Source organism: Rhizobium sp. NFACC06-2 (assembly GCF_900101425.1).
In the GTDB taxonomy this organism is placed as follows: domain Bacteria; phylum Pseudomonadota; class Alphaproteobacteria; order Rhizobiales; family Rhizobiaceae; genus Agrobacterium; species Agrobacterium leguminum.
Genome location: NZ_FMVA01000021.1, coordinates 1 through 56,789, shown reverse-complemented (window position 1 = coordinate 56,789; position 56,789 = coordinate 1). Strand labels below are relative to the sequence as shown.

At 59.6% G+C, this 56,789-nt stretch carries 48 protein-coding genes, 7 pseudogenes and 1 riboswitch (1 of these 56 running past the window's edge); of the genes and pseudogenes, 30 read left to right on the top strand and 25 right to left on the bottom strand.

All coding sequences use genetic code 11. The annotated features are described in order from the left end of the window. Positions 1 to 3,163, bottom strand: a pseudogene (gene traA / locus F3H58_RS24555) (Ti-type conjugative transfer relaxase TraA); it reaches 161 nt to the left of the window's first position. A 253-nt stretch (positions 3,164 to 3,416) separates the two neighbouring features. Here traA and traC point away from each other — a divergent pair. From traC to F3H58_RS24535, 4 genes are all read left to right on the top strand, one after another. Next, entirely contained in the window at positions 3,417 to 3,710 is a 294-nt protein-coding gene (gene traC, locus F3H58_RS24550) for a conjugal transfer protein TraC (protein WP_149744092.1), read from the top strand. Positions 3,711 to 3,714: 4 nt separating this feature from the next. Further along, positions 3,715 to 3,930, top strand: coding sequence for a type IV conjugative transfer system coupling protein TraD (traD, locus tag F3H58_RS24545; protein ID WP_149744107.1), 216 nt, complete (start codon positions 3,715 to 3,717; stop codon positions 3,928 to 3,930). Continuing rightward, entirely contained in the window at positions 3,917 to 5,839 is a 1,923-nt protein-coding gene (traG, locus tag F3H58_RS24540; protein ID WP_149744091.1) for a Ti-type conjugative transfer system protein TraG, read from the top strand. The genes traD and traG overlap by 14 nt, the downstream gene beginning before the upstream one ends. A 196-nt stretch (positions 5,840 to 6,035) precedes the next feature. Further along, a complete protein-coding gene (locus tag F3H58_RS24535; RefSeq protein ID WP_149744106.1) occupies positions 6,036 to 6,374 on the top strand; it encodes a WGR domain-containing protein in 339 nt (112 codons plus the stop codon). A gap of 373 nt (positions 6,375 to 6,747) precedes the next feature. Here the strand turns inward: F3H58_RS24535 and F3H58_RS24530 are convergent, their stop codons facing one another. Next, positions 6,748 to 7,059, bottom strand: a complete 312-nt coding sequence (locus F3H58_RS24530) for a DUF736 domain-containing protein (RefSeq protein ID WP_060724607.1) — start codon at positions 7,057 to 7,059, stop codon at positions 6,748 to 6,750. A gap of 597 nt (positions 7,060 to 7,656) precedes the next feature. Here F3H58_RS24530 and F3H58_RS24520 point away from each other — a divergent pair. The 9 genes and pseudogenes from F3H58_RS24520 (at position 7,657) to F3H58_RS24480 (ending at position 16,564) form a co-directional block, all read left to right on the top strand. Continuing rightward, positions 7,657 to 8,298: a hypothetical protein gene (locus tag F3H58_RS24520; RefSeq protein WP_149744090.1), complete on the top strand. Its 642-nt coding sequence runs from the start codon at positions 7,657 to 7,659 to the stop codon at positions 8,296 to 8,298. 255 nt (positions 8,299 to 8,553) lie between these two features. After that, positions 8,554 to 8,982 (top strand): annotated as a pseudogene (locus F3H58_RS27835) (LysR substrate-binding domain-containing protein); the annotation flags it as partial. A gap of 342 nt (positions 8,983 to 9,324) precedes the next feature. After that, positions 9,325 to 10,923, top strand: coding sequence for an ABC transporter substrate-binding protein (locus F3H58_RS24510; RefSeq protein WP_502706425.1), 1,599 nt, complete (start codon positions 9,325 to 9,327; stop codon positions 10,921 to 10,923). A 77-nt stretch (positions 10,924 to 11,000) separates the two neighbouring features. Next, positions 11,001 to 11,954 (top strand): ABC transporter permease, encoded by a 954-nt coding sequence (locus tag F3H58_RS24505; protein ID WP_149744087.1) that lies wholly within the window; start codon positions 11,001 to 11,003, stop codon positions 11,952 to 11,954. 2 nt (positions 11,955 to 11,956) lie between these two features. Beyond that, positions 11,957 to 12,847: an ABC transporter permease gene (locus F3H58_RS24500; protein WP_060724602.1), complete on the top strand. Its 891-nt coding sequence runs from the start codon at positions 11,957 to 11,959 to the stop codon at positions 12,845 to 12,847. Further along, positions 12,844 to 13,905: an ABC transporter ATP-binding protein gene (locus F3H58_RS24495; protein ID WP_149744086.1), complete on the top strand. Its 1,062-nt coding sequence runs from the start codon at positions 12,844 to 12,846 to the stop codon at positions 13,903 to 13,905. Before F3H58_RS24500 ends, F3H58_RS24495 begins: the two co-directional genes overlap by 4 nt. Before the next feature lie 3 nt (positions 13,906 to 13,908). Further along, entirely contained in the window at positions 13,909 to 14,874 is a 966-nt protein-coding gene (locus tag F3H58_RS24490) for an ABC transporter ATP-binding protein (protein WP_149744085.1), read from the top strand. Between the two features lie 69 nt (positions 14,875 to 14,943). Continuing rightward, positions 14,944 to 15,621 (top strand): aspartate/glutamate racemase family protein, encoded by a 678-nt coding sequence (locus F3H58_RS24485; RefSeq protein WP_149744105.1) that lies wholly within the window; start codon positions 14,944 to 14,946, stop codon positions 15,619 to 15,621. 103 nt (positions 15,622 to 15,724) lie between these two features. Further along, positions 15,725 to 16,564: a MurR/RpiR family transcriptional regulator gene (locus F3H58_RS24480; protein ID WP_060724599.1), complete on the top strand. Its 840-nt coding sequence runs from the start codon at positions 15,725 to 15,727 to the stop codon at positions 16,562 to 16,564. A gap of 59 nt (positions 16,565 to 16,623) precedes the next feature. Here the strand turns inward: F3H58_RS24480 and F3H58_RS24475 are convergent, their stop codons facing one another. The 6 genes and pseudogenes from F3H58_RS24475 to F3H58_RS24450 all read right to left on the bottom strand — a co-directional run bounded on the left by F3H58_RS24475 (position 16,624) and on the right by F3H58_RS24450 (position 22,706). After that, entirely contained in the window at positions 16,624 to 17,559 is a 936-nt protein-coding gene (locus F3H58_RS24475) for a dihydrodipicolinate synthase family protein (protein ID WP_149744084.1), read from the bottom strand. A 184-nt stretch (positions 17,560 to 17,743) separates the two neighbouring features. Then, positions 17,744 to 19,027 (bottom strand): annotated as a pseudogene (locus tag F3H58_RS24470) (TRAP transporter large permease); the annotation flags it as partial. A gap of 21 nt (positions 19,028 to 19,048) precedes the next feature. Next, positions 19,049 to 19,582, bottom strand: a complete 534-nt coding sequence (locus tag F3H58_RS24465) for a TRAP transporter small permease subunit (RefSeq protein ID WP_149744082.1) — start codon at positions 19,580 to 19,582, stop codon at positions 19,049 to 19,051. Positions 19,583 to 19,663: 81 nt separating this feature from the next. Then, positions 19,664 to 20,644, bottom strand: coding sequence for a TRAP transporter substrate-binding protein (locus F3H58_RS24460; protein ID WP_111797987.1), 981 nt, complete (start codon positions 20,642 to 20,644; stop codon positions 19,664 to 19,666). Positions 20,645 to 21,062: 418 nt separating this feature from the next. Next, positions 21,063 to 21,917, bottom strand: a complete 855-nt coding sequence (locus tag F3H58_RS24455; RefSeq protein WP_149744081.1) for a D-amino-acid transaminase — start codon at positions 21,915 to 21,917, stop codon at positions 21,063 to 21,065. A 15-nt stretch (positions 21,918 to 21,932) separates the two neighbouring features. Then, complete coding sequence (locus F3H58_RS24450) at positions 21,933 to 22,706, bottom strand: LamB/YcsF family protein (protein WP_111797985.1); 774 nt, start codon at positions 22,704 to 22,706, stop codon at positions 21,933 to 21,935. Between the two features lie 174 nt (positions 22,707 to 22,880). Here F3H58_RS24450 and pxpB point away from each other — a divergent pair, with 174 nt between their 5' ends. The 8 genes from pxpB to F3H58_RS24410 all read left to right on the top strand — a co-directional run bounded on the left by pxpB (position 22,881) and on the right by F3H58_RS24410 (position 29,775). Beyond that, positions 22,881 to 23,606 (top strand): 5-oxoprolinase subunit PxpB, encoded by a 726-nt coding sequence (gene pxpB / locus F3H58_RS24445; RefSeq protein WP_149744080.1) that lies wholly within the window; start codon positions 22,881 to 22,883, stop codon positions 23,604 to 23,606. After that, a complete protein-coding gene (locus F3H58_RS24440) occupies positions 23,603 to 24,574 on the top strand; it encodes a 5-oxoprolinase subunit C family protein (RefSeq protein WP_149744079.1) in 972 nt (323 codons plus the stop codon). Before pxpB ends, F3H58_RS24440 begins: the two co-directional genes overlap by 4 nt. Then, positions 24,571 to 25,215: a GntR family transcriptional regulator gene (locus tag F3H58_RS24435; RefSeq protein ID WP_060724590.1), complete on the top strand. Its 645-nt coding sequence runs from the start codon at positions 24,571 to 24,573 to the stop codon at positions 25,213 to 25,215. The genes F3H58_RS24440 and F3H58_RS24435 overlap by 4 nt, the downstream gene beginning before the upstream one ends. Then, the gene (locus F3H58_RS24430) at positions 25,212 to 26,159 is read left to right on the top strand and encodes an NAD(P)-dependent oxidoreductase (RefSeq protein ID WP_149744078.1); all 948 of its coding nucleotides are present in this window, start codon (positions 25,212 to 25,214) and stop codon (positions 26,157 to 26,159) included. The genes F3H58_RS24435 and F3H58_RS24430 overlap by 4 nt, the downstream gene beginning before the upstream one ends. Beyond that, on the top strand, positions 26,156 to 27,397 hold the full coding sequence (locus F3H58_RS24425) for a Zn-dependent hydrolase (RefSeq protein ID WP_149744077.1): 1,242 nt from the start codon (positions 26,156 to 26,158) through the stop codon (positions 27,395 to 27,397). Before F3H58_RS24430 ends, F3H58_RS24425 begins: the two co-directional genes overlap by 4 nt. A gap of 12 nt (positions 27,398 to 27,409) precedes the next feature. Then, positions 27,410 to 28,048: a GntR family transcriptional regulator gene (locus F3H58_RS24420; protein WP_060724587.1), complete on the top strand. Its 639-nt coding sequence runs from the start codon at positions 27,410 to 27,412 to the stop codon at positions 28,046 to 28,048. Positions 28,049 to 28,148: 100 nt separating this feature from the next. After that, positions 28,149 to 29,315, top strand: coding sequence for a M24 family metallopeptidase (locus tag F3H58_RS24415; RefSeq protein ID WP_111798021.1), 1,167 nt, complete (start codon positions 28,149 to 28,151; stop codon positions 29,313 to 29,315). Between the two features lie 46 nt (positions 29,316 to 29,361). Further along, on the top strand, positions 29,362 to 29,775 hold the full coding sequence (locus tag F3H58_RS24410) for a VOC family protein (protein WP_149744076.1): 414 nt from the start codon (positions 29,362 to 29,364) through the stop codon (positions 29,773 to 29,775). 79 nt (positions 29,776 to 29,854) lie between these two features. Here F3H58_RS24410 and F3H58_RS24405 read toward each other — a convergent pair whose 3' ends face one another. Next, positions 29,855 to 31,033 (bottom strand): M24 family metallopeptidase, encoded by a 1,179-nt coding sequence (locus F3H58_RS24405; RefSeq protein WP_149744075.1) that lies wholly within the window; start codon positions 31,031 to 31,033, stop codon positions 29,855 to 29,857. 417 nt (positions 31,034 to 31,450) lie between these two features. On the opposite strand from F3H58_RS24405, the gene F3H58_RS24400 reads away from it, so the two are divergent. From F3H58_RS24400 to F3H58_RS24385, 4 genes are all read left to right on the top strand, one after another. Beyond that, the gene (locus F3H58_RS24400; protein ID WP_149744074.1) at positions 31,451 to 32,074 is read left to right on the top strand and encodes a DUF1989 domain-containing protein; all 624 of its coding nucleotides are present in this window, start codon (positions 31,451 to 31,453) and stop codon (positions 32,072 to 32,074) included. Beyond that, the gene (locus F3H58_RS24395) at positions 32,071 to 32,874 is read left to right on the top strand and encodes an amino acid ABC transporter ATP-binding protein (RefSeq protein WP_149744073.1); all 804 of its coding nucleotides are present in this window, start codon (positions 32,071 to 32,073) and stop codon (positions 32,872 to 32,874) included. Before F3H58_RS24400 ends, F3H58_RS24395 begins: the two co-directional genes overlap by 4 nt. 5 nt (positions 32,875 to 32,879) lie before the next feature. Continuing rightward, complete coding sequence (locus F3H58_RS24390) at positions 32,880 to 33,536, top strand: amino acid ABC transporter permease (protein ID WP_149744072.1); 657 nt, start codon at positions 32,880 to 32,882, stop codon at positions 33,534 to 33,536. 123 nt (positions 33,537 to 33,659) lie between these two features. Then, positions 33,660 to 34,448, top strand: a complete 789-nt coding sequence (locus F3H58_RS24385; RefSeq protein WP_149744071.1) for a transporter substrate-binding domain-containing protein — start codon at positions 33,660 to 33,662, stop codon at positions 34,446 to 34,448. Positions 34,449 to 34,680: 232 nt separating this feature from the next. Here the strand turns inward: F3H58_RS24385 and atzF are convergent, their stop codons facing one another. The 7 genes from atzF to F3H58_RS24350 all read right to left on the bottom strand — a co-directional run bounded on the left by atzF (position 34,681) and on the right by F3H58_RS24350 (position 44,390). Continuing rightward, positions 34,681 to 36,507, bottom strand: coding sequence for an allophanate hydrolase (gene atzF, locus F3H58_RS24380; protein WP_149744070.1), 1,827 nt, complete (start codon positions 36,505 to 36,507; stop codon positions 34,681 to 34,683). Continuing rightward, entirely contained in the window at positions 36,507 to 40,043 is a 3,537-nt protein-coding gene (gene uca, locus F3H58_RS24375; RefSeq protein WP_149744069.1) for an urea carboxylase, read from the bottom strand. The genes atzF and uca overlap by 1 nt, the downstream gene beginning before the upstream one ends. Positions 40,044 to 40,047: 4 nt before the next feature. After that, positions 40,048 to 40,698, bottom strand: a complete 651-nt coding sequence (locus F3H58_RS24370; RefSeq protein ID WP_060724578.1) for an urea amidolyase associated protein UAAP2 — start codon at positions 40,696 to 40,698, stop codon at positions 40,048 to 40,050. Between the two features lie 16 nt (positions 40,699 to 40,714). Next, positions 40,715 to 41,530: an urea amidolyase associated protein UAAP1 gene (locus tag F3H58_RS24365; protein WP_149744068.1), complete on the bottom strand. Its 816-nt coding sequence runs from the start codon at positions 41,528 to 41,530 to the stop codon at positions 40,715 to 40,717. A gap of 164 nt (positions 41,531 to 41,694) precedes the next feature. Beyond that, positions 41,695 to 42,441, bottom strand: a complete 747-nt coding sequence (locus tag F3H58_RS24360) for an ABC transporter ATP-binding protein (protein WP_060724576.1) — start codon at positions 42,439 to 42,441, stop codon at positions 41,695 to 41,697. Then, on the bottom strand, positions 42,438 to 43,256 hold the full coding sequence (locus tag F3H58_RS24355) for an ABC transporter permease (RefSeq protein WP_060724575.1): 819 nt from the start codon (positions 43,254 to 43,256) through the stop codon (positions 42,438 to 42,440). Before F3H58_RS24355 ends, F3H58_RS24360 begins: the two co-directional genes overlap by 4 nt. A gap of 60 nt (positions 43,257 to 43,316) precedes the next feature. Then, positions 43,317 to 44,390 carry a putative urea ABC transporter substrate-binding protein gene (locus F3H58_RS24350; RefSeq protein ID WP_149744067.1) on the bottom strand — a complete coding sequence of 358 codons (1,074 nt, stop codon included), beginning with the start codon at positions 44,388 to 44,390 and terminating at the stop codon, positions 43,317 to 43,319. 74 nt (positions 44,391 to 44,464) lie between these two features. Then, positions 44,465 to 44,574: riboswitch (guanidine-I (ykkC/yxkD leader) on the bottom strand. Between the two features lie 178 nt (positions 44,575 to 44,752). Between F3H58_RS24350 and F3H58_RS24345 the strand changes: the two are divergent. Then, positions 44,753 to 44,938, top strand: a pseudogene (locus F3H58_RS24345) (hypothetical protein); the annotation flags it as partial. Between the two features lie 42 nt (positions 44,939 to 44,980). On the opposite strand, the gene F3H58_RS24340 reads toward F3H58_RS24345, so the two are convergent. Continuing rightward, a complete protein-coding gene (locus F3H58_RS24340) occupies positions 44,981 to 45,853 on the bottom strand; it encodes a class I SAM-dependent methyltransferase (RefSeq protein WP_149744066.1) in 873 nt (290 codons plus the stop codon). A 35-nt stretch (positions 45,854 to 45,888) separates the two neighbouring features. After that, positions 45,889 to 46,536, bottom strand: coding sequence for a TetR/AcrR family transcriptional regulator (locus tag F3H58_RS24335; protein ID WP_149744065.1), 648 nt, complete (start codon positions 46,534 to 46,536; stop codon positions 45,889 to 45,891). A 220-nt stretch (positions 46,537 to 46,756) separates the two neighbouring features. Here F3H58_RS24335 and F3H58_RS24330 point away from each other — a divergent pair, with 220 nt between their 5' ends. The 4 genes and pseudogenes from F3H58_RS24330 (at position 46,757) to F3H58_RS24315 (ending at position 49,928) form a co-directional block, all read left to right on the top strand. After that, positions 46,757 to 47,650: an NAD(P)/FAD-dependent oxidoreductase gene (locus F3H58_RS24330; RefSeq protein ID WP_188129058.1), complete on the top strand. Its 894-nt coding sequence runs from the start codon at positions 46,757 to 46,759 to the stop codon at positions 47,648 to 47,650. 19 nt (positions 47,651 to 47,669) lie between these two features. Continuing rightward, positions 47,670 to 47,777, top strand: a pseudogene (locus tag F3H58_RS24325) (isoprenylcysteine carboxylmethyltransferase family protein); the annotation flags it as partial. Between the two features lie 331 nt (positions 47,778 to 48,108). Then, positions 48,109 to 48,570 carry a DUF4126 family protein gene (locus F3H58_RS24320; protein ID WP_149744063.1) on the top strand — a complete coding sequence of 154 codons (462 nt, stop codon included), beginning with the start codon at positions 48,109 to 48,111 and terminating at the stop codon, positions 48,568 to 48,570. Then, positions 48,567 to 49,928 (top strand): FAD-containing oxidoreductase, encoded by a 1,362-nt coding sequence (locus tag F3H58_RS24315; protein ID WP_149744062.1) that lies wholly within the window; start codon positions 48,567 to 48,569, stop codon positions 49,926 to 49,928. The genes F3H58_RS24320 and F3H58_RS24315 overlap by 4 nt, the downstream gene beginning before the upstream one ends. Before the next feature lie 480 nt (positions 49,929 to 50,408). On the opposite strand, the gene F3H58_RS24305 is transcribed toward F3H58_RS24315, so the two are convergent. The 7 genes and pseudogenes from F3H58_RS24305 to F3H58_RS24275 form a co-directional block, all read right to left on the bottom strand. After that, a complete protein-coding gene (locus F3H58_RS24305; protein ID WP_149744061.1) occupies positions 50,409 to 51,365 on the bottom strand; it encodes a DUF808 domain-containing protein in 957 nt (318 codons plus the stop codon). Between the two features lie 80 nt (positions 51,366 to 51,445). Continuing rightward, positions 51,446 to 52,410 (bottom strand): annotated as a pseudogene (locus F3H58_RS24300) (magnesium and cobalt transport protein CorA). A gap of 454 nt (positions 52,411 to 52,864) precedes the next feature. After that, positions 52,865 to 53,082: pseudogene (locus F3H58_RS24295) on the bottom strand (cold-shock protein). Further along, a complete protein-coding gene (locus F3H58_RS24290; RefSeq protein WP_149744059.1) occupies positions 53,054 to 53,689 on the bottom strand; it encodes an alpha/beta hydrolase family protein in 636 nt (211 codons plus the stop codon). The pseudogene F3H58_RS24295 and the gene F3H58_RS24290 overlap by 29 nt, the downstream one beginning before the upstream one ends. Before the next feature lie 377 nt (positions 53,690 to 54,066). After that, positions 54,067 to 54,522 (bottom strand): Rid family hydrolase, encoded by a 456-nt coding sequence (locus tag F3H58_RS24285; RefSeq protein ID WP_065695153.1) that lies wholly within the window; start codon positions 54,520 to 54,522, stop codon positions 54,067 to 54,069. Positions 54,523 to 54,947: 425 nt separating this feature from the next. Then, positions 54,948 to 55,211 carry a hypothetical protein gene (locus tag F3H58_RS24280; RefSeq protein ID WP_149741357.1) on the bottom strand — a complete coding sequence of 88 codons (264 nt, stop codon included), beginning with the start codon at positions 55,209 to 55,211 and terminating at the stop codon, positions 54,948 to 54,950. Positions 55,212 to 55,331: 120 nt separating this feature from the next. Next, the gene (locus F3H58_RS24275) at positions 55,332 to 56,705 is read right to left on the bottom strand and encodes an ISNCY family transposase (RefSeq protein ID WP_149741356.1); all 1,374 of its coding nucleotides are present in this window, start codon (positions 56,703 to 56,705) and stop codon (positions 55,332 to 55,334) included. Positions 56,706 to 56,789 lie beyond the last annotated feature (84 nt).

Here is a 56,789-nt window from a genome sequence, read left to right as displayed (position 1 = left end):
CGGTTTTGAAGGTCTTGCCATCGGTGTCTTTTGCGGCCAGCGGCAGGAAGGTTCGTTCGCCAAAGCGTCCGGCGACAGCCCTGGCGAACCCTTCGAGCTCCGCCTTCACCATCTTGTCGGCCAGCGCATATTCGAGGCCGGCGGGTAGATCGTTGCGATCGATCGCATCGCGGACGCGTTCGAGCGTTTGCCGGGCCAAGGGTGAGAGCGCCGGGATGTCGACCGACACCTTCAAGCGTACGGCACGCTCCTCCGTCTCATGCTTGTGTTCCGCCTCTGCCCGCCCACGAAGGTAGCGTTCAAGGTTTCGGGCGAGCGCCGGCACATTGGCGATGGCTTTTTCCCGATCCTGTCTGTCCGTGCGACTGGCCAGAAGGCCGGTCTTGCCCTTCAGCGCACCGAAGCTCTCGGCTCCGCCAGCGATCCTTGCAAGGATGGCCTGCGCGACCGATTGCTCCTTGAGCATGGCGTCGACATTGATCGCCTTGAAGGCTGCTTCCGGCTGCGCGTAAACGAGATGGAAGCGGATCGACACATCCTCCCATTGCTTCTTGAGGCCGGGATCGGCGGCGAGCCTGTCCTCTACGGCCTGCGCGAGTGATTTAGCGAAAGTGGTGATGCCTGAGACCATGGGTTTCGTCTCCGTGAAGGGTCTGGAATCCGATTGGGTTGCTGTGCGCCTGAAGCCGATCTTTTTGCCAATTGCGGCAAGGCGGGCGGTGAGACCGGCCAGCCTCTGTTTCTGCCGAACCGTCCGATCGAGCCGGTCGCGAACCAGGTTTCGGGCGACCCTGACGAGATCGAGGCCGCGAGCTTCGGCATAACGAAGTGCCTGGCGGTAGAAGGGACCAGCCGAGTAATCGAGGGTCGTCTCTTTTGCATTTTTCCGCGACAGGATCGGGATCAGCCCGCCCGCCTTGGCAAAAGACCGTCGACCGTAGTAGACGCCAAGATCTTCTCGATGACGGGTCATGGCGACATAGGTGAGATGCCGGTCAAGCGACAGTGATGCGAGCACCTTGACGCGATCGACGGTCGCACCCTGGCTCTTGTGGATTGTCGTCGCGTAACCGTGATCGATGTTGCCATAGAAGCGCTGCTCGACCGCGACCTGACGGCGGTGGTCACTCTCCCCGATCTCAGCGACGATAGAGCCAGGCGCCGCCTCGACAACCTTTGCCAGCATGCCGTTCCTGACGCCCAGCGAACCTTCGTTCTTCAAGAATACGATCTGGTCGCCGACGGCGAACTTGCGCGTTCCGTCCTCGGTCCTGAAGACAAAACCTTCGGCGACGATGCCGCGTTCGACCAGCATGGCCCGCGCCATATCGTTGAGCATCCGAACGTCGCGGCGCAGGTGGGCGAGGATCAGGCTGGTCTTCGAGGGATCGTAGTCGCGGTTCCAATCGGCGATCAGACTTTCGACCGCGTGTGCCTTGAGGTCCAACCCGTTGAAATGCCCGTGGACGTGATAGGCGTCGATCGCTCGACCAACATTGCCGCGCGCAAGATCGAGCGAGGCGTCGCGCATCTACTGCTCGCGCTGGCGATAGATGGTCTCGAGTTCCGCATAGCCGATCCGGTCTGCGATCGCGCGGAAGGCGGCGCCCGCCTCGATCGGCTGCAACTGTTCCGGATCACCGACCAGAACCAGCTTGGCTCCGGTCTTCGTTACGGCTTCGACGAACAGTGCCATCTGCCGTGACGACACCATGCCGGCCTCGTCCAGCACGAACACCGTCTTGTCATCAAGCTGGTTGCGGCCATCGCTCCAACGGAGCTCCCAGGACGACAGGGTGCGAGAGACGATGCCGGCTTCCTTCTCCAGTCCCTCGGCTGCCTTGCCGGCAAGCGCGCCACCGACGACGCGAAAGCCTGCTGCTTCCCAGGCTTCACGCGCTGCCTTCATCATCGTCGTTTTGCCGGCGCCGGCGCGGCCGACCACCGCAGCAATCCGCTCGGGTCCTGCGACATGCTCGATCGCTGTTTCCTGCTCATCCGAAAGCCGGTCATGACGTGCCAAGGTCGCCGAGAGCACGACGTTGCGGACGCCATACGAGGACCGCTGCGACAGCCAGATCGCACGACTGGCCATCTCGGCTTCCAGTCGGATCATTTCACGCGTGGTGTATTTTGCCGGCGCCCGGATACCCGTTGCAAGACCGATCCGCTCTCGTTCGAGACGAAGTACTTCCGGGCTCTGCAGGATCCTCGCCATCAGGCTTTGGAAGAGTCCTGCATCGTCGGTATAGCGGTGGAGGATCTTTGCCACATCGCGTTCGTCGAAGACGCTTCTCTCTCGCGTGATCAGGTCCAGCACGATTTCAGGATGCCGCTGGATGCGGCGGGCGTTCTCGGCACGGCGCTCTTCCTGGAGTTCGATGCGTTCGAGCTTGCCGGCAATACCCTCCTGCCTGTCACCGGATCGATCCGCCTTGCGCTCGATCGCCTTCGTGCCGACGCCCAGGTGAATGGTCGGTTCGAGATCGATCCCTTGTTTTTCGAAGGAACGGCCATCAATCCTGATATCAAGACCGGCGAGCGCCAGATGCTTGCTCTGGCAGACAAACCAGCCATTGCGAAACGCGTTGAAATCTTCAAGGCTTCCGGCCCAAAGCTCATAGACGATCCTGCCGGCATCGTTGCGCATCGGCGCGCCGTCCGGACCGGACACAGCGATCTTTTTCGCGCCGAGCCCGTCTTTAGTAAGTGGCCGCAAGGTGGTCATGAGATGGACGTGCGGATTGCCCGGCGCATCGTGATAGACCCAGTCGGCGACCATTCCCTGCGGCGTTATATGTCGTTCCACAAAATCGCGCATCAGCGCGATGTTCTGTTCGCAGGTCAGCTCGAGCGGCAAAGCGATGGTGACATCCTTGGCGAGTTGCGCATCGGAGCGCTTCTCAAACGCTTCCACCTTGTTCCAGAAAGCCTCGGACGCACCGGCGACCGAGCGATCGGCGATCATCGTTCGCAGCCATCCCGGGGCATCGGCAGGGATGACGAACTCTTCGTGGACGAGACCCTGCTTGGCGCGATAGTCGACGGTGCGAGCCTCCCGCTCGAACTCCATCCTGGCGCAGTGCCGATAGGCGGCCGACAGGACAGCGCTACGGCCGGAGCCGCGGGCGACGACACTGACAGAGAAATGGGGGATGGCCACGGCAGAATTCTTTCCCGGTTGCAAACGAGATCAATTGGTTCGTCGGAAGTAACGGCCCCGCCGGGGCGGAAAAGCAGAGCGTCGCGCCAGCGACGTATAATTGCGCCCTTGGAAGCCGCTTCTTCGAAACGGCCGGGATCATTCACCAAAGCATCGCCCTTGGCGATTGCAGGATTAACAGTAGTGCGTTCCGCACCCTGTTGCGAAAAACTGGGTTCGAAAGACAGGCTTTCTCACCCAGGAGACGAACGGAATGAAGAAACCATCCTCGAAAATCCGCGATGAAATCGCCAAGCTGCAGGAACAACTCAAGCTTGCCGAGACAAGGGAAGCCGAGCGCATCGGCCGTATCGCGCTCAAGGCGGGCCTTGGTGACATCGAGATCGATGAGGGGGAGCTTCAGGCGACCTTCGAGGACGTGACCAGACGGTTTCGCGAAAGCCAGCCTGCTTCGATCGGAAAAGAAAGGGGAGGATCAGTTATCGCCTCGCAGCAAACCGCACCGATCCCGGCTGGTGCGGATGCGGGCGGGAATGGCGAGGCTTGAGCGGATGGCGAGGACGATGACATCCGAGGCCCGCAAGAAGGATACGCGGGAAAAGATCGAGCTTGGCGGCCTGATCGTCAAAGCCGGACTGCGCTACCAGAAGCGGGCGCTGCTGCTCGGTGCGCTGATCGACATCGCCCGCCGCATCGAGGGCGACGAGGGCGAGCGGTCGAGGCTCATTGCGATCGGGGCGGAGGCCTTCGGCAATGACGCTGAATAGGATTGCGCTTATTGTCGTGCCAGCGGCGCTGATGATCCTGGTCGTGATCGGAATGACCGGGATCGAGCACTGGCTTTCCGGCCTCGGCAACACAGAAGCCGCACGACTGGCATGGGGGCGGGCGGGCATTGCCTTGCCCTATGTGGCCAGCGCGGCGATCGGGATCGTCTTTCTATTCGCAAGTGCCGGTTCGATCAGTATCAGGCAGGCAGGTTGGGGCGTCGTTGCAGGGAGCAGCGGGGCAGCCTTGATTGCAGCCATCCGCGAAACAATCCGACTTTCTGCTTTCGCAAAGACACTGCCGTCCGACAAGACGGTCTTCGCTTATCTCGATCCAGCAACGTCGATTGGAGCGAGCGCCACGTTTCTCTCTGCCTGCTTCGCGCTCCGCGTTGTGTTGATCGGCAACTCGGCCTTTGCAAGCGTCGCGCCGAAACGCATTCGGGGGAAGCGAGCGCTTCATGGCGAGGCCGACTGGATGACGCTCGCAGAAGCGGCAAAGCTGTTTCCAGACGCCGGCGGCATGGTCATTGGCGAACGTTATCGGGTCGACAAGGATGCTATCGCAGCCCACGCGTTTCGAGCCGATAATGCAGAGACCTGGGGTGCCGGCGGGAAGCCACCCTTGCTGTGCTTCGACGGTTCTTTCGGCTCGTCGCACGGGATCGTCTTTGCCGGTTCCGGCGGTTTCAAGACAACCTCGGTGACAATACCGACGGCGCTCAAATGGGGTGGCACGTTGATCGTGCTCGACCCTTCGAACGAGGTTGCACCGATGGTCTCCGCGTATCGCAGCGGAGCGGGAAGGGACATGTTCGTCCTCGATCCGAGGAAACCCGACGTCGGCTTCAATGTGCTGGACTGGGTTGGCCGTTTCGGCGGAACGAAGGAAGAGGACATCGCCTCGGTCGCGTCATGGGTCATGAGCGAGGGCGGCGGGCCGCGGGGTGTCCGTGATGATTTTTTCCGGGCATCGGCGCTGCAGTTGCTCACCGCGCTCATCGCCGATGTCTGCCTCTCCGGTTACACGGATGAGAGGGATCAGACGCTTCGGCGGGTGCGCAGGAATCTTTCAGAGCCCGAGCCGACGTTGCGCAAGCGGCTGCAGGAAATCTACGAGAATTCCGGCTCGAACTTTGTGAAGGAAAATGTCGCGGCCTTCGTCAACATGACGCCGGAGACCTTCTCCGGCGTCTACGCCAATACCGTGAAGGAAACACACTGGCTTTCCTATCCGAACTACGCCGCACTTGTCTCAGGCCGGAAATTCTCGACCAGCGACGTCGCCGCTGGAAACAGCGATGTCTTCATCAACCTCGACCTCAAGACATTGGAGACCCATGCGGGCCTCGCGCGCGTCATCATCGGCTCGCTTCTCAACGCGATCTACAATCTTGACGGCCAGATCGAGGGACGCGCGCTGTTCCTCCTCGATGAGGTCGCCCGCCTTGGCTACATGCGAATCTTGGAAACCGCGCGCGACGCGGGTCGCAAATACGGGATCACGTTGACGATGATCTATCAGTCGCTCGGCCAGATGCGCGAGACCTATGGGGGTCGCGATGCGACGAGCAAGTGGTTCGAGAGCGCCAGCTGGATATCGTTTGCAGCGATCAACGATCCCGAGACCGCCGACTACATATCGAAACGATGCGGTATGACCACGGTCGAGGTTGACCAGGTCAGCCGTAGTTTTCAGGCAAAGGGATCGTCGCGGACGCGCTCGAAGCAGCTTGCCGCAAGAGCGCTGATCCAGCCGCATGAGGTCCTGCGCATGCGTGCGGATGAACAGATCGTCTTCACCGCCGGCAACGCACCGCTCCGCTGTGGCCGCGCGCTCTGGTTTCGACGTGATGATATGAAGGCATGCGTCGGCGAAAACCGGTTTCATTCACCCCCGGAAACGTGAAGACTGGTGGTACTCGACACATGCCGCAAAGACGATGCAACTGCGAGCAATATAACGTCTGCCATCGAGAAAGGGGGAGAGTTTGGTGCAGAAGACCGTCGTATCATCCAGGAAAAATCGCAAACCCGACAACCACCGTTTCGACCTTAGTCGTCTCGCCCGAACAATCGTTTTGGTTACACGAAACATCACGACGATGAATCGATTGACACCCAATGATTCAAAACTGTCGTTGGACGTGTTGCTGCCGATCGGCGAATCTGTGCCGATGATGATCCAACCCTACCAACTCTACGTCGAACGTATTGACGCTGCGAAGAACATGGCCCGTTTCTACGCCATGCAGATTTCCGTATCGCTGTTCGGGGAAACCTGTCTGACCAGACGATGGGGAAGAATCGGAACATCGGGGCAAATGATGATCCATCATTTCGGACGGGAGGAAGAGGCGGTCAGACTGTTTCTCGACCTTACGCGGCAGAAGAGGGCACGAGGCTACCGACCGAGAGCTATTGCACAACGACCATTGAGCTGATTGACAGTGGCGTCGAAGCCGGAACAAAAAAGAGCGGCCGCCGAAACGGCCATGGCCAGAGCTTTCCCTTGCGGAAAAGCGAACGATCACCTTGCCGGGATTGCAAAACGACACCCATGGCGACGAGGAGTCTGGCGAGTTTTTGCATCGGAGATTCTGCTTTCGAATTGGCGATGTCGCGGCATCGAAAGTTGGTCGGGGCGGGTGATCGTTCTTCATCGAGTCCGTCAGTCGAACAGGCAACCCCGGGCGATCCAAGCCGCGTCCTTCGTCTCCATATCTCACCGAAAGGCCGGAACCGGGCTCGATGCCTTGGTACCGCCTTCTCCTGTAGTTTGAAGAGGCCCCGCCCGTGGGCGGAGCCTCGAGGACTTCAGTCACGGTTGGGTCGGGACCATATGAGCTGGAAGCCGTCTTCACCTTCGACTTCGGAGAGGGTAGCGTAGATCGGAGCCGGAAAGCTCGGGTCGTCCAGCTTGACCGAGAGGTAGTCGCGTTCGGTCTCTGCGGAACGCTTCTGCCAGGCTGCACCCAGTTCGACGTTACCCGCATAGATGCGGAAGTGCGGGCCTCTGTCGGAGGGGCTTTCGATGCGGGCGATGCGAGCCTTGACGTTGAGGGCCAGCGTGCGGATGGAGCCGTTGAAGCCGCTTTCAGAGGTGGTGAAGGTGCCGATGGTTGCCATTATCATGTTCCTTTCGTTTGTTTCGGACCGCGCCCTTCGCGGCCTCGATGGCTGTCGCAAAGATCGGGGACGATTGGACCGCACCTGCAAGGACGAAACAACGTGGAGGGCGGCCCGGAGGAGCTTTGTTGTTGCGCGAGGAATGCGGCAAAGCCGCAGGGGAAGAAAGTTTCGGAGGGTCGTTGCGGGAGAACGATCGAGGCGAAGCCGCTCACCGATCAGACATGACTCATCGAGCCCGCGAAGGACGTGGCCCGTGACACTGATGGAAGGAACCGGCAATGTCGGCACTTGTCACCAGCTTGCCGCGCTGAAACGGTCCCCGGGGCGAATTCTTTGCCCATTCTCCACGCCGGGCGGTAGAACCGGGTCGAGTGGTTGCCGGGCAGGGAGTTGCGTTCTTCTTCCAGCCGGATAGCGTGGACCCTCCCGCGCTCCCTCCATACGCACTGGAGCTGTTATTGTAAGGTTACTAACGATGCGACACAGGCGGCTGATTACGCCCGTTCAGCTTACTCAGCCGGCCCGCGAGGACGGTCAGATTGCATCTCGGCATGCAATTTGCGAAAGTAGGAGGCCAAATGGAGGCTCAAGTATTTGGGTAGTCAACAATCTAACGGATCGTCGAACCTCAGACGTGTACGCGTATTTGAGCTTCTTTGGTTTCCGTTGAGAACTTCACTTGTCGTTGCGCCGGTGTGGGCCGTCTACGGGCTCTTCCAACGATTTTCTCCTGGCGATGTAACGGGGCTTTATGATTTTGCGCTATGGCTGAGTTTCGGATTGGTATTGCTCAGCACCGGTCGAACGATTGTGGCGGTGAGGGGACAACCGGACAGTCTTCTGCTTCGTGGTGCCGGACACTCGGCTCGTTTGCCCAAACGATCAAACCCGCAAAGAGCTATTCTGACCTTTCGTGAACTGCGGGCCGACGTTTATTTCTCGGATCCGCTGCCAGCCGAAGATGTGAAAGTATTGCGCAGGTTGGAGCTGTTTCTTTTGACTCCATTGCGCATTCTGGCCGGAACCATTGTCTTCTGGATCGTGAACAACCTGGTTGTGTTTTTGACAGCGGGAGCGGGCCTAACTTTCGTGTTCAACATACTTTGGTACACTATTGTCATTCTCTACGTGATCTATGTTGCCCTTCAGGCCATCGTCCCCATTATTGCGTCCGGCGGGCCAGGATTTGATGATGCACTCAGGGTGCGGGCGTGGTTTAGGCACTTTCGCAGATAATTGGAGCCATAGTCCAGTGTTTCGCGGGTGCCATGCCAACCGCGCTGAGTTTCTCGAAAATCCTGTGATACCGATTTGTTCCGGGGCGTCGCGGTACGACGTGTTTCGCGGTCGCCCCGCCAGACGGTCGCAATTCTTGGGGAGGTGCGGTTCATGGATGAACTCCAAAGGCGAGGCCACGGGCAAGACCGATAAGCGCGCTCGCAGCCGACACGGTCAGAAGACCAGTTTTGAAGCGGAAGACCGCGATGACGGGTGGCCGCGCCTTCCTATATGGCGGGCAAGATACCACCTCACGACCCTTCGGTACTGCCGGAGTGAGGGCATCGTCACGTGCTCGCTGCGGACAGGCCGCACCGGCAGTGGCAGATGCGTGATGCGGCGAGGAGGGAAGAACCCGGAGGCTGAGGGACACGGTGGTGGTCAATAATCCTGCCGCAATGCGCATGGGCGCTGATTGGCATGGGAGTGACGATGATCGCCAAGCCCGACGCTCTTTCCTATCTGGAAGGCGCGGATCTGACGCGGGTTCTGCCCCATTGGTATGCCGATGCCCGGGCCGATCTCGATCTACTACGCCAACCGTACGCTTCTGCCGCTAAAACTCGCGTTTTCATCGATTTCGTCGTGGAAGCCTTCCAGCGTGAAAAGTGGCCGGAACGCTTTGCCGGAAGTATGGGATAGTGAAACAGTTTTCGGACATTCCGTCGCGGCACAGAAGGAAGATCAGCGCCTGAGCGCGATCAGTTGTAGCGGAGATGTTGCAACCGTCTTGGTCCAAGATACACAGCTGAAAATGCGGCATAGCCTAGAATTTTTGCGTTCTATTGATTTGAGTTTTTATTTGTCTTCAGTCGATTGATTTGCTCATCATGTTGATAATAACATGAAATTACAGTTTCATAAAAATTGGCATGAAATCTGCATCCTCTTTTTCGACTGGGCAGGGCCCAGGGGTAAACAAAAAGAGGGAACAGCATGATGCAGATATCCGGGAAGATGCCTCCTATGGTGAAAGGTCTGCGGATGGCGGCGCTGACGGGCGGCGCCATAGTTTCGCTGATGGCCGGGCATGTGTCTGAAGCCCTGGCGGCGGGGACGCTTCGTATCGGCATGACCGCCTCCGATATACCGCTCACCACAGGCCAGACCGACCAGGGCGGCGAAGGCCAGCGCTTCATGGGGTACACACTCTATAATGCCTTGATTGAATGGGACCTTTCGAGCGCAGACAAGCCCTCTGCTCTGATCCCGGCGCTTGCGACTTCGTGGGACGTCGATCAGAATGACAAGACCAAGTGGACGTTCAAGCTGCGTGATGGCGTGAAATTCCATGACGGCAGCACATTCGATGCCGAGGCAGTGGTCTGGAACCTTGACAAACTGCTGGTGACGGATGCGCCGCAGTTCGACAAGCGTCAGTCAGCACAGGGCAAGTCTCGCATTCCGGCGGTTGCCTCCTACAGGGTGATCGATCCGCTGACGGTTGAGATCGTCACCAAGAGCCCCGATGCGACGCTTCCCTATCAGTTGAGTTGGGTTCTCATGTCCTCCCCGGCAAACTGGGAAGCGCAGGGCAAGAACTGGGATGCCGTTGCCCAGAAGCCTTCCGGTACCGGGCCGTGGAAGATGGAAAGCGGCTTTACACCACGTGAGCGCGCTGAACTGACCCCCAACAGGGACTATTGGGACAAGGCGCGTGTGCCGAAGCTCGACAAACTGGTGCTTGTCCCGCTTCCAGAACCCAACACGCGCGTGGCGGCTCTGCGGTCTGGTCAGGTCGACTGGATCGAGGCGCCCGCGCCGGATTCGGTCAAGTCGCTGAAGAGTGCTGGATTCAACATCGTCACCAATTCCTATCCGCATAACTGGACATGGCATCTTTCGCGCGTCGAAGGGTCGCCCTGGAACGATATCCGCGTTCGCAAGGCTGCCAACCTTGCCGTTGACCGTGAAGGCCTCAATGAACTGCTCGGCGGCCTCTCTGTCCCGGCTCAGGGTTATCTGCCTCCTGGCCATCAGTGGTTCGGCAAGCCGACCTTCAAGCTCGAATATAACGTCGAGGAAGCCAAGCGGCTGATGGCCGAAGCTGGTTATGGCCCGGACAAGCCCATCACCACAAAGGTTGTGATTTCTTCCTCCGGTTCTGGCCAGATGTTGCCGCTCGCCATGAACGAATACATCCAGCAGACCCTGTCGGAAATCGGCATCAATGTCGAATACGAGGTTGCCGACTGGAACACGGTCATCAACATCTGGCGCGCCGGCGCCAAAGACCCAAGTGCAAAGGGTGCGACGGCCGTCAACTACAGCTACTTCATCCAGGACCCTTTCACAGCGTTGATCCGCCAGTCGCAGTGTAATCTGGCGCCGCCGAACGGCACCAACTGGGGTTTTTACTGTGATCCGGATATGGATGCCCTGTTCAGTCAGGTACGCACCACCTTCGATGCGGCAGAGCAGGACAAGGTGCTCCAGAAGATCCATGAGAAATATGTCGATGACGCGCTCTTCCTGATGGTGACACACGACGTCAACCCGCGCGCCATGTCCACCAAGGTCAAGGGCTTTGTTCAGGCACAGAACTGGTTCCAGGATTTTTCGACGATCTCCATCGATCCCTGATTTTTGCGCGGTGGCAGGGCGGGTTCGTTACCCGCCCTGCCATTTTCGATGCCCGATCTGACTCTCACGAGGACATCATGCTGCTCTACGCACTAAAACGACTGTTGCATGTCATTCCCGTCACGATCGGCGTGAGCATTGTCTGCTTCATGCTGATCCATATCGCCCCCGGTGATCCGCTTGCTGCGATCCTGCCTTCGGACGCCTCCGCCGACATGCAGGCGCAGATGCGTGCGTTCTACGGTCTCGACCGTCCTTTGCCGGTCCAATATGCGCTTTGGGTATGGCATGCCGTGCAGGGCGATCTGGGTACGTCGATTGCAACAGGGCGTCCTGTTCTCGCCGACATCATTGATGCATCGATCAATTCGATCATTCTTGCCCTGTCCGCGGCGGTGATCGGCTTCGTCGGCGGAGCAACACTCGGGTTTCTTGCCGGTGTTTTTCGCGGTGGGTGGGTCGATCGCCTGTCATCGGGAATATCCATGCTCGGCGTCAGCGTGCCGCATTACTGGCTGGGCATGGTACTGGTCATCACCTTTTCCGTTACGCTGGGCTGGCTGCCGGCAATGGGGGGCGGTCCGGGTGGGTCGTCGGGTCGAAGCTTCAGTTGGGACTATCTCCAGTATCTCGTTCTGCCGGCAGTCACCATGTCGGTCATTCCAATGGGCATCATTGCCCGTACAATCCGCTCTCTGGTGGCAGATATTCTTGCCCAGGATTTCACCCAGGCGCTTGCGGCCAAGGGATTGTTGCGAGGTCATATTCTGCGCCACGTGGTACGCAATGCCGCGCCAACAGCACTTTCCGTCATGGGTCTGCAACTGGGATATCTTCTCGGTGGGTCAATCCTGATCGAGACGGTGTTTTCCTGGCCTGGCACGGGCTTTCTTCTGAACGGTGCAATTTTCACCCGTGACCTGCCGATCCTGCAAGGCACCATCCTGGTGCTGGCAATGTTTTTCGTCGTCCTCAATCTTCTGGTCGACGTCTTCCAGAGCGCCATCGATCCCCGCATTCAGAGGAGCTGACCATGGTTGCCATCACCACAGCATCCGAAATTCCCGTCGAGAGAATTGCCAAGTCCCCCGGTTTTTGGAGCGGCGTTTTGAGGCGCCTCAGTCGCGATCCGGTCGCGATGGCGGCGCTGGCACTTCTCGTTGTTCTCGTCCTGATCGCCCTTTTCGCTCCCTATCTCGCGCCTTACGACCCAGCGAAGGGTAGTGTGATCCGCCGCCTGAAACCGATTGGAACGGAGGGATATATTCTCGGTACCGATGAACTCGGCCGCGATATGCTGTCGCGTTTGATCTATGGCGCGCGGCTGTCGCTGATCATGGGCGTCGTGCCGGTGCCGATCGCGTTTGTAATCGGTTCGGCAATCGGCATCACCGCCGGTTACGCTGGTGGTTTGACAAACACCCTGATCATGCGCACGGTTGATGTGTTTTATGCCTTTCCATCCGTGCTGCTTGCCGTCGCGCTTTCGGGAGCACTCGGGTCCGGTCTCACCAACGCGCTGGTGTCTTTGACGGTTGTATTTATTCCGCAGATCGCCCGCGTCGCCGAAAGCGTGACAACACAGGTGCGCAAGCTGGATTATGTCGATGCGGCACGCGCATCGGGTGCTGCGGCCTTCACCATCATTCGTGTCCATATCCTTGGAAACGTCCTCAGTCCGATCTTCGTCTTCGCCACGAGCCTGATTTCGGTGTCGATGATCCTTGCCTCCGGCCTGTCGTTCCTTGGGCTTGGAGTGCGCCCGCCTGATGCAGAATGGGGCCTGATGCTCAACACGCTGCGCACGGCGATTTATACCAATCCCTTCGTCGCGGCTCTTCCCGGCGTGATGATCTTCATCACTTCGATCTGCTTCAACCTTTTCTCAGACGGGCTGCGCACAGCCATGGACGTGAAGTCATGATCAGCATCGTAGGAAAACCGGCTTTCGCACTGCCAGTTGGTGAACGGGGCGGCCCTGCCCAGCCGTTGATCTCCGCTCGCGGGCTCCTCAAACACTTCCCGGTCAAGGGCAGCGGCTTTCTCAAGCCAAAGAAAGTGGTACGCGCGGTAGACGGGGTCGATTTCGATATCCTGAAGGGCGAGACGCTGGGCGTCGTCGGTGAAAGCGGCTGCGGCAAGTCAACGACGGCGCGACTTCTCATGCAACTGATCGAACCGGACGCAGGCGAAATTCTCTTCGACGGTGAAACGGTTGGAGGTGCCCTGCCGCTTTCGGCCTATCGCCGTCAGGTCCAGATGGTTTTTCAGGATAGTTACGCCTCCCTCAATCCAAGGCTGACAATCGAGGAATCCATTGCCTTTGCCCCAAAAGTTCATGGAACGCCGGCCGCAAAGGCGATTGCGGCGTCTCATGATCTGCTGCACCGCGTTGGCCTCGAGCCGTCCCGGTTCGCAGGCCGCTATCCACATGAGCTTTCTGGCGGTCAGCGCCAACGCGTCAATATCGCCCGCGCCCTGGCGATAAAGCCTCGCCTCGTCATTCTGGATGAGGCGGTCTCGGCCCTCGACAAATCGGTGGAGGCGCAGGTGCTCAACTTGCTTCTCGATCTCAAACGCGACTTCGGCCTGACTTATCTGTTCATCTCGCATGACCTCAACGTCGTCCGCTTCATGTGCGATCGGGTCATGGTCATGTATCTCGGCAAGGTGGCGGAAGTCGGCAGTCGCAACGCGATTTACGGCAATACGACTCACCCCTATTCGGCGGCGCTTTTGGCCTCTATGCCGAAAATGGACCCGGCCGAGCGAACCGAAGCGCCGCCGTTGACGGGCGATCCGCCGAACCCGATCGATCCACCGTCCGGTTGCCGTTTCCACCCCCGCTGCAGTCTTGCGGAGGATGTCTGTCAACGGACGTTGCCACCATTGACAGATATTTCCGTTGACCAGGCGGCAGCCTGTCTCACGGCGGTGCCTGGCTCCGGTCATAGCCGCGCGCCTGTAATGATGGAGGCATGACCCATGCAGAATGATGCGATGATCGATATCAGCAGCCTTTCGGTGACATTTCGGCGTGGCGGAAAGATGGTAAAGGCCGTCAGCGGTGTTAGCCTGTCCGTAAAACCAGGAGAAGTGGTCGCACTGCTTGGTGAATCCGGTTCGGGCAAGAGCGTGACGATGCGCTCGTTGCTACGGCTTCACCCCAGGGGGACGCTGATCGAAGGTGGCATGACCATCGACGGGCGTGATGTCTTGGGGCTGTCCAACCGTGCGCTTGCCGATTTGCGAGGGGCTGTGGTCTCCATGGTTTTTCAGGAGCCTCGTCTTGCACTTGATCCCGTCTACACAGTTGGTCGGCAGATCGAGGAAACCATCATGCGGCATGAAAAAGTGTCTCGCAGTGTGGCCGCTGCGCGGGCGCTTGCGCTGTTCCAGAAAGTCCGTATTCCCTCGCCAGAGCGGCGCCTTGCCAATTATCCTCACGAAATGTCGGGTGGTATGCTTCAGCGTGCCATGATCGCAATGGCGCTTGCCTGCAATCCCAAGGTCTTGCTGGCCGACGAGCCGACGACCGCACTCGATGCGACGGTTCAAATCCAGATCCTGCTGCTCATTAGAGAGCTACAGCGGGAATATGGCCTGTCAGTCATCTTCGTCACCCATGACATCGGCGTGGCGGCCGAGGTAGCGGACCGTATCGCGGTCATGTATGCCGGTCGTATTGTGGAGGAGGCGCTGGTCGGCGATATCATCCGCAATCCGCGTCATCCCTATACGAAGGGCCTGCTTGGTGCCCGCGTCGAACTCGCCGATGGACGTGACCGATTGATCACCATTCCTGGGGCACCACCCGATCTGGCCGCTATGCCACCGGGGTGTGCTTTTGCACCACGCTGTACACAGGTCAAGGATCTCTGCCGCACGCAGGTTCCGCCACTCGCTCCACTTTCCGGCCGGGCGGGTGTCGCATGTCTTTTCCCGAATTGAACGCGCGTAAGCGCCGGTCGCCATAGAAACCAGATAGGGCGGGTGACCCCTCGTGGTCTCGCAGGAATGATGAAACGCATAGGACTTATCAACCCGAATACGTCGCACGCCACCACGGCGATGATGACCAACATCGCCCGCAGCTACCTGCCGGGGAGCTTTGAAATTGAGGGGGTGACGGCAGGGCGTGGCGTGCCGATGATCCTCAATGATGCCCAATTGGCTGCCGCCGCCGATGGCGTCGTGGAAATGGGGCTCGAACTGGCAGGTCGTAACGACGGTTTGATCGTCTGCGCGTTCGGCGATCCGGGTTTGGAGCGTCTCGCGGCCGTAACCGGTCTGCCGTCGGTCGGGATTTGCCATGCCAGCATGATGGAGGCTTCAGCCGGTGGGCGACGTTTCGGGATCGCCACTGTGACGCCCGACCTTGTCGAGAGTTTTGCTGCCAAGGCGCAGACATTCGGCGTCGCATCGTTCTTCACCGGCACCCGATTGACGAAGGGAGATCCGCAACGACTTGCTTCAGATCCTGAGGCGTTACACGCGGCGCTCGAAATCGCGGCTCGGGAATGTATCGAAAAGGACGGTGCCGATGTGGTTATCATCGGCGGCGGGCCGCTCGGCCAGGCGGCCGATGATCTGCAACGCGTCCTCTCAGCGCCCCTTATCGCACCGATCCGTTCGGCGGTGGAACGTCTTGTTGAGGTGTTGGAAATGGAAAGCCACGTATCGACCTTGCAGCGGTGATGGATATCCGACGTTGTCGATCGTGCGCCTCGTTGCTTTTTCTGTTGCAAGCCGTGTGACGGCGGCTGAAGCTTGGTGCGTGGAGAATTTGCCGGAGTATCGAGTGCCAAAGGAAAGATCGTTTCTGTTTCGCGTCAGGCAGGCCCTGCCGGAGCTTCATCCCGCCGAAAAGCGGATTGGAGAGTTTGTCTGCGATTTCCCTGGCGAACTCGCCAGTTACTCAGCTCAGGAGCTTGCAGCCCTCGCGCATGTTTCCAAGGCAACGGTAACACGTTTCATCAAGCGGCTTGGATACGAGAATTACGAAGAAGCCAGACGCCACGCCCGGGCGGAAAAGCAAACGGGCTCCCGGCTCTTCCTGGCAAGCGCTACCGATGTCGGGGCGGAACAGTCGATCAAGGCACATGTCGCACAGGCTGTTGCCAATCTGGAAGCAACATTTCTCGGAATTTCGGAAAGCCAACTCGACGGCGCCGTCACCGCGCTGCTTCACGCACGCAAGGTCTGGGTAATAGGCTTCCGCAGCAGCCACCCCTTTGCAGCCTATCTGCAATGGCAGCTTACACAGGTCATCGAAAGCATCGCTGTCATCCCGGGTGCCGGACAGACCATGGGCGAACATCTGGTCAGCGTCGGCGAAAATGATGTCGTGGTTTTCTTTGGGCTGCGTCGCAGAACCACCCAATCCAATGCAATCATTGATCATATCCGACGCACAAAGGCGCAGCTTCTTTACGTGACCGACGAGGGAGCCCCCTTTGAGACGAATGCGGCTTGGCATTTTCAGTGCCAGACGCTGGCGCCAGGCCCGCTGTTCAATCATACGGCAGTGATGGCCCTTTGCCATATTCTCATCACCCGTTGCCTTGAAAAGGCTGGTACGAATGGCCGTATCCGCCTGCGCAGTATCGAGTCACTCAACGAAACACTGGACGAACTGTGACACTCGACTTGTATCTCCAGGGAAATCAGAAAACCGATGCCGCGCACAACGGCAGTGGATTAAGTCCGTCCACGCAACAAGTCCAGTTTATGCACCTGACGTTCGATCAGCTTTTCGATTTCCTTTACGGCAAGCACACTTAGCGCCGGACCCGGACGACGCTGGGTCGCGCTGGCGATAGCGCCGCGTTTTGCCAGAACATGTTTTCGCACTGCAAGGCCAAGACCGGGCTGCTGTTCGTAGCGCATCAGCGGCAGATAGGCGTCGAACAAGTCCTGTGCGGCCTCGTATCTGCCCTCATTGCTGAGACGGACGACATCCACCATCATTTCCGGATAGGCGAAGCCGGTCATGGCACCATCGGCGCCACGTTGCATTTCCTCGGTCAGAAAAACACCGGCATTGCCGCACAGGATCGAGGTGCGGCGACGACCTTTGGCCTCCGCTTCACGCAGGTCGGTGATCTTCTGTAAACCCGGCCAATCCTCGTGCTTGAGCATGACGATGCTGGGATGGGCCTCGAAGATGACGCCCAGCGTTTTCGAGCTTATCTGAACGCCGGTGGAGAGCGGGAAGTCCTGCAGCACCACAGGCACGTCGGCGCCGACAGTATCGACCACGTTGCGGTAATAGGTAATGATCTGCTCGTCGGTGCGTAGTGCGGATGGTGGAGCGACCATGACACCGGCGGCACCCGGATCCATGGCTGCCTTTGTCAGCTCGCCGATAGCGGCAAGGCCGAGTGCGGAGACGCCAACCACCACCGGTTTTCCTTCGGAACGCTTCAGCGTCAGCTTCGTGACTTCGATCGATTCCGCCTGGGTGAGCTTGGGTGCTTCTCCCATCATGCCGAGGATAGTCAGCCCGTCTGCGCCTTTTTCATAATAGAAGTCGACCATGCGGCTGATGCTTTCGCCGTCGAGCGCACCGCCTTCGGCAAACGGTGTGCAGGCAATGACGAACACACCCTTGGTACTGGAGTTTATGAGCGACATGACATGTTCCTATTTGAGCCGCCTGTGTTGCAAGGGTTCTGTTCCAACCCGTGGGGTTGACCGCAGCGGCGCCGGGTCGGTTGGCGATTTCGCTGCCGATCCGGAACGGACCGCAGCAGCGTGACGGATCTGGGTGGATGTCGGCCTTGCGCAGGGGAGCGCGTTGGCCGGCAAACCGTTTGCGTCAATTATTCGCCAGCATATCCGGAACGATCGAAATGATTTCCGGGAAGATGGCGATGAGCAGGACAAAGGCGCACATGATGAAGAAGAACGGCATAGTCGCCCGGGTGATGCGGGCCATGCTGTCGCCGGTCAGGCGCTGGATGACGGTGAGGTTGAAACCGACGGGCGGCGAGACCTGCGCCATCTCCACCACGATGACGATGAATATGCCGAACCAGACCTTGCTGTAACCGGCCGCCATGACCAGCGGCAGGGTGATCGGCAGCGTCATGACGATGCAGCCCAGCCCTTCCATCACCGTGCCGAGGATGATGTAGAAGATCAGGAGCACGATGATGAGCATGAATGGCGAAAGGCCCCAGCCCTCGATGATGCCGGCGATGTAGCGCGGCATGCCGAGATAACCGATGACGGTCGACAGGAACATCGCGCCGACCATGATGAGGCCGATCATGGCGCAGGAATCGGCCGCCTGTTTCGCGGCCTGCATGAGGTTTGAAAGGTTCAGCGTCTTCTGGAAAGCGCCGATGAGGATTGCGCCGCCGACGCCGACCGCGGCCGCTTCCGTCGGAGAGGCGATGCCACCATACATCGAGCCGACCACGCCGATGATGAGCAGCAGCAGCGGTCCCAGATCCTTCAACGCCACCAGCTTTTCAATGAAGGTGGTGGGCGCAAGGGCCTCCCCGACGAGGGCAGGATTCATCAGCGCCCTGACGCCGATATAGCCCATATAGGATGCGGCCATCAGCAGGCCCGGCAGGATGCCCGCCATGAACAGCTTCAGGATCGATTCTTCCGCCATGACCCCGTAGATGATCATGATCGTCGATGGCGGAATGAGAAAGCCCAGCGTTCCCGCTCCCGCAAGGCTGCCAGTGATGAGGTCGCGGTTATAACCGCGCGAAATAAGTTCTTTTGCGGTGATGCGCCCGACCGTTGCCGTGGTGGCCGCGGATGAGCCGCAGACGGATGCGAAAAGCGTGCAGCCGAGAACGGTGATATGGGCAAGCCGACCGGGCACATGCCGAAGCCAGGGGGCAAGGCCGGAGAACAGCGCTTCTGAAATCTTCGTTCGGAACAGGATTTCCGCCATGAAGATAAAGAGCGGCAGGGCCAGCATTTCCGGCGAAACCAGGGTGTTCCAGGTTTGCTGGGCCAGTAGTTTGAAAAGCGGCAAAGCGGGGCGATAGAGTGCTGCCAGCGCAGCTCCCGTGCCGACCAGGCCAAGGCCGATCCAGACCCCGGTGCCCAGAATGAGCGTCATCAGGCCGAGCAGGCTGAAGGTGATCTTTCCCATGATTTATTCCAGTCCCGGGCCGGTTGAAAGTGTTTCGCCGCGAAGAAGCCGCAGGAACTGCGCCAGCATCTGCAAATTCAGGATGATCGCGCCGATTGCGAGTGCGCTCTGCGGATAGACGAGCGGAATGCGGGTGACCGATGAGGAGGTTGAACCGCGCAGCGCGGAAAGGATGGTCATGTCCGTCAATGCGACCGAAAGCGCAATGCAGATAACAAGACCGACAAGGCATGCCATCATATCCAGCCGCCTCGCGCCGGTTGAAGAAAGCGCCTCGCCTATTGCGGTGACGCGGACATGTGAACCGGATTTCAGCGCGCTGGCGCCGGCGAGCATGAAGCTCGTGGCCATCAGGTAGGCGGCGACATCCCAGGCGAATGGCAGGGAGTAGCCGGCAAGGTTTCTGAGAAGGATTTCGCAGGCGATGAGAATGAAAATGCCGAGGAGAGACAGGGCTGCAAGCAGGTTTGCAGCCTCCGTCAACCGGTCGATCGGCGTTATGATGGCTGCGAATGCGGGACTGGCTGGATTTCTCATGATGTTTCTCCGGAGTGCGCAGAAGGAGGCGGACAGCCGGCCGGGATTGCCGACTGCCCTTTCATTTCCTACGGGAGAAAGTCAGTTACGCGCCTTCAGATAGGCTTCGACATAGGGCGCCGCATCGGGCACGCGCTTGAGAAAATCGTCCCACAGCGGCTTGGCGCGCTCGATGAGGGCGGCCTTGAGTTCGGGAGAAGGTGACGTGACGGTGATGCCCTTTTCCTTCAGGGTGGCGAGCTTGGTTTCGTCCTCGGCCCGGCTGACCAGCCAGAATTCGCCTTCGAGTTTCTTTGATGCCTGTTCGATCGCCGCCTGATTTTCAGGCGACAGGGCCTTCCAGGCATCGAGATTGACGGTGACGATGTTGGAAGATGCCTGCCAGTTGAAGGTGCTCATGTTTTTCATGAACTCCCAGAAAGCGCCATCGACACCGGACGACGAGGAGGTAGTGACACCGTTGATGGTGCCGGCGGCAAGCGATGGGACGACTTCGCCCCATGGCATCTGGACGGGAAGAGCGCCAAGGGCGTGGAAGAAATTATGGCCGTTCGCATCGACGACGCGGATCTTGAGGCCGTTGACGTCTTCAATTTTTTCGATCGGTTTCGGCGCATAGATGGCCTGTCCCGGCCACGGCACCATGTAAAGCAGCTTCTGGTTCATCGAGGTTGCGACTTCCTCGATCTTGGGGCGGAAAAATTTGTGCAACAGCGCAAGGTCAGGCATCGTGGGGGCCAGATATGGCAGCGTCTCGACACCCAGTACCGGTGCTTCACCCACCTGCTGGCTCATCAGAATATCGGCGACGGGAACGATGCCGTCGCGCACGGCGGTCATGCCTTCCGGGCCCTTGATGCCAAGTGACCCGCCGGAATGCACGGTGATGGCGACCTCGCCATTCGTGACGGTCTTTACGGTTTCAGCGAATTTTATCGCGTTCTTGGTGTGAAAATTACCCTCTGGCCAAACGACCGACATGTCCCAGGCCGTTTCGGCGGATGCGGAGGTTGCAAAGCCGGCAATCGTCAAAGTCAGCCCAGCGAGAATTGCGTTTTTCATGGTTGTGATCCCCTCACTTATTGTTTCCGGCTCTTCCTGTCCCTTGGTGGCAGAACGGCGCGGTTATTTTCGGTATACAGCACGTACTCCGAATGACGGGAACTATATGGGCGTTTTTTGAGCGGCGCAATAAGGTGATTAATCTTTGTTCGATTTCGAGCGAATTCCCTTGCCCGCCGGCCCTTATACGGCGCTGGCGGCAATGGAATGCGTTTCAGAGAATTACCGAAAAGGCGTGGATCGGCAGGAGCGTTCAGCCTGCGCGGCGGGTCGCGCGCAACCGATATCTGGCGTCATGTCATTTTCGATGCAAGGCTGCCGTGAGATTGTCCGGCAAGGCGTTGCCGCTGTGCGCCGGGCAGGGGGCAGGCTTGTGAAACCGCCGGGCGCGGCGGCTCCACTGCATGCGGACTGAAAATCAGATCGCCGACGCAAGGCGGGTTTTTATGTAAAGCTCACGCAGTGTCCTCGACACCGGACCTGGCTTGCCGTCGCCGATGATGGCTTCATCGATCTTGACGACCGGCATGGCAAAATTTGTCGCCGATGTGATAAAGGCTTCGGTTGCGTCCTTTGCCTCATCCACCGTAAATGCGCGCTGTTCGACGGCAATTCCGGCGCCCTGCGCAAGATCGAGAATGCTTCCGCGGGTGATACCGTGCAAAAGTGCGTTGGAAAGTTCGCGCGTGACCAGCGTGCCGTCCTTTTTGACGATATGCGCATTGGCGGCGCTGCCTTCGGTCACGAAACCATCCTCCACCAGCCATGCATCGTCCGCGCCGCGTTTGAGCGCCTCCATCTTGGCCATCGAGGGGTAGAGAAGCTGTACCGTCTTGATGTCGCGCCGCTCCCAGCGCCAGTCCGGCATGGTGGCGATGGCAATGCCGGTTTCCGTGCGCGGATTGTCCAGCACGGGTTTTGTCTGGGTGAAGAGGGTTATCGTCGGCGTGGCATTGGCCGGAAAAACGAAATCGCGATCCGCCACACCACGGGAGATTTGCAGATAGATCAGACCTTCGTCCATTTGGTTCAGGCGCACGATTTCACGGTGAACGGCCAGAAGTTCCTCCGCTTCGAGCGGGCAGGTCAAGCCGAGTTCGGCGAGCGAGCGCTGAAGGCGGGCGCTGTGGCCGGCATAATCGATCAGCTTCCCGCCGATCACGGCGGTGACTTCATAGATCGCGTCCGCAAACAGAAAGCCGCGGTCGAAAACGGAAACCTTGGCGTCGGCTTCGGCAAGCCAGTCGCCGTTCAGATAAACAATGCGTGTCAATGGAACGTCCCCGGATCAGGTGTTTGATGTGGCGAAAGGAGCAAATTGCAGCCCGTGTCGGGCGAGCGATGAACGAAGGGCGCGCGCCATATCCACGGCGCCGCGCGTATCGCCGTGAACGCAGATGGTGGCGGCTTCCACCGGCAGTTTTTTTCCGCCCGTTGTCGGGATTACGCCGTCGCAGACCATGGACAGAACCTGATCCACACTCTGGTTGGGATCGTGGATCACTGCACCCTGCATCTGCCGGGAGGTGAGCATTCCCGCATCGTCATAGGTGCGGTCGGCATAGACTTCGCAGGCAACGCGCAGCCCCGCTCTTTCGGCGGCCTTCATGGTTTCCGAATAGGGCAGCGTAATAAAGACCAGCGACGGATCCACCGCCTTGATGGCCCGGATGCAGGCCTGCGCGAGATCTTGATCGACGGCAGCCATGTTGCCCAGCGCCCCATGTGTTTTGACATGGGTGATGGGCCAGGAAAGCGCCGCGGCCATGCCCTGCATCGCGGCAATCTGATAGATCAGCTGGGCCTCCACATCCTCGGGGCGTTCGCCGGATATACGGCGGCGGCCGAAGCCGTAAATATCCATGAAAGACGGGTGGGCGCCGACCGCGATGCCCCTTGCCTTGGCAGCAAGAATGGTGTCGCGCATGACAACCGGATCGCCGGCATGAAAACCGCAGGCGATGTTTGCCGTCGTAATCAGCTCCATCATTGCTTCGTCTTCGCCCATGGTCCATGCCCCGAAGCTTTCTCCCATATCGCAGTTCAGATCGATCGTCGCCATAGCCCCTCTTTCCGGGCGAGATGTCACCCGGTCCCGTCCAGTTCATACGCGTGATATCAGGCAGCACGCATTCATTGCATCTTTTCATTGACATACAATTGGTATACTGAAATAGCAAGGAAGGATTGGCGGGAGAATCGAATTCGCATGCGTGCACGTGAGGGAGTGTAATCGATGGGCGGCAAATTTCCGCGCATTCTTGTTTGTGGTGACAGCGCCCTGTCCGTTGAACTCGCCGATGCCATCGATGAAACGGTGAGCGAGCGCATCATCGCACTTGCGGCAGATCTCTCTGCAACGCCTGTGGAAGGCGTCGAGGAGCTGGTGCCGACCTACCGGTCCCTCATGGTCATCTATGATCCGTCCGTCATTCGCGGCCATGCGCTTGACCGGGAGTTGCACCGGCGCCTGATGACGTTGACGGTGAACAGCGTTCCGGCCAGACGCTTCGATGTTCCTGTGGTTTATGGCGGATCGGTCGGGCTTGACCTGCAGGAACTGGCGGACATGAAGGAAATGACGCCTGCCGCCCTGATAGACCTGCACGCATCCGCTGAATATCGTGTCTATATGATCGGTTTCGCGCCGGGTTTTGCCTATCTCGGCGGCCTGCCCGAAAAATTGCATACGCCGCGTCTTGCCACGCCGCGCCAGCGGATCGAGGCAAGTGCGATTGGAATTGGCGGCAAGCAGGCAAGCATCAATTCCGTGCCGGGGCCGAGCGGATGGCGTTTCATCGGCCGCACGCCGCTTCGGCTTTTCGACCCGCATCGCCCGCAGCCGTTTCTGTTGCAGGCTGGAGACCGGGTCCGTTTTTGGCCAGTGAGCGAAGACGAGGCCGCAGAGCTCGACCGGGCGGTCGCCGCCGGCCAGCCCGTCATGGAGGCGCAGCTTTCATGAGTTTTCTCGTCATCCAGCAGATAGGGCCGATGGCCACCGTTCAGGATCTCGGCCGCAGGGGATTGAGCCATGCCGGCGTTTCCGGTTCAGGCCCCATGGATATGCCTTCTTTCCGAATTGCCAACGCGCTGGTCGGCAATGTCGAAAACAGCGCGGCAATAGAATTTGGCGGCACCGGGGGCAGCTTTTCCGTTTTGCGGCCGGCACGCATCGCCGTGACCGGAGGCGCTGTTGATATCCGCCTCGGCAAACGAAAGCTGTCGCCCTGGGAGAGCTATACTCTTTTGCCCGATGATGTGCTTTCGATCGGCGCCCTGCGCGATTGCGTCTGGGGCTATCTCGCCGTCTCCGGCGGCGTGGATACCGTACCTGTGCTCGGTTCGCGTGCCACCCATGTGCGAACGGGTCTCGGCGGTTACGAAGGACGTCGTTTGCAGGCGGGTGACCGCCTGCTGCTCGGCCGGGATAATCCCGGCGCCAATCTGGCGCTCCGGCAACTCTGGCGGCGGTCCGGCGGTCCCGTCCGCATTGTTCCCGGCCCACAGGACGACTATTTCTCTGCCGAAACCCAGCGGGCTTTCCTGAAAGCCTCCTTCATCGTTTCGCCCGCCCGGGATCGCATGGCGCAGATGCTGGACGGACACGCCGTTCATGCCGAAGGCGGGCACGATATCGTCTCCGACGGAACCTGCGCGGGATCGATACAGGTCCCGGCGTCGGGACGGCCCATCGTGCTGATGGCGGAGCGCCAGACGACAGGCGGCTATCCGAAAATCGCAACGGTCGCCACCGTCGATCTGCCCCGGCTTGCCCAGGTTCCGAGCGGCCGACATGTCTCTTTCGCGGCCATTTCACGGGAAAAAGCCGAAGAGCTTCTGATTGCGGAGCGCACGGCCTTGCGCGAACGCATGGCAAATCTGGTAGAAAAGTCGGAAACGGACGATGTTTCAGGAGGTATGCCATCATGAATCAGCCACTTGCCAAGCAGGCTTACGGGAAGATCATCGAAATGATCCTGTCCGGTGCGCTGACGCCGGGTGACGCTTTGCAGGAAGCGAAACTGGGTGATCTGCTGGATATGTCCCGGACGCCCGTGCGTGAGGCGATCAAGCGGATCGAGGCCGAGGGTCTCGCCACGCAGGAAGGACGGTTTCTCAAAATTCGCCGGCTGAAGGCGGAGGAGGTCGAGGAGATTTTCTTCCTTCGTCAGGTGCTGGAGACTCATTGCGCCAGACAGGCGGCGATGGCCCGGCCGGAGCTTGGCGAGCTGGAAGCCCGGATACGGCATTTGCAACAGCATGGCCCCGGCGAGGACGATGAGCAGCGCCGCGTGGACGATGCTTTCCACCGGACGCTCGCGCTTTCCACAGGCAGCGAGATGATGGTGAGCACGATCGAGGATTTGCGCCGCCGTACCTGCATGTTCGATCATGCCCAGGTGCCGGATCGTTTTCTGAAAAGCTGCGACGAACATCTGGAGATGATTGCCGCCCTGCGCGCCGGCGACGGGGAACGGGCAGGCGCGCTCATGGCCCGCCATATCGTTCACGCCCGCGACGCCATTCTTGAAAAACTGGAACAATTTCCCGAAAGGAACAGGGACGCATGAAATGCCTTATCGTCCAGCCTATTCATGCCGACGGCCTCACCCTTCTGCGCGTGGCGGGGGTTGAACCGGTTTTGTGTCCAAAACCGGACATGGCGACCGTGGCCGCAATGATCAAGGGTTGCGACGCCGTCATCACGCGCGATGCAGGCCTGTCTGCATCGGCCATCGAGGCGGGCGACAGACTGCGGGTCATCGCCGTTCACGGCACGGGCCATGACGCTGTCGACAAGGAAGCGGCGACGGCGAAGGGCGTTCTGGTCTGCAACACCCCCGGCGCCAATGCCCGCTCGGTTTCCGAGCTGGCGCTCGGTCTGGCTTTAGCCGCCGCAAGACGTATTCCTGCTGCCGACCGCAGCGAGAGAGCCGGGGTCCGTGGCTTTCGCGAGACGGAGAGTTTTTCCGAATTGTCCGGCAAGACCGCCCTTATCGTCGGCTGGGGAGCGACCGGTGCCGGGCTCGGCCGGATGCTGAAGGCCGCTCTGGATATGCGGGTGCTGGTCCATTCGCCACGGGTGGCCGATCTCGATGGCTTCGAACGGGCTGACAAACTTGAAGACGGGCTGAGGCAGGCCGATCTGATTTCCCTGCATACGCCGCTCCGTGCGGAAACACGCGGCCTGTTCGGAGAGCAGGCCATTTCAGCGGTGAAACCGGGCGCGATATTTATCAACACGGCACGGGCGGGACTGGTGGATGAGGCTGCCCTTGCCCGCGCCATCGACACCGGCCGCATAGCCGCAGCCGGGCTGGATGTTTATTCGCCTGGCGCGCCGACCGGACCTCTGGCCGCTGGCGGCCGGGTGATTTTCACACCGCATCTTGGCGGCACGACGCTGGAAGCGCTTCGCCGCGTGGCTCTTGGCTCTGCAAGGCATGTCTTGACGGCGCTTGCGGGCGAACGCCCGGTCACCGCGCTCAATGCGCCGCAGGAGATGATGGTATGACGCAAACCGTGATCGCAGAGACGGTCAACCGTCTGCTGGACCGCATCAATGCCATTTCAGCGGAAGGCCCCGGTTTTACCCGGCCTTCCTACAGTGCGCTGGAAAGCAAAGCGCATCAGGTGATTGCCGAAGAATGTGAAGCCCTTGGCCTCACTGTTACGCAAGATGCCGCGCTGAACCTTTTTGCCCGGCTGCCCGGCAGAGACCGGCAGGCCACGCCGCTTTATATCGGCTCGCATCTCGATACCGTACCAATGGGCGGCGCCTATGATGGCACGGCAGGTGTGGTGGGCGCCATGGCACTCGTCACCGCATTTGTGAAAAGCGGGCAGGCGCCGCCGGCAGATTTTGTCGTGACGGTGACGAGAGCGGAGGAAAGCGTCTGGTTTCCAGTCTCCTATATCGGGTCGCGCGCGGCGCTTGGCCGGCTCACGGCGCCGGAAATGCAGGCGCGCCGCGCCGACAGCGGCAGAACACTCGCCGAGCACATGAAGGAACTCGGGGGCGACCCGGACGCCGTCCTGCGCGGGCCGGGACTGCCGCCGGCGCGCTTCGTGGAATTGCATATCGAGCAGGGGCCGGTGCTTGACAATGCCGGCGAGGCTTTCGGCGTCGTTGATGGCGTGCGCGGCGGCCTGCGTTACCGTGAAGCGCGGATTGAAGGGGTCTGGGGCCATTCGGGCGGCGCGCCGCGTGATGCCCGCTCGGATGCCGTTTTTGCCCTTGCGGATCTCATCGTCGCCATGGACAGGGCCTGGGAAGGAATTCTGGCGGAAGGGCACGATCTTGCCGTTACCTTCGGCCGGGTGGATGCGGCAAGCAGTGAACATGCTTTCGCCAAGGTTCCGGGCCGGGTGGATTTCTGCATCGATATCCGCAGCGCCGATGATGCGGTGCTGGACCGGGCGGATGGCATTTTCCGACAGGAAATCGAGAAGATCGAAAAACGAAGGGGCGTGCGCGTCGTCACCGGCGTTCAGTCCCGCAGCAAGCCCACCCGTCTGTCCTCCGCCCTCGGCCGGCAGATAGCCGCTGCGGCCGAGCGAACCGGCATCTCGCCCCGGCAGATGTTATCGGGCGGCGGGCATGATGCCGCGGCATTTGCCCAGGCGGGATGGGAATCGGTGATGGTCTTTCTTCGGAACTGGAACGGCAGCCATAACCCGGATGAGGCCATGGATCCGTCCGATCTGGCGCATGCCGTTGATATTCTGCAACAGACCTGGTCGGCTCGGTAAAGGGGAGAGAGCATGAGCGAAAAGGAAACTTTGACCCAGCAGGCCTATACGGATGTCAAACAACGCATTCTGGAGGGGAAGTTCAAAGCCGGTGACGTTCTGACGGAGAGAGCCCTGGCGCTCGAATCCGGCATTTCCCGCACGCCGCTGAGGGCGGCAGTCTCCCGGCTTGAAAAAGAGGGCGTGATTTCGCGGCTCGCCAATGGCGCATTGATGGTTCGGCCCGTCACGGTGGAGCAGTTGCTGGAAATCGTGCAGATACGGCGCTTGCTGGAGAGCGCTGCTGCGGCCCGCGCCGCTGATCGCCCCTTTCCCGAGGCGCTCGAACATTCGCGGCAAATCATGCAGGCTTATGCGGATGGCAGGAACGTGGCCTTCGATCAGTTCTGGCTGGACGACGACCAGTTTCACGAGGCCGTGGCCGCCGCCGCCGGGCTTGAGCTTTTGCCTGCCATGCTGACCGAAATGCGCAGTATCGCCCGACGCTGCACAATCACCCGCACGCATGACCGTTTTGCCGAGCAGGCGCGCGAACATATTGCGGTTATCGACGCCATTGAAGCGCAGGATCCGCAGAAGGCTTCCGCCGCCATGGAGGCGCATTTCGAAAGCGTGAAAAGCCGTTTTCTGGGATGGCTGAGCCGCCCCTGAAACCGGCACCCGCCAGCGTTTTTTCTTTCTTCATTCCGGTCTTGAGACGCTTTTGCCAGCTTCTCATGCAAAAGCCGAGCACGACGATATGGACAGTTTCATGCAGGAATTCGCCGATTTGCAGGGGTGTGACGCCTCTTTCCCCGGGGAGGAGTTCGCCGCGAGGCAAGATCGTGCGCGCACCGCCATCCGCAATGCGGGTCATGAAGCGCTCGTCGTCACCGGTCCTGAAAACATCTACTGGCTGACCGGGCGGCAGACGGCCGGATATTTCGCTTTCCAGGCGTTGATCATGCCGGTGAATGGACCGCCGACGCTTCTCGTCCGGCAGCTTGAACTGGCAGGATCCATCGCCAATACCTGGCTGGACGACGTCGTCGCCTATCAGGATGGCGCAAACCCGGCGGTCGCCTTGGTCGACCTCTTGAAAAAGCGGCATATCGAGCGGCCGGCCATAGAACTGGACGGCTGGTTTGTTTCTCCGGTACTTGCCGCAAAAATCGCGGAGCAGATGGGTGTTGCGTCCATCCCGGACGGTTCCTCCATTCTTTCGCCGCTGCGGACGATAAAGTCCGCAGCCGAGCTGGAGGCCATTCGGCTGGCGGCGGGTTATACCGAGGCGGGGCTTTCGGCCGGCATCGCCGCCTGCGCCGCCGGAACCGACGAAAACGCGATAGCCGCCGCCATGCTGGATGCCGCCACAAGGGCGGGCTCGGAGGTCATGGCCATGGAGCCGCTCGTATCTTCCGGGCCGCGCAGCGGTTTGCCCCACATGACCTGGAGACGCCGCAAGCTTGAGAATGGCGATGCGGTTTTTCTGGAACTCGCCGCCTGCCATGCGCGCTATCACGCCGCGCTGATGCGTACCGTGTGGATCGGTTCTCCGCCCGCCGAAGCCCGGCGAATGATGGATTGCGCGTTGAAAGCCCTCGATGCGGCGCTGGCCGCCATTCGGCCCGGTGTTTCATGTGCCGAACCCCATGAGGCCGCGCAACGTGTGATCGACGCGGCAGGTTACAATGCCGCCTTCCGCAAACGCATCGGTTATTCCATGGGAACCGCTTTTGCGCCGGACTGGGGCGAAGGCGCGCTGTTAAGCCTGTTTACCGGCGTCGACAGGATAATCGAACCCGGCATGGTGTTCCACCTGCCAGCCACGCTGCGCAGCTATGGCGTGTGGACGGTTGGCGCATCCGAAACAGTCATCGTGACAGAGACGGGGGCGGAACCTCTCTCCAGCCTGCCGCGTGACCTGACCATCCGCTGATGCCCGATAGCGGCCATTTCCCTTTAAAAATTGAAAGGAGTTTGAAATGCGTTCACTTTTTCACCTTGCCTATCACGTCACCGACCTTGACGAAACGCGTCGCTTCTATGGCGGCGTTCTCGGGTGCGAGGAGGGCCGTTCCACCGATAGCTGGGTGGATTTCGACTTTTTCGGCCACCAGATTTCGATGCATCTGGGCAAACCGTTTGAGGTTACCCGGACCGGCAAGGTCGGCAATCACATGGTGATGATGCCGCATCTCGGTGTCGTACTGCCTCTCGATGACTGGTTCGCGCTTTCGAAGCGTCTGGAAGATGCCGGTGTGGTCTTCGATATTCCGCCGGTCATCCGCTTTGAAGGCGAGCCGGGGGAGCAGCGCACCATGTTCTTCTTCGATCCGAGCGGCAATCCGATCGAGGTGAAGGGCTTTAAGGATTTCGACGGCGTTTTCGCCCACTAAAATAAAAGACAAGGGCGGCGGCTGATGGCCGCCCCCGATGAACTCTGTAGCCGCATGCCGACCGTCGCTTGCCGGAAAATTACCACCAGTGGCTGGGCGAACGGGTCAGAAGCTCGTTGCCGTCGCGCCCGACGATGATGATATCCTCATAAAAAGCCGCGCCGACACCGTCGAGCGAAAGGAAGGATTCGATACCGAACACCATGTTTTCCTCGGCGATATCTTCAGGCTGCGACATGCTGGTTGAAATTCTCGGCTGTTCGAAGCCGAGACCGATGCTGTGGCCATAAAACGGGAAGTTCTTCATGATGGCGGATACCGAGCCTCCGAAGGCCTGCGTCAGACGGTCGCCTTCAGCGGCAATATCGATGAGCTTCACGCCCGGCCGCATCATGTCGGAAAGACGATGAACGATATTGGCCGCAGCTTCGATCAGCCGTCGCTGGTCCGCTGTCGGTTTGCCGCATATGCCGGTGCGGCCGGGGTCGAGATAATAGCCCTGAAAAAATGCCGCATGGATGGTGCCCGTAACGATGTCGCCGGGCTTTGGTGTGTCCGCGCTATAGCCGGTCAGGGGAAAACGCTGGTCGAAACCAAGCGTTTCGCCATGGTTGCAGCCGATCATCTGCAGCCGGCCGCCGCGCCGCACCACTTCACGGGCCGCCTCTCCCGCCGCTTCCTGCTCGGAAAGGCCGCCGGTCAGGCCTTCCATCAACCTGTTCAGGCCGGCCGTCGCGCCTTCGCCGGCAACGCGATAGCACTCCAGTTCCTTCAGGCTTTTGATGCGCCGGACGGAGCGGATCAGATCGTCCTCGGCTACCCACTCAATGTCTGGAGCGTCCTGAAGCAATTGCTGATAATATTTGACGGGGATGAACTGCGTGCCGATTATTGCGACACGCCCTTTGATGCCCTTTTCGACCAGGGCTTTCGCCATGCTTCGGAAAGGATGGCTGGAACAATGCGTATCGCGGATAGAGACGAGATCGGTGCGCACTTCCGGCTCATCGATATGAAGCTGCGGCTCTTGACCCTGTTGTAGAATGATCCCGGAAAAGGACCGTGCGGTCCATATCAGGGAATCCATGCCGCCGCTGATGGCGTAATGGTTGGAAAGATAGAGTATGTCGCCGCAATTGTCAGTGGTTCCGCCGCCGCGGCCGAAGACCACCGCACTTTCATAGCCACGGCGCTGCATTTCGCGCAAAACCCGCTGCCAGCGGCTTTCATATTCCTCGATTGCAAAATACCGGATCACGCGTTCCACTCCATTCAATCTGCTGTTTGGCCGGGCGGTCTTCGCGCGCCGATCCACCGGGACCTGCGGCAAACTCGGACAGCATTTCCATCAATGCCCAATCCTTCCGGAAGCTCGCATTTGCGGATTTCGACCGGAAGACCGTCGGGTCGAATTTTTAGGTACACCAAACGTATCCCGCAATCGATGGCAGTGCAAGCGAATGGTGCGGGACGCATAAATGATGCAATTTTGTGCATCTTACTGCTCGATTTGTGGCTGTTTAGCCTAATATATTTGCTATAAATAGTTGAAAATCTTTATTGAATTCCGTTGGTATACTGAATATAAATTGTTTCGACCGACCGGTGTCGATCCGGGTCTATCGCCTGCTTACCGCCGTCTCGCCGGTTTCAGCATTCCTTCCAACGGTGTCCGATGACTGAAAATGTGCAGAATTTATTGGCCGGTCAGGGCGCAGCCTATCGCATGCTGGCCGGCGAGGTTGCCATCGTTACGAATTCCCACGGAAACCAGGTCGTGGACGCGTGGGCTGTTGCGGCAGCAGATCCATCTGAGATGAGCTCGATGGATCACACGCGCTCGGTTAACAGTAATATTTTCATTGAGCGCGGCATGGGTGTCTTCAGCAACCGCAGAAGAGCCATGATGACGCTGGTGAGCGACAGTGCCGCCCTGCGGCATGATACGCTGCTCTGCCCATGCAATGCGGATCTTTACCGGCAACTGGGATTCGAGGGTTTTCATCGCAGCTGTTCCGGAAATTTCCATGAGGCGCTGGCGGAGAAGGGTATTGTCGCCGCCCAGACGCCGGCGTCTCTCAACCTTTTCATGAATGTGGCGGTGAACGCCGATGGCAGTCTCGACCGTCGCCCGCCGGCATCCGCGGCGGGTGACCATGTGGCGCTGAGGGCCGAGATGGATCTGCTGCTCGTGCTGTCCGCCTGTCCCCAGGACATTACGGAGATCAACGGTGTGGACCGCACGCCGAGGGATGTCGCGGTGCAGATCGTCGATGAATACAAGGAGACGACCCCATGACCGGACCGGTTTTGAACCTGCGGGATATCCGCAAGAGCTTCGGGGAAAACGAGGTTCTGAAAGGTGTTTCGCTCAGTGTCGAACCGGGTGAGGTGGTATCCATAATCGGCGCGAGCGGTTCGGGCAAGAGCACCTTCCTGCGTTCGATAAACGGTCTCGAAATGCCCCAGTCGGGCTATCTCGAATTCGACAACCTGTCTTTCGATTTCCGACCGGAATCGCGATTTTTCCCGACGCCCTCGCAGCTGCAGGCCCTCCGCGCCCGCGTCGGCATGGTGTTTCAGAGTTACAATCTCTGGCCGCATATGACGGTTCTGGAAAATGTCATCCATGCTCCGGTCCGGTTGCTGAAACGACCCAAAAGCCAGGCTGTCGAAGAGGCGGAGGCCCTGCTTTCCCGCATCGGCCTTTATGAGAAACGCCACAGCTATCCGGCACGCCTGTCCGGCGGCCAGCAGCAGCGCGTCGCCATCGCCCGGGCGCTCGCCATGAAACCGCGCCTGATGCTTTTCGACGAGGTGACCTCCGCGCTCGATCCCGAACTTGTCCATGAGGTGCTGGTGCTGATGGCTTCCCTGGCCGCGGACGGCATGACCATGCTGCTGGTGACCCATGAAATTGCCTTTGCGCGCGACGTTTCATCGCGTGTGCTCTTTTTCGACAAGGGCGTCATCGCTGAAACCGGCGCACCCGACATTCTTCGCAACCCGCAGAGCGATCGCCTGCGGCAATTTCTTCACCGCATTTTGCATGACCAGCTTGCCCCCAGCGGCGCAGCAGATGGCGCCGGGGGAGCGTGACGACGATGGCGAATTTTATCGACGAAGTGCAGCTTTACGGTCCGGGATTTCTGCTGGCTGCCTGGACGGTGTTCTGGTTGACGATCCTGACCATTATCTTCAGCTGGGGCTGCGGCCTGCTTGCGGCGCTCAGCCATCGTTCGCCGTGGCGCGCGGTGCGTGCCGCCTCCGCCTTCTACGTCTGGTTCGTTCGGGGCACGCCAACCCTGATCCAGGTCTTCATCATCTATTTCGGCCTGCCGCAATTCGGCGTGAAGCTCTCGCCCTTCACCGCCGGCGTGCTGGCGCTCGGCGTCAATAGCGGCGCCTATGTCGCGGAAATCATCCGGGGAGGCCTGTCCGCCATCCCGCGCGGGCAAACGGAATCGGCTCTGGCGCTGGGGTTCAGCCCGGCGGAAACCATGCGCAGCATTGTCCTGCCGCAGGTATTCCGCATCATCCTGCCTTCAGTCACGAATGAAGCCATTTCGACGTTGAAGAATACATCGCTGCTATCGACGATCACCGTCGTGGAGCTGACGCTTTATGCCCAGACGCTGATTGCTGCAACATTCAGGCCTTTCGAGTTCTACATCGCCGTGGCCGTCATCTATCTCCTGCTTACGACGGTGCTGACACAGCTCGCAGCCTTGCTGGAACGCCGTTATGCCCTTTCAAGCTGAGGCCCCGACGGTTCTCAGCAATGCCTGAAATATCCGGCGGAGCGATCCGCAGGATCGACTGCGGGTGACGCCAATGCCTCCCGACGAACAGGAAAATGCAAAAAATCAATAAGGGAACGAGTCATGAAATTCAAATCTATCGCATTTGCCGTCGTGGCGCTCGCTGCGACCATCCCCAACGCTCCGGTCTTTGCCGCAGAACTTGAGTTGCTGGAGCCCGGGAAGCTGCAGGTCGCAACGGAAGGAACCTTTTCGCCCTTCAGCATGCGTGCCCCGGATGGAACGCTCGACGGTCTGGAAATTCGTGTGATGAAGGAAGTGGCAAAGCGCCTCGACCTCACCTACACGCCGGTCCTGATCAAATGGGACTCCCTGCTGGTCGGCCTTCAGGCGGATCAGTACGATATCATCAGCGCTTCGATGGATATAACCGAAGAGCGGCAGAAGCGCGTTACCTTTGCCAATGGCTGGTTGGAATCGGGCGGTCGCATCGTCGTCCAGAAAGGCTCGGCCATCAAAAGTGCCGCTGATCTGAAAGGCAAGACCGTCGGTGCGCTCGTCTCTTCCACCTTCGCAAAAATCGCCGAGGAAAAGGGTGCGGTCGTCAAAGGATACAAGGCTGAATCGGACGCGATTCAGGACCTCGTCAACGGCAATATCGACGCGACCATTACCGATGCGATCGCCGGTGCATGGGCGATCAAGAATTCCGGCCTTCCCCTCGAAATGACGCCGGATTTCGTCAGCCACGTCCAGAAAGGTTTCGCCATCAAGAAGGGCAAGCCCGAGCTGGTGAAGGCGGTGAACAGGGCGCTCGCCGACATCGTGGCCGACGGCACCTATACGAAACTGACCGTCGAACTCGTGGGCTTCGATCCGGCGCCGAAAGACCCGATCAAGAGCCTCGAATAAGCGCCCGGTCGCTAAGACCGCTTCCCGGTTTGCCGGGGCGAGGAACGTTCAGGGTCGAACAGGCGAAGACAGTGTCGCCTGTTCGATGTGGCGTCTCCGATGCCCGGAACGGCGATTGCGATGAAACCGCACTTAGCCGTTGCGACCTCCTCGGCCCCAATACATTCCGGCTCTCGCAGTTAAAAGCATCATCATTCCTCGCCGGAGGATGCCCAGATATCTTGAAAAAATGTCACGCATGGCTTTTCCTTTCCTCTTGTTTGATCGATCGGATATAGGCGCGCCAACCGCCAAGGCCTGTCACTTCCAAAGCACCCTTGAGCGCATAGGGTTCGCACAGGAAGCCGGAGATTTGTGACCCGTCGTCCAGCGTCACCTTGCCGATGCCGAGCGGGGCGGGAATGTTCTGCACGAAACGTCCGAAGGCTTCGGGCGTCACCTTCCAGACCTCCACCTCCAGACCCGCGCCTTCAAAGCCGGGCTCCCGCAGCAGGCCGGGTTTCGGTGGAACGGTATTCGGCAAGACGAATAGCCGGTAGTCGCCGGCCGTGCGGCAGGATTTCATCAGCCGGCCGCCGGGGCCTGTGAGTTCGTGATTGAGCGGCATGCCGGTGAGATGGGCGCCGACGACGACAATCGGCACCAGCCCGTCATCGGTATCCGCCACTTTCGAAGCTTCCGGCAGGGCAGCCTTGCGGTCCTTGCCCATGCCGGGCTGCAATGCGCGGTGCAGCATATCGGCAAATGGCGCCAGCGCATCGTCGGAAAAGGCCGGGCCGAACAGGGTGACACCCGCCGGCAAATGATCCGCGACATCGAAGCCCGCGGGAATAGCGATGGCCGCATAGCCGAACAGATTGGCGAAATTGGTATATCGCCCGAAATGACCGTTCTTCGCGATCGGATCTGCGCGCATCTCCTCCACCGTGTAGGTGGTCGGCGATGTCGGCAGCATCAACACGTCGGCTTTCGCCCATTCCGCTGATGCCTTCTGGCGAAGCGCCTCAAGCCCGTATAGTCCCTCGAAGGCGTCGACGGCATCGTATCGCCTTGCCCCCTCGATGATTGCCCTTACGGTGGGATCGAAATCGTCGGTATTGGTCCCAAGGAAATGCTTCACCGCCGCCAGACGCTCGGCCACCCACGGACCGTTATAGAGCAGCTCGGCGGCCTGACGGAACGGCGCATAGTCGAAGTAGACGATGTCTGCGCCGAGCATTTTCGCTTTTTCGACAGCTGCGTCATAAAGCGCCTCGAAAGCGGCATTGCCGAAAAATTCGCGTTCCCCGGGCTCAAGCACACCAATGCGCAGCCCGGCAGCCGGCAGGGCGGCCGGCTTTGCCCTGCGCGAGAATGGATCGCCGGGGTCATAACCGTCCATGACCCTGCGCACCTCCACGCCGTCGCCTACCGTGGCGGAAAAAACGGTCACGACATCCACCGAGCGGCATGCGGGTACGACGCCGACGTTCGGCACCAGTCCGGGCGTGGGCTTGATACCGACAATATTGTTGAAGGCGGCGGGCACGCGGCCGGAACCGGCCGTATCCGTGCCGAGCGCGAAACTGGCAAGGCCAGACGCCACCGCCACGGCGGAGCCGGAAGACGAGCCTCCCGAAACATAAGACTTGTCGAAGACGGAGCGCGGAGCGCCGTGAGGCGAGCGCGTGCCGTTCAGCCCGGTGGCGAACTGGTCGAGATTGGTCTTGCCTATGACGATTGCACCTGCGGCCTTCAGCCGGGCGATGACGGTTGCATCCTGTTGCGGCCGGTAGGCAAAGGCCGGGCAGGCGGCCGTCGTCGGCAGGTCGGCCACGTCGATATTGTCCTTGACGGCAAAAGGCATGCCCCACAGCGGCAGGCTGTTGGCCTTGGGGGCACGTGCCAGGAGGTCGCGGGCGGCGGCGCGCAGATCCTCGTCCGGCGTCTTCGTTATGAAGATCGCCGGATCGTCCGACGCCTCGATGCGAAGAATTATCTCCTCGACGAGATCGAGCGGGCTCAGCCCCTTTGCATAGGCATCTTTCAGCGACGCGATATCGAGAATGATCGGCAACATTAAATGGTCTCCAGAACGACCAGCACATCGCCGGCCCTGACATTGCGGCCGGGGCCGGCGCGGAGATCGCGCACCTTGCCCGCGGCGTGCGCGTTGACGGTGATTTCCATCTTCATGGATTCGATGATGGCGAGCGTTTCTCCGGCCGCCACCTTCTGCCCTTTTTCCACCAGCACTTTCCAGACATTGCCTGGCACGGCACTTTCAATGCCGAAGCAGCCATCGGGAATATCGCCCCCGAGGCCGGGACCAATGCCTTCATCGACAACGAAACTGTCGAGCCCCTGATCTTTCCAGCGTTGGCGTTCCGCCTCGAAGGCGGCCTGCTGGCCCGTCTTGAATGCGCCGATTGCGGCGGCATTCTTCTGAAGCTCCGCCTCGTAATCCGCATAGGAAAACTCGCCCTCTTCGATACGGACGGGATAACCCCCATGGGGAAAGGCGGCGCGGGCTTCGGTCAATTCGCCGTGGCTGACGGGAAAGAAACGGACTTGATCGAAGAAATCGAGCAGCCAGGGTTTGTCCTTGCCGAAGACCGGGGTTTGGCGCCACGTATTCCACATCTGGATGGTGCGCCCGAACAGCTGATAGCCGCCCGGTCCCTCCATGCCGTAGATGCACATATAGGCGCCGCCGATGCCGACGGCGTTTTCCGGCGTCCACGTGCGTGCCGGATTATATTTTGTCGTGACAAGGCGATGGCGCGGGTCGAGAGGAGTGGCAACCGGGGCGCCGAGATAGACATCGCCAAGCCCCATGACGAGATAGGAGGCGTCGAAGATTTTGTCTTTCACCGCCCGCTCGTCGTTCAGACCGTTGATGCGGCGGATGAATTCAATATTCGAGGGGCACCAGGGCGCATTGGGACGCACCAGCTCCTGATATTTGCGCATCGCCAGCGCCGCATCCGGATCGTCCCAGGACAGCGGCAGCCAGACGGTGCGGCTCGGCACCTTTACCGAGTGAACGGGAGGCATGCCGCTTTCGATCTCGGAAAGAAGACCGAGCAACCGGCCACGCGTCACATGCGATCCATCATAGTGAATCTGTAGCGAACGGATGCCGGGTGTCAGGTCTATGAGACCGGGGACGCCGGCTTCCCGCACCGCCTGCATCAAAAGATGGCTGCGCAGGCGCAGGCTGACATCGAGTTGCATCGGCCCATATTCGACCAGAAGGTTGTCATCGCCCTGCCGGCGATAAACGACCGGAACCTCGCCGTCATCAAGACGGCCGAGAATGGGGGAGCCGGCATTCTCCCCAATACGTTTGACGATGGGACCGGCGATGGGATCTTCCGCCCGCGCAACTGGATGAAAGCGGATTTTGTCGCCCGGTTTGAACTGTCCCATCTTCCATTGCTCATCCGCGGCAATCACCGCCGGGCAAACGAAGCCGCCGAGGGACGGGCCGTCCGGCCCGAGAATGATCGGCATATCGCCCGTAAAATCTATCGCGCCGATGGCATAGGCATTGTCGTGGAGGTTCGAGGGGTGAAGTCCGGCTTCCCCGCCGTCCTCGCGCGCCCATTTCGGCGCAGGGCCGATGAGGCGTATACCCGTGCGGGCAGAATTGAAATGCACCTCATATTCGGTCGCAAACAGGGTCTCGATATCGTCCTCAAGGAAGAAATCCGGTGCGCCATGGGGGCCATAGAGCACGCCCACCGACCATTCGCGGGTCAGGTCGGCAGGCTCCGAGGCGGCTTTCATATCGGCCTGAGGCGCGCGGGCGAGGCGGAGGACCTGGCCGGCGCGCAAAGTGCCGGTGGCGTTGCCGCCGAACTGGCCAAGCCCGAAAGTGGCGCGCGAGCCGAACACGACCGGCGCATCAAAACCGCCGGCCACCGCCAGATAGGCCCGCTGCCCCGCACCGCCGATCTGGCCGATGGTAAGCGTTTGCCCGGCCCTGATGGTGATCGGAGTATTATGCGGAACGGGTTCACCGTCGCACGTCATCGGCATTTCCGCGCCGGCAAGGGCCACCGTCACATCCGCAAAGAACCTGAGCACCGGCCCGGAAACGGTGATTTCCAGCGCCGCCGTATGGTCATGATTGCCGACCAGCCGGTTCGCATGCCGGAAAGACCGTTCGTCCATAGGCCCGCTCGGCGGCACACCGACATGCCACAGGCCAAGACGGCCAGGCAGTTCCTGAAGGCTCGATTGCGCTCCGGGCGCAATAACCTCGACCACGGCAGGCACGAAGGAGAAATCCTTCAGCGCCGTGGTCGCGACATTGCCGGTTCGGAAAAGGTCGGAGCCGGCAATCGCCTTGAGATAGTCTAGGTTGGTCTCGATGCCTGAAATCGCGGTGTGCGACAGGGCAGAACCGAGACTGGCGATCGCTGCCTTGCGATCCGCGCCCGTGACAATGATCTTGGCAAGCATGGGATCATAAAAAGGCGTTACCTCCGTGCCGGTTTCTATCCAGCCGTCGATCCGGGCATCTTCGGGAAAGACCACCTCGGTCAGAAGACCGGCGCTCGGGCGAAAATCGGCATGCGGCATTTCCGCATAAACACGCGCCTCGATGGCCGCCCCCTTCGGTGTCAGCTGTTCTGCGCCGGTCAGGACATCCTCACCGGCGGCCTGACGGATCATCCATTCGACCAGATCGATGCCGAAGACGGCTTCGGTTACGGGATGCTCCACCTGCAGCCTCGTATTGACCTCCAGGAAATAGAATTCCTCGCGGGCCGGATCGTAAATGAACTCGACGGTGCCGGCGGAGCGATAACTCACCTGTTTTCCGAGCGAGACGGCCGCCGCGTGCAGGCGCGACCGAACCTCATCGGAAAGCCCGGGGGCGGGTGTCTCCTCGATGACCTTCTGGTTGCGGCGCTGAAGCGAGCAGTCGCGTTCGCCAAGCGCGATCACCCGTCCCTTGCCGTCGCCGAATATCTGCACCTCGACATGACGGGCCTTGGCCACGAACCGTTCCAGATAGACGCGGGCGTCGCCAAAGCTTGCTTTCGCCGTACGCTGCACGCTTTCAAAAGCCGCTTCCAGCGCGGCGTCATCGGCGCAGAGCTGCATGCCGATGCCGCCCCCGCCGGCGGTGGATTTCAGCATGACCGGATAACCGACCGCTTTCGCCGCAGCGAGCGCCTCTTTGGCCGAGCCAAGCAGGCCGGATCCCGGAAGCAGAGGCACGTCGCTTCTATGCGCCAGTTCCCGGGCGGTGTGCTTCAGGCCGAAATCGGCGATGTTTTCCGGTGTCGGGCCGATGAAGACGATGCCTTCGGCCGCCAGCCTTTCGGCAAAGCCGATATTTTCGGAAAGAAAGCCGTAACCAGGATGGACCGCTTCCGCCCCCGTCTTTTTGCAGGCGGTAATCACCGCTTCGACATCGAGATAACTTTCTGCGGAGGGCGCCGGTCCGATGCGTATGGCTTCATCCGCCGTGAGCGCGGCTTTCGTAAAGCGGTCGGCGTCGGAATAGACCGCGACCGAGGCAATACCCATGTCCCGGAGTGTCCTGATGATGCGGACGGCGATTTCGCCACGATTGGCGATGAGGACTTTCTTGAACATCGGCTCAATCCTCCTCGTTCCAAACGAGCACCCGGATCGGCGTCGGATCGAAACCATTGCAGGGATTGTTGATCTGCGGGCAGTTGGAGATGACCAGCAGCACATCCATCTCGGCCACCAGTTCGACGTAGTCGCCGGGCGCGGAAATGCCGTCAACGATCGTCATGCCGCCATTGGGCGAGATAGGCACGTTCATGAAGAGGTTGATATTGGAAACGACATCGCGTTTACCCATGCCGTATTTCGCGACCTCGGCGACGAAATTGTCCCGGCAGGCATGAAGATATTTCGTTCCATGGCCGAAACGCACCGTGTTGCTTTCGCAGGAGCAGGCGCCGGCGGAGGTATCGTGACGGCCGCAGCTGTCGGCGGTCACTGTCAGCATCGCACGGCCCTCGCTCGACATGATTTTCGTGCCGGTCGAAATATAGGCCACGCCCTGCGCCCGCACCGTATCCTGACTGGAGTAACGTTCGGAAAAGTCTCGAGCGTTGTAAAACAGCGTATCGATGGCCTGCTGGCCGTAAGTGTCTTCGATCCGAACCGTGGCGCCCTTGCGGATGAAGGTGGAGAAGGGTTTTTCAGCCGGAACGTAGTGGTCTTGCGCTGCGTTTTCGCATGTGCGCGACGAAACGGTTTCAATGAAATCGGTCATGTTCGTTTCTCCCGGCTCAAAGGTTGGAAAGCGCGTTGTTCTCGAAACCACGCACGGCCTCGGCGGTGGCGGTCCGGCAAAGGTCGTCGGCGGCGACCGGAGCGGCCGCAAGGCGGGTGACCGTCACCGGGTTCGGCGCATAGGCCGGGTTGGGATCCAGCGGATGCGGGCAATTGGAAAAACCAACGAGCATGTCCATTTCCGCACGCAGCTCAACATAGTCCCCGCCGTTGAGCAGGGCCGGGTTCCAGAAAAACCGGCCTTCGGCATCAACACGCACAGGTGCGAAAAGCGTCAGCGCGGCAGGAATGTCACGGCGGTCGAGGCCGAGCTTCATCGCCAGCTTGATGAAATTATCGCGCGTATCGCGCACATGTGCGCCCTCATAACGGGCGTTGCTCTGCGCGTTCGAGCCGCCGACAAGGCAATCATGCGCGCCGGAACTGTCCTCGGTAATCGAAAACATCACACGCCCCATGTCGGAAAAGATGACGCGGCCTTTGGAAAGTCCCGTCGTCCACTGCACCTTGATCGTGTCGGGCAGATTGATGCGTTCCGAGGTGTCGGCGGCATTCCAGGCGATGAGCGCAATCGAGGAGAAGCCGTGGCTCAGGCTGATGCGCAGCACCTCTTCCCTGCGCAGCCTGGTCGTCCAGTACCAGCCGCCGGGAATGATTTCGCGGTTAAGGATTTTCGTTTCGTCGAGCGCGGGTTCGGGCAGGAGGCTGAAGCCGGGCAGCGCCTTGGGTGCGAATTCCAGCCCCTTTTTCTGGTGATCTTCATAGCGGGCGCGGTTGGCGGCGATTTCTTCGGGCGAACGTCTTTGGTGCATAAGGTGCTCCATGGCGGTTGAGTTCGGGTCGTCCCGGTGTCTGCCCTTATTTGCCGGGTCGTCCCGGCGGGCCGTCGGAAGCAATTCCGGCAGGGGGTTTTGAGCCTCCCCTCTATCCGCAACTGCGCAGTCGACATCAGGGCTTGGCCCTGATGCATATCGTTTCAGGCGGCGACGCCGCCGGCCCGGCGCGGCGGCCAGATTGAAATGTCGCGGGTGACCGTTGCGCCATAGCGCAGTTTTTCCTCCGGGCGGTCCCGTGGGCGCTCGAAAGCGATGACACGGGTGGCAAGCGTGAAGGCCTCACGCATGTCATGCGTCACCATCACCACCGTCATCTGCGCTTCGTTCCACAGCCGTTTCATCAACTGATGGATTTCGGCGCGAATGCCGGGGTCGAGTGCCCCGAAAGGTTCATCGAGCAGCAGGACTTTCGGGCGCATCAGCAGCGTCTGGGCAAGCGCCAGGCGCTGCTGCATGCCGCCGGAAAGCTGGGCAGGATATTTGTCTTCCGACCCTGAAAGGCCGACATCGGCGATCATGGTGCGGGCCTCGTCGATCGCGGTCCGGCGGGCGGCGCCGAACAGCCTGCCGCTGACGGGTGAGGCGGCAAGTTCCTTGCCGATCAGGACGTTACCGAGCACGGTCAGATGCGGAAACACCGAATATTTCTGGAACACAACACCACGGTCCGGTCCCGGTTCGCCCGGCAGCGGTTTGCCGTCGAGCAGGATCGTGCCGCGGCTCGGCCGCTCCTGGCCAAGGATCATGCGCAGGAAAGTGGTCTTGCCGCAGCCGGACGGACCGACAAGCGCAACGAAAGCGCGGGATTCGATGTCGAGCGAAATATTCTCCAGCACGATCTGATCACCATATTCCTTCCAGACATTGTTGATGGTCAGCGTGCTCATGCCTTGTTCTCCGTTGCCGACCAGGGAAATAGGGCAAGGCGCAGCCGCTCCAGCAGCCAGTCGGTCAGCACGGCGATAAGCGTGATCCAGATGACGTAGGGAAAAATCACATCCATCGCGAGATAGCGGCGAACGAGGAAGATGCGATAACCGAGCCCCGCATCCGACGAAATCGCTTCCGCCGCGATCAGGAAAAGCCAGGCGGGTCCGAGTTGGAGACGCAGACAGGTGATGAGCCGCGGCAAGACCTGCGGCAACACCACGCGCAGCGCGATCTGCCATGAGTTTGCCCCGAGTGTCTCGGCTTTGATGATCTGCTCGCGCGGCAGTTCGATGGCCCTCAGCGCCAGATCGCGGATCATCACGGGCGCTACACCGATGACGATGAGAGCGATCTTGGAAATTTCGCCAAGGCCAAGCAGAATGAAAAGGATGGGCAAAAGCGCCAGCGGCGGCACCATGGAAATGGCGCCGACGAAGGGCGAAAGCAGTGATCGGGCGTAAGGCAGCATGCCGATCAGCATGCCGATGGCCAATGCCATCGCTGTGGCTATTCCCAATCCCGAAAACAGGCGGACGAGGCTTGCGGCCGTATCCGACCATAGAAGAATATCACCCGTGCGGGCATCTGGGATGACGGCCAACCGGTTGATGGCGTCGGCAAGGCCGGCAAAGCCCGGCAGAAGCTTGTCATTGGCGTTTTCGGCAAGCCGTGCCGCGGAGCCGACCGTGTAAGCGATCAGCACGGCCGCAAAGGGCAGGACGGCAAGTCCAAGTCGGGCGCCGTTCGAAGGACGCGAATTGATCCAGCGCATGGGAAACTCCGGGGTGATGGCAGGGTGGAAGACCGGGCCGGGGCGCGGTGGTGCTGCTCCTCAGAGCATTCCCTTGGCTGCTTCGGCCATGTAGTCCGTCGTGAAGCGGAACTTGACGTTGGACGCGTCACCGCGGACGGCCCCGTCCGGGAACGCGATGCCGATCGCGTCCGCCGATGAGGCGCCGTTGCCAAGCAGGCCCTTGTCGAACAGGAAATGCCGCACCCGGTCCATGGTCTTCGGCAGGTCCGGCGAAGCCGTGAAGGCGAGTGCATCCTGGGGCTTGTCGAACAGTTTGGTGGCCGCCATCTGGGCTTCGAAACCGGCAAGATCCGTGCCGGACGCCTTACCCATCGCCTCGCGCGCAGTTTTGCCTTCCGCGCTTTCGGCTGTCATCACCTTCATCGTATCGTACCAGATGCCCGCGAGCGCCTTGCCGAAATCGGGATTATCCTTTAGCACATCGGTATGGGCGACCATCAAATCGATGATCTCGCCGGGGACTTTGGAACTGTCGAAGACCTTGTTGGCCGAGGAATTCTGGAGAATGGTCGAAACCAGCGGATTCCACGTCACGACAGCGGAAACCTCCGGTGTCTGGTAAGCGGCGACCATGTCCGCGTCGGACGTATTGACGACTTTCACATCGCGTTCGGATGAGCCGATGGTTTCGAGCGCCCGTGCAAGCAAATAATGCGACACGGAGAACTCCACGAGATTGATGTTCTGGCCCTTGATCTCGGTAAGGTCTTTTTTGTCCTTGAGGATGACGGCATCGTTTCCGTTGGAGAAGTCACCGACGATGACGGCGGTTGTATCGACGCCGCCGGCAGCGGGAATGGACAGGCCGTCCATATTGGTCAGCGTCACGGCGTCATAGGCGCCTGCCGTATACTGGTTCATCGATTCCACATAATCGTTGAACTGCGTGAGCTCGATATTGATGCCGTATTTGTCTGCCCATTTCTTCACGATGCCATGGTCGGCGGCATAACCCCAGGGCATCCAGCCGACATAGATCGACCAGGCGACCTTGAAATCCTTTTTTGACGCAGCATCCGCTGTCGAAACGAGCGGGAGCGCAAGAAGGCCCCCCAGTACGGAAATGGAAATGATCGTTTTGAAAGTCTGCATTGGTATTCCCCCTTTTGCTTGTTCTCAAAAAGGGATCGGCATAGACCAACGCCGCCAATCCCTTGGCTAACGAGGTCTCCCGGGCTTTTGTCCCGCCGTGCATCCGTGCGAGATTTCTCCTCGCACAGTGGCTGCTCTCGGACCAGTCATGCAAACCTGCACCGGAACCCTAGCGGCCAACTCGGAATTAACGAAGCAAACCGCGTGCCAGATTGGATTCCGGGCTCTGACGCGCGATTTCGTAAAAATGCAAAGAATAGTGCCTGATTTGTGTTCTTGCCGATGGGCTTCCAAGCTTATTTTTTAGGCGCAGCTTCGGCCAGCCGCCGTTTCGTGGCTTTCGTCAGGCCACTCCGTCCCCGATGGCTGTCTCGGTTGTCGGGATGGGAGGTGTAAATCAGCAGTTCTTCCCGACGTCGGATCGGCCTGAGGTTCTCGTCGAAGTTCGCGTGCCTGAAGGCACGAGCATCGAAAGCACTACGGCCGCAGTGGCGAAAGTTGAGGACTGGCTACAAAGGCAGCCGGAAACAAAGGTTGCCACCAGCTACGGTGTGGTTCCGGATCAAGCCTCCAAAGCACGCTGCCCGCGGTTAATCCCTGTCAGTTTGCGGGTTGCGCGCGGTGACGATCCACGCCGCGCCGTTGATCATCACCGATCGCTCACCGGGGCACCCCGCGAAGGCGGCACGAACCGCAGCCGAGGCGCGGGCGCGAATATCGTCGGTCTGATCAGCAAGTGCGCGCGCCAGTGGGCCGACCTCAAGTGTCATCGCCACCGCGTCGTCGAGCGCCGCATCCCGCGTGTCCCCCTTGCCAAACGGAATGGAGGCATCGAATGGTGCGATAGCGACGTCAGTGAAGCCAGCTGCCGTCAGGACACGCTCCACCCGCGCCTGGTCGCCAAACGAGAACGCGCCGGGCGCTTCGGGATCGGGCGGCGTCATCATCGGGAGGATGCTCTGGATCGCGCCCATCGGCAGGCGCACCCAATCGTTCTCGGCGATGCTGCGCCAGCAGACGAAGGCGACCCGCGCGCCTGGCTTGAGCGCACACCGCATATGAGCGAACGCTGCTGCAGGATCCTCAAAGAACATCACGCCAAAGCGGGAGAACAGGATGTCGAACGTACCCTCGGGCAAGTCTGCGCTGCTGGCGTCGGCCACCTGGAAAAGGGCCGGCGTATCCTGCGGTGCTAGCGCGCGCGCTCTGCCGATCAGCGGCTCGGATATGTCCACGCCTAACACATGGCCTCCCGCGCCGACGTGCCCGGCCAGATCCAGACTAGACGCGCCCGCGCCGCAACCGACGTCCAGCACGCGTTCGCCCGTGACTGGCGCAGCAGCTTCGATCGCGGCCTGGCCGAACACCGCCATCATGGCATCGAGCCGTGCCTGGTAAGCGACCCAGCGCTCTCCGCTTTGGCCTTTCCAGTCGGCTACCTGAGAAACATTCTCCCCTGTCATGCCATATCCTTTGTTCTGATCCGTTCTTAACCAGGCTATCCGCCCGCGTGGTCATTGCCACTGTGCGCAGCGATGAACATGGCGACGGCCGACCGGCAATAGGATTCGATTTCGTTGTCGTCCTCTGCTCTCGCCTGATCGAAGCGTGCGATAATCAGGAGATCGCATCCTTTGAAAAGCGCAGCAAACAAGCGGGCGGACCGGAGAGGATCGGGCACGTTCAGAACCGCCTTCGCGTGCAACTGACGCAACAGGGCCTCGATTTGGGCGATGATATGGGCGGGGCCTGCTTCGTAATGGAGCTTGCTCAACGACTTTTGGTTCGGCGTGTCGGCCATGACCATGGCTTCGACACCGCTGACGTCCGGGCGCAACAGCGTGCGAAGCAGGGATGATCCCACCGCCATGAGCTGATCTTCGGCCGAACCGTCGACGCCTTCAAAAAGGGCCTGTGGTAAAAACTGATGGCAGCGGGCCGTAAAGGCCGCCCCGAACAGCGCCTCCTTGTTCTCGAAGTGCTTGTAGATGCTGAGCTTGGATATCTTCGCTCGCTGGGCGACCTTGTCCAATGTCGTCGCGTGAAAACCCAACTCCGCAAAGAGTTCGCTCGCTGCGTCGACGATCGTTTGGCCAAGCGCCTCGTTGACGGGCCGGCCGCGTCGGGCCTGACTATTTTCGGTCATGGTGAAATCCAGTCCTTGACAGTATCGTTATTCTTGAATTACGATACCATTCAGTTTCACAAATATGCAAGCCAAAATGCGCCGACATACACACGAGGGTGCCATGCAACGACGAACACTGCTGAAGCTGGCCGCGCTTTCCACCATCGGCGTCCCCCGTGCCCAGGCCGCGGCCACGCCCAACTCAACGCATTCGATCCGCAACTCGGAGTCTACCACCATGGATAATGTCATCATCATCGGCGGCAGCTTTGCCGGTCTCGCCGCCGCCCTTCAGCTCGGCCGTGCCCGCCGCAAGGTCACCGTTCTCGATACCGGCCTGCCGCGCAATCGTTTCGCTGGCCGCTCGCATGGCGTGCTCGGCCACGATCACAAGCCACCATCCGACATCCTCACCGAGGCGCGGCAGCAACTGGCGCGTTATCCCGCGATAAGGCTGCTTAATGCCCGTGCCGACAGCATCTCCGGTACCATCGACAATTTTTCCGTCCTCACTGGCGATGGCGAAAGTCTAAGCGCGCGCCGCCTGATCCTGAGCTATGGTGTTGTCGACCAGATGCCTGCTGTTCTAGGCTTTGCCGAAAGCTGGGGCACATCCATCATCCCATGCCCCTATTGCGACGGCTTCGAAGTCGCCGGCCAGCATTGGGGCCTTGTGTGGTCGGGTCCGCAGTCGATGAATCAAGTCAGGCTGTTTCACGATTGGACCGACAGTTTGACGGTCTTCGCCGATGGTCACGATATCGCACCCGATATGCGAGCCGATCTGGCGGGCCGTAAGGTACCTGTCGTTGATGGCCGGATCACCGGGATCGCCCGTCACGGGGACCACAATGCCACTATCAAGCTCGATACGGCCCCCGATGTCGCAGTCGATATTCTGTTCGCGCATCCGCGCAACAAGCCGTCCGTGAGCCTGCATGAATCACTCGGCCTCGTCACGGTCAATACGCCAACCGGTATTGCTATCAAGACCGACGAGCGCCGCGAAACCAGCGTGCCCGGTATCTATGCCGCCGGCGACCTCGCAAACCCCGGAATCCCCTCGGTCACTACCGCATCATGGCAGGGTGCGATGGCGGGTATCTTTGCCCAGCAGTCGATGCTGGTTTGAGGAAAGATTGGAGATGAGCATGGCCGTCGAACCGGACAGCGCGGGTGTGCGCTTCCCTCCGCCCTTCATCTATCTGGGAGCACTGTTGTTGGGGCTGGCGGCGGAGCGGTTCGTAACCTTGCGCTCCCCACGGTCATGCGCCGTCTCGTATGACCGTTGACCGGTGGCGCTCGGCCTCCTGCCGATTGACATGAGGGCCAGAATGACTCCTGTACGAAGAATGGATGGCTCCTGCGACACGCAGCGCCGCTGTCGACCAAAGGGCTCAGAAATGGTACGCTTAAAGACCTACCGGGCCCTGGGCCACGGCATGTTGACAATCAATCGGGCATGATCAGCGCTGACATACGGCCTTCCTCCAGAGCTGATGCCTCCAAACGCGCTACGATATTCCTGTCATCTGTCCGACGACCAGACACCGCCGCACGGTCTTGATTTGCACAACTCAGGGGACCTGCATGCTCATTCTTCTCTCAATTCTGATAGGAATCGTCGCCGGTCTACGCGCCATGACCGCTCCCGCCGCAGTTGCCTGGGGCGCTTATCTCGGATGGTTCGACATCTCTCAAAGCAGCCTCTCCTTCATGGGGTCGATCTGGGCCGTGGCGATTTTTACCGTGCTTGCCATCATCGAACTCATCACCGACCAGCTTCCCAGCACGCCTTCGCGCAAAGTGCCCATGCAGTTCGGAGCACGTATCGCGGCGGGCGCTCTCAGCGGTGCAACGATCGCCGCAACTGAGGGCATGGTGGTTGTTGGGCTCCTCGCGGGTGTCGTCGGCGCTGTGATCGGAACATTTGGCGGTGCGGCTGGTCGCGGCTATCTCGCCAACCGGTTCGGCCGTGATCTCCCCGCCGCCCTCATCGAAGATGCGGTCGCCATTGCACTTGCACTGCTCGCCGCGACGGCCGTGTCATGAGGGAGTACGACGCGATCTTCATTGGAGCCGGACAGGCCGGACCGTTTCTCGCCGCCCGCATGGCCGCGATGGGCCGCAAGGTAGTCCTGATCGAACGGAAGTTTCTTGGCGGAACCTGCGTAAATGCCGGATGCATGCCGACAAAGGCCCTGGTCGCCAGTGCCAAGACCGCCGAGGTCGCCCGGCGTGCATCGGAATTCGGCGTCAAGATTGATGGCGAGCCCATCGTGGACATGTCGGCCGTGGCAGCCCGCGCCAGGAAGGTGACCCTAGACGCGAGAAGCGGTCTGGCGGCTTGGTTCGACAGCCTCGAGACAATGGATGTGGTCTATGGCCACGCCAAATTCGTCGCCGCGAAGGCGGTATCCGTGGAAGGGAAGCGCTACACCGCCCCGCAGATTTTCATCAATGTGGGCGCGCGGCCGCATATCCCCGATGTTCCGGGCCTCGCCGATGTGCCTTATCTCACGAGCACGTCGATGATCGCGCTTGAGGAATTGCCGAAGCATCTGGTCATTCTCGGTGGCAGTTATATTGGATTGGAATTCGCCCAGATGTATCGGCGCTTCGGCGCGGAGGTCACTGTCATCGAGCGCGGGCAGCACCTGGCGGCTCGGGAGGACACGGATATCTCGCAAGCCATCGCGGATGTACTGACCAAAGATGGCATCAGGATTCTTCGGGGCCACAACCTGCTATCCATTGCCAGAGACGGCGCAGATGTGGTCGTGCGGACTCATCAGGGCGAAGTTCGTGGCAGCCATGTCCTGGTCGCCGTCGGACGTCAGCCGAATACCGACGATCTCGGGCTCGATCTCGCAGGCGTCGAGACCGATCAGCGCGGCTTCATCACCGTCGATGAACGTCTGCAGACGACTGTCGACGGCGTCTGGGCACTTGGCGACTGCAATGGGCGAGGGGCCTTCACCCACACATCCTACAATGATTTCGAGATCGCGGCGGCGAACCTCCTCGACGGCGGCGACCGCAAGGTGACCGACCGCATTCTCGGCTATGGCCTCTACATCGATCCACCGCTCGGGCGTGTTGGCATGACAGAGCGCCAGGCGAAAGAGGCCGGCCACCGGATCAAGGTCTCGACCCGTCCCATGAGCCGCGTCGGCCGCGCCGTCGAGAAGGGCGAGACGCTCGGCCTCCTGAAACTCGTCGCCGATGCCGACACCGACCAGGTGCTCGGCGCCGCCTTTCTCGGGGTCGGTGGTGACGAGGCGGTCTACGGTGTTCTCGACGCCATGAACCTCGGGGCCACAACCGAAAAACTCAGATGGGCCGTACCGATCCATCCGACCGTCGGCGAATTGGTGCCGACACTGATTAGCGATCTCAAACAAGCCTGACGTTCAGTATTGAAACCGCCCGCTCCACCATTCCCACCAAGGCTTCGCCTCTGCCAGCTTTGATGATCTTGTGCGGGTCAATATGCCGATGGAGATCCGTTATGTGCTACAAAAGGTGAAGCGGACCGGCGGCGGGCCATTGACCAAGCTATCAGCTCGTCAGCACCACTGGCCGAACGACACGATGTCGGACGTGCGGGTTATGGTGCGCTTTATCGGCTGGCAGAGGACAACTTGCGGCTGGACGTGGCCTTTCCGGTTATGGGGCCATCGGACTTACACTTGACGCACGTTTCAACAATGCTTGGTCGGTCGGTCTGGAATACCGAACGGGGTTTGGTGGCTCCGCAGCGAGCGACCCTGTGGTCAACATCAGGATAGGTGCCACGTTTTAAAACTGGCGTAAGATAGCGCTTCCCCGGATGGATGCTCTTCTTAGACAGGCCGCAGCATAATTGCTACTAAATCAGCGACGGCAAGCTAACTGGCTGCGGTGTGTCCAGAAATGAGTTGCTTCCAAGTCGACAGGAACATGATTGCAATTGAGCCAATCAGAATGCCAATGATTGCCTGGGCAAAAGAAGTGGCTAGCCAATTGGTGATTTGCGGGAAAACTACCAGGGTTTGTTCGACACTGGATGCAAACGTTTCGATCAGATGCTCTGGTTGATGCAATCCCAGCCCGGCCAGGCTATGCACGATAATGCTTCCGCCCACCCACAGCATCGCCGCCGTTCCGACAATTGCAAGCGCCTTCAAAAGGGCAGGCACACCCTTGACGAGGCCCGCACCGACTGTCCTTGTTAAAGCGCCACCTGCCTTTGAGAGGTGCAATCCCACATCATCTGCTTTGACGATGAGCGCCACGATACCATACACCGCAGCGGTGATCAGGATCCCGACGGCCGCCAGCACCCCGGCTTGCGAATAGATGCTCAATGTCGAAACGCCGGCAAGCGTAAGAGCCATGATCTCGGCCGAGAGGATAAAATCGGTGCGGATCGCGCCGGAAACTTTGCGGCTTTCCAGATCCGCCGCGTCGAGCGTCGTATCCTGAACCGGACCGTGCTTTGAGGCGTGAGGGAAGAAGGCCTCGTGAAGCTTCTCCGCGCCTTCAAAGCACAGGTATATGCCGCCGATCATCAGCAGTGGCGTGATGAGCCAAGGCGCGAAATATCCAAGCACAAGGCAGATCGGCAGAAGGAAGATCAGCTTGTTTTTCAGCGATCCGAGCGCAATCTTTCCGATGATCGGAAGTTCCCGCGCGGGAGCCAAGCCGACAACATATGTCGGAGTAACGGCAGTATCGTCGATCACGACGCCCGCCGCCTTCACGCTGGCTTTCGCTGTCTGTCCTGCTACGTCGTCCAACGACGCAGCGGCCGCCTTCGCGATAGCTGCAACGTCATCAAGCAATGCGATCAGTCCAGTAGCCAAATCCAACTCCTTTACGGCTTCAGTGCGATCCGTGATTTTAGGCAGTGCGCTCGATGGTCGGCGAGAGATGCGATATCACACTATAGCCACCCCGATTTTTTGAAACGGTAATACAGGAAAGCGCAAAGTGTGAGAATGACAGCGATTACGGCATAATAGCCGTATTCCGATTCAGCTCCGGCATATGCTCAAAGTTCATTCCGTAAATTCCGGCTATTGCCGTAGGTACGGCAAGAATCGCGGCCCAAGCCGCGAGTTGGCGGGTGATCGTGCCTTGGCGCTGCTGTTCCAGAAGGTTTGAAGCTTCGAACACGGAGGTGATGACTTCTCGCAAGCCCGACATCATGAACTCGACGCGCCGCACGTGGTCGAGGACATCCCGGAAATAGGCTTTGGCATTGTCGTCGATACAGGGCAGTTCCAGGTTTGTCAGCTTGCCTATGACTTCGGCCATCGGACCGAGGATGCGCTGAAAGCGGATGACCTGTCGGCGCATACGGAAAAGTCGCCTGATCTGCTCGCGCTCGAGAAACGAGATCAGCATATGCTTTTCCATCTCAAGTACCTTGTCCTCCAGCGTTTCCACCATCGGAAGATAGCCGTCTACGACGAAGTCGATGATCCCGTGCAGGACATAGTCAGGTCCATGGTCCAGCAGTTTTGGAGAATGCTCGAGCTGTTCCCGTAATTCCTTGTGAGAGCGTGCCGAACCATGCCGGACTGAGATCACATGGTGCCGCCCCACAAAAATACAGGTTTCGCCATAAGCAATCTTGTCTCCTTCGAGATGAGCGGTCTTGATAATGACGAAGAGCTGGTCGCCATAGACTTCGACTTTCGACACCTGGTTGCCGTTCAGGGCGTCTTCTACGGCCAACGGATGCAGATCGAACATCGACTTCAGACTTGCCATTTCCGCGGCTGTCGGCTCGGTAATGCCGATCCAGGCAAATTCGCCGTCGGTCTGTTGAAACGGATCACCCGTCAAGGGGAGTTCTTCGGTGCGTTTGCCGAGCCGATAGATGTAAGGCGCAATAACTGTCATGAAAACCGCTCTCAGTGGCAACGGCTTGTGATGTGGCATCCAGCCACAGCCGTGGCAAGAGGTAGCAATGTCTAAATGCGAGGATCGTCAGTCCCGCCTCTCTATTTAGGCCTGTCGGAAGCTACGAACAGCTTCGGCCGACAGCGGGTTCGAGCGGCGCCCGGCGATACGTGCGTCCCGACGATGCCCACGCCACAGGGATTCCATAACTCTGTCTTCGGTCGAACAGATCAGGGACTCCAAGCCGAGAAGATTGCCGTATTCGTCTTCAGCCAACGAGCAGCGGATTCCAACGCGATTGCAGACGTAGTTCTCAACAACCAAGTCGACGTCCGCTCTTGCCGTTCGCTTCCCCGGCGGGACGAGCTCTGAAGGATTTTGCCCATCGCCTCTGCGTCCTCCGTCGTGGCGGTGTGGATTCTCATCTCAGTCGGAAGGATCCTGCGAAGCGAGCCTAGATCCGTCGAACGTTTTCCTCCTTCGACTTCCCGGTCTTTCGGTCTTGACCGACTTCGTAGGAAGCGTATGGCCTTCGCGTAGCAGCGTGGAACCCTGCACGGCGCTCACGTGGACGAACACATCTTGTCCGCCGTTCTCCGGCGTAATGAATCCGAAGCTCTTGTCCGAGGAAATTGGTAGGCTATCACAACGTCGCCGCCCATTCAGCCACATGATCTGCAGCGGTCGAGATATGCTCTGCGGCTGTGCGTCCCGACACGGCTTTTCGCGGCCGGAAATCATGGTCTCCGTCGTCCAGCCAGAGAATTTCGATCTTGTCGGAAAGCTTGTAGCTGGGAACTTCCTCCCGCGATCCGAGAAGGTCCCGAGTTCCCTGACAGATTAAGGTAGGCGTCCTCATGTCCTCGAGATGAGCGGTCCGCAAATTGTTGGGCTTTCTAGTTGGATGGAATGGATATCCGAGACAAAGCAGCCCGGAAATCTTACCCGCATCGCGAAGATCATCCGCGATCATGCTAGCCACACGGCCGCCCATGGATTTGCCTCCTATGACAACTCTTCCCATCGAGCCGAGCTCGTCGATCACGGCTTCAAATTCTTGCTTGAGGACCTCTGCGCGGGGCGGTGGCGCACGCTTTTCCGAAGACCGTCGAGCCGCCATGTAATCGAATTCGAACCGGACGATCCGCAAGCCTTTGTCGGACAGCGCCGCGGACATGGTTTTCATCCACGTCGTGTCCATCGCGCCACCCGCTCCATGGGTGAGAACGACGGTGACGTGGGCATCTTCGGGGCCGGTGATGAGGAAGTCATGAGGCATTAGAGGTTCTCCTGGTTCATGGCATTGTTATCCGCAGTGCGGGACAATCGTCACCATCGGTAACTTCCCTGGTGCTTACAGGGGCCGTTTTTGGAGAATATTCCCCAAGTGCATCATGCCGCGCGACGCCGCTGCCCCGTTAGAAATGCGACACTGGCTCCGGCAATCAGCCCTCGACCGGACCGGCTGAGCCGGGTTGCAAGGGCAGGAAGGGGCAGGTGATGACTCCCCCTTCGGCTTTAGCTTCCTCAGTCGTCACGACTGCATTGCGGCATAGGGTGACAATCGAGGAAGTAGCCACGCTGCCGTATGAGGCATTGACTTGCGCGGTCTTTTTGACAAACCGCGCTTTTCTATCTGAGTATCCTCACAGCCATTTACCGGTCCACGACTGCGCGGAACGTGATTTCAACAAGCTGCTGTGGAAAGGCGAGCCGCGTAACACCAATGATATTGCTCGCAAGCTGAGGAAGATCGGAACCGTAGACTTTTTTTCGGATTTCCGCGGCCGGGCCGAAGGCTGCATCGACGTCGAGTACGTAAAGTGTCTCTTCAACCACGTCATCGAAGGTCGCGCCGAATTGTTGTAGGAGGACCTTGGCGTTCTGGTAGGTTTGACGAATTTGAGCTTCCATGGTCTCGAACGAAGCTGGCTTTCCAGCGGCGTCGATTTCGGCGGGTGCGACAAGATTACCCTGGCTGTCATGGCTAAGCTGCCCAGAGATGTAAATCGTATCCTTAACCTTGACCGCTTGTGCGTAGCCAAATGCTTTTTCCCAGGCCACGCCGTGGTTTGCGGATTCAACGCGTAGGGTGTTTGTTTCGTTCGTCATCTTGAACTCCTTCGAGAAATGTTTGGAGCCCGAAACTGAACGAGTTTGACTGCGCCGTGAATTGCAATAAATCTAACGAGTGTATTGCGTTTAGCGCAATGCGTTGCTTTCAATCTTACGGCGTCCGTCCGATAACCAATTGTTATCATTGGCATGTCGCACTTCGAAATAGAATGTACCCCCTTACACATTTGTGGCGGCAAGGTTGGAATGTCGCGGATCGTGCAAAGTTAAAATGTCATCTGTCGCTCTGCCAGCCAGTTAGAAATGCGACACTGGCGCCGACGGCCAGCCCCCGACCGGACCGGCTGGGCCGGGTTGCAAGGGCAGGGAGGGGGCGGGTGATGGAACCCCCCTTCGGCTTTAGCTTCCTCAGCGTCTTGGCTGCTTTGCGCCAATAACGGCCATCAGCTCTCAGCGAAAAGTTACCGAGGAACCTTCGCCAGCCACTCTTCTGCACGGGAGATAACAGGGCCAATATGTGGACTAAACTCTTCTTTATCGTGCCAAGCCGCAATCTCAAGGTCCATTCCGATGTCTTCCATCTCTTTGACGAGATGATACGGGAGTGCTTCCAGCGCCCGTCCGTTAAGCAGGAAGGAACTTGCAGCAGATGACGGAAGAATTTCCCGACGACATAATGACAAAAGCGATTGCTCAATTTTTTGTACGAGCGACGCGTTTGACAATGGCGACTCCTGTATCTCTGGATCAGAGTGCCAATTGTCTATCATTTTTACTCGATCTGAAAAGCGGGCGGGTATCGTATCAGTCTAGTACAAATGTCTCCTTCGGGCCAAAAGCGGCCTTCACTCAGCCGCATCCATTTGAGCAAGAGCCTTTTGCCGTCTCGCAATGACGTCCGGATCATTCATGAAATCCGTCCGCCGACCGGGCTTGCGACCTGTTGGCTTATAGCCGTTCTTGTTGCTGTTGGTCTTCGGCTTCCCGACGTGGTGTCGATCTTGCTGATCTTTTATGTAAGCCAACACATCACTGAGACGCTTGTTCTCCACGACCGCCGCATGTGTCACGCTTTGGTCCTTATCGAAGGTTCTGTGAGGTAAAGAGTGACCTTTCCATCGGATATCCAGCCGACCATCGGCGTAAGCATATGTCTCGACATACTTTCCGACCAGGCCGCGTGTGATGTCGTTCTCCTCGAGCATGATGCGTTTGCGCTCATAAGAGAACGTCAGCTGCGCACCGACATAACGTTGCTCCCGTTTGCAGAGCACGTCGTTCAGCCTGTTTGCTGCCAGACTGACGGGTCGATGACGGTTCTCGGGGCGGGTAGGGGTCACCGCAAAGCGGTCATTGTATCGCTCGATGAAAGCAGGCACGAAGGCATTGCCGGCCTCCACGTCACTGATATTGGCAAGTCGCAATTCCTTGACCAAGCGATCTTGCAAGGTCCGGTTCATGCGCTCGACGCGTCCCTTGGCCTGGCTGGAATTGGCGCAAAGAATCTCGATATGCAGCTCCGATAGAGCGCGGCCGAACTGCGTCATGCCTTGGCCGCCCTTGGGGTCTTTCTTTGCCACCCGAAAGACCGAATGCTTGTCGGAATAGAAGGCAATCGGTGCGCCATGCTCTTTGAGGTAAAGCGCCAATGCCTCGAAATACGTAAACGCGCTCTCAGATCGAACAAACCGGAGCTGCATCAGCTTACCGGTCGCGTCGTCAACGAATACCAGTAGAGAGCAGGCCGGACCACGATCCTCGAACCAGCGATGCTCCGACCCGTCGATCTGCACCAACTCGCCATAGGCCTCACGCCGCAACCGCGGCTGATGAAACGTTCGCCGCTGCTTTCTCGAAAGCCATATGCCGGCATCCTGCATCCATTTGCGCAGCGTCTCACGCGAGATTGTGACGCCATGCTCTTCCTGAAGCTTCTCGGCCGCGAACGTAGGTCCGAAATCAAGGTAGCGTTCACGCACCAGCATCAAAACGTAATCACGGACGCCGGTGGCTATTTTATTGTTGGACGGTCGACCGATCGCTTTATGTCTGATCGAGGCAGCGCCGGTAGCCTCAATACGACCAATCAGTCTCTGAACATGCCGAACGCTGATTGCCAGTACATGTGCCGCTGCGACAATGGTCATGCGGCCATCAACGACTTTCGACAAAACCTCGATCCGCTGCAAATCGCGCTCACTCATCGTGATCAATCCCATCTGCATCTCCCAGGCATCGTTCAGACCCGGGGAGTGTGACATTCCAACTTTGCAGAAACAGGACACTTTAACTTTGCGGCTACA

What these genes read in the sequence shown, in the direction of transcription:
- traC (WP_149744092.1), top strand. Translation starts at nt 3,417, where the DNA reads ATGAAGAAACCATCCTCGAAAATCCGCGATGAAATCGCCAAGCTGCAG.
- traD (WP_149744107.1), top strand. Translation starts at nt 3,715, where the DNA reads ATGGCGAGGACGATGACATCCGAGGCCCGCAAGAAGGATACGCGGGAA.
- traG (WP_149744091.1), top strand. Translation starts at nt 3,917, where the DNA reads ATGACGCTGAATAGGATTGCGCTTATTGTCGTGCCAGCGGCGCTGATG.
- F3H58_RS24535 (WP_149744106.1), top strand. Translation starts at nt 6,036, where the DNA reads ATGAATCGATTGACACCCAATGATTCAAAACTGTCGTTGGACGTGTTG.
- F3H58_RS24530 (WP_060724607.1), bottom strand. Translation starts at nt 7,059, where the DNA reads ATGGCAACCATCGGCACCTTCACCACCTCTGAAAGCGGCTTCAACGGC.
- F3H58_RS24510 (WP_502706425.1), top strand. Translation starts at nt 9,325, where the DNA reads ATGGCGGCGCTGACGGGCGGCGCCATAGTTTCGCTGATGGCCGGGCAT.
- F3H58_RS24505 (WP_149744087.1), top strand. Translation starts at nt 11,001, where the DNA reads ATGCTGCTCTACGCACTAAAACGACTGTTGCATGTCATTCCCGTCACG.
- F3H58_RS24500 (WP_060724602.1), top strand. Translation starts at nt 11,957, where the DNA reads ATGGTTGCCATCACCACAGCATCCGAAATTCCCGTCGAGAGAATTGCC.
- F3H58_RS24495 (WP_149744086.1), top strand. Translation starts at nt 12,844, where the DNA reads ATGATCAGCATCGTAGGAAAACCGGCTTTCGCACTGCCAGTTGGTGAA.
- F3H58_RS24490 (WP_149744085.1), top strand. Translation starts at nt 13,909, where the DNA reads ATGCAGAATGATGCGATGATCGATATCAGCAGCCTTTCGGTGACATTT.
- F3H58_RS24485 (WP_149744105.1), top strand. Translation starts at nt 14,944, where the DNA reads ATGAAACGCATAGGACTTATCAACCCGAATACGTCGCACGCCACCACG.
- F3H58_RS24475 (WP_149744084.1), bottom strand. Translation starts at nt 17,559, where the DNA reads ATGTCGCTCATAAACTCCAGTACCAAGGGTGTGTTCGTCATTGCCTGC.
- F3H58_RS24465 (WP_149744082.1), bottom strand. Translation starts at nt 19,582, where the DNA reads ATGAGAAATCCAGCCAGTCCCGCATTCGCAGCCATCATAACGCCGATC.
- F3H58_RS24460 (WP_111797987.1), bottom strand. Translation starts at nt 20,644, where the DNA reads ATGAAAAACGCAATTCTCGCTGGGCTGACTTTGACGATTGCCGGCTTT.
- F3H58_RS24450 (WP_111797985.1), bottom strand. Translation starts at nt 22,706, where the DNA reads ATGGCGACGATCGATCTGAACTGCGATATGGGAGAAAGCTTCGGGGCA.
- pxpB (WP_149744080.1), top strand. Translation starts at nt 22,881, where the DNA reads ATGGGCGGCAAATTTCCGCGCATTCTTGTTTGTGGTGACAGCGCCCTG.
- F3H58_RS24440 (WP_149744079.1), top strand. Translation starts at nt 23,603, where the DNA reads ATGAGTTTTCTCGTCATCCAGCAGATAGGGCCGATGGCCACCGTTCAG.
- F3H58_RS24435 (WP_060724590.1), top strand. Translation starts at nt 24,571, where the DNA reads ATGAATCAGCCACTTGCCAAGCAGGCTTACGGGAAGATCATCGAAATG.
- F3H58_RS24430 (WP_149744078.1), top strand. Translation starts at nt 25,212, where the DNA reads ATGAAATGCCTTATCGTCCAGCCTATTCATGCCGACGGCCTCACCCTT.
- F3H58_RS24425 (WP_149744077.1), top strand. Translation starts at nt 26,156, where the DNA reads ATGACGCAAACCGTGATCGCAGAGACGGTCAACCGTCTGCTGGACCGC.
- F3H58_RS24420 (WP_060724587.1), top strand. Translation starts at nt 27,410, where the DNA reads ATGAGCGAAAAGGAAACTTTGACCCAGCAGGCCTATACGGATGTCAAA.
- F3H58_RS24415 (WP_111798021.1), top strand. Translation starts at nt 28,149, where the DNA reads ATGCAGGAATTCGCCGATTTGCAGGGGTGTGACGCCTCTTTCCCCGGG.
- F3H58_RS24410 (WP_149744076.1), top strand. Translation starts at nt 29,362, where the DNA reads ATGCGTTCACTTTTTCACCTTGCCTATCACGTCACCGACCTTGACGAA.
- F3H58_RS24400 (WP_149744074.1), top strand. Translation starts at nt 31,451, where the DNA reads ATGACTGAAAATGTGCAGAATTTATTGGCCGGTCAGGGCGCAGCCTAT.
- F3H58_RS24395 (WP_149744073.1), top strand. Translation starts at nt 32,071, where the DNA reads ATGACCGGACCGGTTTTGAACCTGCGGGATATCCGCAAGAGCTTCGGG.
- F3H58_RS24390 (WP_149744072.1), top strand. Translation starts at nt 32,880, where the DNA reads ATGGCGAATTTTATCGACGAAGTGCAGCTTTACGGTCCGGGATTTCTG.
- F3H58_RS24385 (WP_149744071.1), top strand. Translation starts at nt 33,660, where the DNA reads ATGAAATTCAAATCTATCGCATTTGCCGTCGTGGCGCTCGCTGCGACC.
- atzF (WP_149744070.1), bottom strand. Translation starts at nt 36,507, where the DNA reads ATGTTGCCGATCATTCTCGATATCGCGTCGCTGAAAGATGCCTATGCA.
- uca (WP_149744069.1), bottom strand. Translation starts at nt 40,043, where the DNA reads ATGTTCAAGAAAGTCCTCATCGCCAATCGTGGCGAAATCGCCGTCCGC.
- F3H58_RS24370 (WP_060724578.1), bottom strand. Translation starts at nt 40,698, where the DNA reads ATGACCGATTTCATTGAAACCGTTTCGTCGCGCACATGCGAAAACGCA.
- F3H58_RS24365 (WP_149744068.1), bottom strand. Translation starts at nt 41,530, where the DNA reads ATGCACCAAAGACGTTCGCCCGAAGAAATCGCCGCCAACCGCGCCCGC.
- F3H58_RS24360 (WP_060724576.1), bottom strand. Translation starts at nt 42,441, where the DNA reads ATGAGCACGCTGACCATCAACAATGTCTGGAAGGAATATGGTGATCAG.
- F3H58_RS24355 (WP_060724575.1), bottom strand. Translation starts at nt 43,256, where the DNA reads ATGCGCTGGATCAATTCGCGTCCTTCGAACGGCGCCCGACTTGGACTT.
- F3H58_RS24350 (WP_149744067.1), bottom strand. Translation starts at nt 44,390, where the DNA reads ATGCAGACTTTCAAAACGATCATTTCCATTTCCGTACTGGGGGGCCTT.
- F3H58_RS24340 (WP_149744066.1), bottom strand. Translation starts at nt 45,853, where the DNA reads ATGACAGGGGAGAATGTTTCTCAGGTAGCCGACTGGAAAGGCCAAAGC.
- F3H58_RS24335 (WP_149744065.1), bottom strand. Translation starts at nt 46,536, where the DNA reads ATGACCGAAAATAGTCAGGCCCGACGCGGCCGGCCCGTCAACGAGGCG.
- F3H58_RS24330 (WP_188129058.1), top strand. Translation starts at nt 46,757, where the DNA reads ATGGATAATGTCATCATCATCGGCGGCAGCTTTGCCGGTCTCGCCGCC.
- F3H58_RS24320 (WP_149744063.1), top strand. Translation starts at nt 48,109, where the DNA reads ATGCTCATTCTTCTCTCAATTCTGATAGGAATCGTCGCCGGTCTACGC.
- F3H58_RS24315 (WP_149744062.1), top strand. Translation starts at nt 48,567, where the DNA reads ATGAGGGAGTACGACGCGATCTTCATTGGAGCCGGACAGGCCGGACCG.
- F3H58_RS24290 (WP_149744059.1), bottom strand. Translation starts at nt 53,689, where the DNA reads ATGCCTCATGACTTCCTCATCACCGGCCCCGAAGATGCCCACGTCACC.
- F3H58_RS24285 (WP_065695153.1), bottom strand. Translation starts at nt 54,522, where the DNA reads ATGACGAACGAAACAAACACCCTACGCGTTGAATCCGCAAACCACGGC.
- F3H58_RS24275 (WP_149741356.1), bottom strand. Translation starts at nt 56,705, where the DNA reads ATGGGATTGATCACGATGAGTGAGCGCGATTTGCAGCGGATCGAGGTT.